Below are 55397 nucleotides of genomic sequence, written 5' to 3' on the forward strand. Positions count from 1 at the left end.
CCACCGCGATGCCCTTGTCCCGCACCCGCCGGATCGTCTCGAGCACGTTCTTCGTCTGACGCACACCGAGAGCAGCGGTGGGTTCGTCGAGGAACACCAGGCGTCCGGCCCAGTGCACGGCACGGGCGATCGCGATCGCCTGCCGCTGCCCACCCGACATCTCCCCCACCGGCGACGTCAACGAACGCACCGTCGCGCCGAGCTCATCGAACGCCGCGCGGGAGAGCGATCGCGATCGCCTGCCGCTGCCCACCCGACATCTCCCCCACCGGCGACGTCAACGAACGCACCGTCGCGCCGAGCTCATCGAACGCCGCGCGGGAGGCGACGGCCATGTCCTTCGTCTTCATGAACCCCAGCGCACCCGCCAGACCCGGGCGGCGGAGCTCGCGGCCCAGGTACATGTTCTGCACCGGATCGAGATGCGGGGCGAGCGCGAGGTCCTGGTAGACCGTCTCGATTCCCAGGCCCGAGGCGACCTGCGGGTTCGACATGTCGATCGGGGTGCCGTCGAAGAGGATCTCGCCCTCGTCGACGGCGAGATTGCCCGACAAGGCCTTCACCAGCGTCGACTTCCCCGCACCGTTGTCACCGATCAGGGCGGTGACCTCCCCGGGGTAGACCTCGAAGTCGACGTTGTGCAGGGCGCGGACGGATCCGAACTGACGCGACAGACCCCGCGCCTGCAGCACAGGCACGGTCGTGGTGGTGCTCATGAGGCAGCTCCTTGGTGGTGGCCGACGCCCCCGGCGGGGGCGTCGGAGACGGCCGCGAGTGGACCGATTGATCCATTCGCGAGTGATGGGGCCAGACCCGATCGATGACACGAGCGGCGGTCGGAGACCCGGGATGGTGAGTCGGGTCTGTTCACGCCGGCATCTCCCCGACGCTGTCCGCTGCACCCAGCGAGAGCAGCAGCAGACGGAGGATCTCGCGGTGTCCATCCACATTCGGGTGGAGCCCGTCCGGGTCGAGCAAATCCGCGGCGCGGGGAAGGAGCGGGGTATGAAGGTCCACGACGGCAGGATCCGATCGCAGGAGGTGTCGACCGATGCGAGCGAGATCAGCTTGGCTCCAGCGCAGACCGATCCCAGGAGCGGCTGTAGCCGCATGCACGACATCAGCAGCGACCGGCGGTGGCGTCATTCTGATCAGGCGCACACCCCCGACATCCACCAGAAGGTGCGCGATGGTGTCGAGATTCGTGCCCGTTTGTCCTGTGCTGAAGATGCGACGATCCCCGTGGTGGCGGACATCGTTCGTGCCCAGCAGCTGAATGACCCAATCGGGCTCGTGGGCGAGCACCAGGTCCAGCCGGTCAATGGCATCCGCGGTGGTGTCGCCACTCCGCCCTGCGTTCACGACGGATGGCGCATCCACCGCATAGACCTGCTGGAGGACAGCCTCGAGCTGGTAGGCCCACGACAGCGAGTCGTCGGTGATCGAGTCCCCCAGCGCGACGATGGTCTGGCCGGGGAGGAAAGGAAGCCGTCGGCAGGCAGCAGCGACCCGAGCGTCTTCGAGGAGCAGACGTGCGGAAGATCGCACCTGGTCATCGATCAGTGCACGCTGCGCCCGAACATCTTCCGCGGACAATCCCAACGCGGCCGCGACGGCCCCCTCGATGTCTGACGCACCAACGGACAGGCGAGCAAGCTCCGTCGATTTTTCGGGGTGGACGAATCGCAACGGCCAGTCCAGATGTGCGGGGAGCGCGCGGGCGATGTCGGCGGCGCTCACGCGGGCGCCTGCGCAATCGAGTGAGCGACGGCTGGCGTCACCCTCTGCGTGGTCATCACCTGAACTCCTCTGTTCACTGTCAAAACAGACCGGCTGGTCGGTCTGTTTTGAGATAGTAGCCTGAGCCCATGGAGAAGCGCAACACTCGCGACCGCACCGCCGAGGCTCGGTCGGGCAACAGAGCGCGGGGGGATGCGCGACGCTCAGCGATTCTCGAGACGGCGGTCGAGATGATCGCCCAGCACGGTTCACGGGGGGTCTCCTTGGGCGACATCGCCAAGGCAGCCGGCGTGTCCAAGACCGGGCTCCTCCACCACTTCCCCACGAAGGATGCGCTCCTGAACGCGGCGCTCGACCTCCGAGACGCGGTCGACCGGCATGTGAACCCATCGACGGACGTGGTCGGCTTGGACGTGTTCTCCGAGGTGGAGGAGATCTTCACTCAGTGGCTGGAACGGCCCGCGACCCTCGGCTTGTTCACCGGCTTGCTCGCCGAGAACCTCAATGTGGGCGACCCGCTTCACGAGAGGCTCGTCGCCCGAGCAGAACGAGTGCACACCAACCTCGTCAGTGCATTGAGGGCCGGTGTGGAGCGCGGCGACATCCGACACGACGCTGACGTCGAGGCTGTCGCATACACCATCGTCGCTTTCGTGAACGGGCTGGAAACCTACTGGCAGCTGGACGCCCGAATTCCCCTGCTCGATATGGTCAGCTCATGGAGAAGCGCCATGGTCGCTTCCATCGCCGCGCCGAGGAGTGCGATCTCGCCGTAAGGCCTCGCCGACGCCGCCAGACCGGTTCGGCCGGGCACGGTCGTCCACGACGACCGCACCCGACCGAAGGGGTCTCAGCCCTTGAGCCCTGTCTGGGCGAGGCCTTCGACGAACTGCCTCTGGGCGAAGATGAACACGATCAGAACAGGAACAGCCGTCATGGTGGCTGCAGCCAGCTGCACGTTCCACATCTGTCCGCCGTAGGCATCCGTGTAGCGGGTGAGCGCCTGAGGCAGCGTGAACAGCTCCGGGCTCTGCAGATACACCGTCGGTTCGAGGTACAGGTTCCAGGTGTGAAGGAAGGTGAAGATCGCCACCGCTCCCAGCGATGCCTTCGCAAGAGGCATGGCGATGCGCCACCAGATCGCTGCGCGGTGCAGACCATCCAGACGCGCCGCCTCCTCGAGTTCCACCGGCAGGGTCACGAAGTACTGGCGCATGATGAACGTCGCCAGGACGCTCGGAGCGCCGAACGTGGACACCAGCAGAAGCGGCCAGTGAGTGTTCACCAGGCCCAGCTGATTGAACATCTGGAAGAGCGGGACGATGGTCACTTCAGAGGGCACCAGCAGCCCGACGAGGACGATGACGAACAGGAAATTCGCGCCGGGGAATGTGATCCGGGCGAACGCGTATCCGGCCATCGCAGAGAACGTCATCGTGGCGATCGTCACGACCACAGCGATGTACATGCTGTTCCAGTACTGCAGAAGGAAGGGCTGCACCGTCAGCGCGTCGATGTAGGGCTGAATCGTCGGGCTCTGCGGCCAAAGCGTCGGAGGGAACGCGAAGATCTCTCCGATGGGCTTGAACGACGAGGTGATCATCCACCACGTCGGGAAGACGAAGGGGATCGCAAGCAACGACATCCCGACGTAGAAGAGGACCCGAAGTGCGGGTCTGCGCTCAGTTTTCATAGAAGACCCATCTCTTACGGAGCTGCCACTGCACGATGGTCAGCAGCAGAACGATGACGAACAGCACCAGCGCGAGCGTGGAGCCGTAGCCGAACCTGTGGAACTCGAATGCCTGTTGGAACAGGTAGTAGACGAGGACGGTCGTCGAGATCCCCGGGCCACCTTGCGTCAGGACCGCGATCTGAGCGAACACCTGCAGGGAACCCACGATCGTGATGATCGTGGTCAGCAGGATGGTCGGCGAGATCAGGGGCAGGGTGATGCGACCGAAGGTGGCGGCCTTGCCCGCACCATCGATGGAGGCGGCCTCGGTGACCTCCCTCGGCACGCCCTGGAGCGCCGACAAGAACAGGATCATGTTCAATCCGACGTTCTTGAAGACCTGGACGACGATCACGCTGACCATTGCCGTGGGTCCTTCGCGCAACCAGTTGGGCCCGTCGACGCCGATGACGGAAAGTAGACCGTTGATGCCTCCATCGTCCTGCAGAAGGAATCCCCACACGATGGTCCACGCCACGAGCGAGACGACGACCGGGGAGAAGAACAAGGTGCGGAAGAACGTGATCCCCCGCACTTTACGGTTCAGCAGCACCGCCAGCACGAGCGCGAGGCCCAAGTTCCCGATCACCAGACCGATGCTGAAGATCGCTGTCGCCCCGAGGACCGGCGCGACCTTCGGGTCGGAGAACAGCCGTTCGACGTTCTCCGTGCCGACGAACCGGAAGGTGTTGGCCAGGACGTTCCACTCGTGGAAGTTGTAGTAGAGGATCAGCACCAACGGCAGGATGACGAAGAGCAGAATGCCGAGGACCTGGGGGCCCACGAACAGGTATCCGATCAGGGCGTCACCGTGGGAGAGCCGGCGGCGACGCCGCTTCCCGCCCGCGGGCCTGGCCGCGGCGCGTCGCGACGCGCCGGAGGCCAGGACCACGGGAGCCTCGTCGAGGACTCCACTCATTGTTCGAGAAGGGGGTCGATGGCGTCGCACACACCGCTGAGAGTGCCCGCGATGTCGGCGTTGTCGATCCACAGTCCGTCGAGTCCCGAGCGCACCTCCTGCTGGATCTCAGCGGATCCGGTGTGCGAGGGGCGGACCTTTCCCGTCGAGATCGCGGGGACGACCACGTCAGCGAGCTGCGCCTCCGTGAGTACGGGGTTGGCAGCGCTCAGCGTCTCCGGAGTCAGCTGCGAGTTGCGCGCCGGCGGGAAGTACTTCGCGAGCTTCGCGGAGTTCTCCGGGTTCGTGAAGTAGGCGATGAAGTCTGCAGCCTGCTCGGGGTGCTGGCCCTGTGCGAGAGCGCCGAGACCGGCCTGACCGATGACCGAGTATTCTCCCGCCGGGCCTTGTGGCAGCGGGAGCAGCTCCCAGGCGTTGATGCCGGATTCCTCGAGCAGTGAGGCCCGAGAGATCTGGGTGACGGTGAATGCTGCGTCACCGGCGAAGAAGTCCGCGGTGGTGCCCGGTCCCGGCATCGACTTGTCCTTGAAAGCTGCGTCGTGCAGGAACGTGAAGGCGTCGACCATCTCCGGCGAATCCATCGTGCACGTCTTGCCGTCCTCGGACCAGGGTGCGGCACCCCATCCGTTCCAGACGGTGGAGAGGTAATCCCATTGGGTGTATTCGAAGTCGCGGACGATGAAGCCCGCCTTGCCCGTCGCCGCGTTCACTTTCGACCCGACGTCGGAGAGGGTGTCCCAGTCCCACTTTCCGGAGGCTTGGAGCTGTGCCGCGGTCGGCTGGCCGGCCGCGGCGAGGACGTCGTCGTTCGCGAACACGACGAAAGGCGACGTGGAGAACGGGTAGGCGGCGAGTGCGCCGTCCTCCGTGCGCCACAGCTGCGTCGCAGGTTCTGACAGATCGTCGAGTTCGTAGCCGTCCGTCGACGTGAGGGTGTCGTCCAGTGGCACGAGCGCGCCGGACGACACGAAGTCCGGTGCGGCATTTTCCAGCATCCACGCCATGTCGGGCGGGTTTCCGCCCGCGAGCTGGGTCGTCAACGTGGTGGTGTAGCTGTCGAAGTCGAGGGGATCGAAGGTGATGCTCGAGATCTCGGGGTGGTCCGCGATGTATGCGTCCGCAATCTCGGTGAACAGCGCGAGCTGTCCTTCATTCGACGTCCAGACGGTCATGCGCAGGGACACCGGCTCATCGGCGCTCGGACCCGAGGCGCCGCAGCCGCTGAAGATAAGCGAGGCTGTGGCCGCCAGTGCCGCAGCGCTCAGCAACTTTGCTGATTTCATGTGATTGCTCCTTAGTAACCAGTGACGTCGGGCCAATGAAGCTCGACACCCTGCTGGGTCAGGCGGTTCTGGAATTCGGCGAGAAGTCCGGCCTGCGCGCGCACCTGGCGGGGCGAGACCGACTTCTCGAGGCAATAGGCGGCCAGAGTTCCCGCCACCTCGCCGACGTTCCACTCCACGGGGTGGAGCCGGAAGGCACCGTTCGTGATGTGGGTGGTACCGAGGTTCTTGCCTGCGGGTAGCAGGTTGTCGACGCGCACGGGGATCATGGCCCCGAGCGGAATCTCGTAGGGCACGGAGGCGACGTCCAGGTAGTTGTCGCCGCCCGTCGTGGGATGAAGGTCGATGCGGTACATGCCGATGCCGACAGTGTCCGGGTATCGAGCGGGGCGAGCGTCGCCGCGGATCTCGATGGAGAGGTCCTGCTCGACCACCGTGTACTCGGCTTTGATACGTCGGGACTCCCGAATGTAGGGGGCCTGCGCGAAGCCGTCCTCGGTTCCGGTGACATCGCCGCGCAACCGCAGCCCGGGCCATCCTCGACCGCCGTCGGGGCGGGGCGCCTCGGTCTGCAGCCAATAGAACATCGCAAGAGACTGCCGCTTGGCGGCCTGGCGGTGAGCCGCCGCGTCGGGTCCGGTCAGAGTCCCGTCGAGATAGTCGATCATCGGCCAGTTGACGAGAACGATGTCACTGTCGAAGGCACCGGGCTCGTACAGTCCCTTGGCCAGAATGCGGCGGAAGGTCCACAGCTCTTCGTCGCCTCCCCCCGCTCGCTGGTCGGCGAGCATCGCCAGAGGATCACCGTCGATGGTGGGGGTGAAGGTTCGCGTGAAGATCTCGAGCGTGCGCGGGTGCGGTCCCGTGAGCGAGATCATGGGAGCGCCCCAGAACTCGGGCTGGCGCGCACGCCATTCGTCATAGTCATCGGGCTTTCCGATCGTGTGGTCACCGTCGACGTGGTCGATGACGAAGCACCAGCTGAACGCCTGCTGATTCTCCGGTTGCGCCTCCTCCGGCGCGCTGGGCTCCCCTGTATCGGCCCGGGATTCGAAACCGATGACGTGCTCGACGTCGGCGAGCGGAAGGATGTCTCCGAGCTCCGTCGCATCCAGCACGTAGTCCGCCGTGATGCGACTACGGACCCCTGCCTCGTCGAGGAAATCCACGGCTTCGACGCGGTTGCCCTCACGGAACGCCTCGACGGGCCGAACCCCGCGGATCACGCGGAGACGACCGGCCGAGACGTGGGGCGCGAGAAGACCGTCGATGACGGCCACCCCCGCGCGGGGCTCCGAGCAGATCCGGCTGACGAGTCCTGCACCGGGGTTGAGGGCGACCTCTCGCCGAGCGGCGGCGGTAAGGGGGTACCACTGCCGGTAGTAGTCCCGGATGCCGTCGCGGAGCTCGCGGTAACTGGCGGTCGCTCCGAACTGCTCGATCCAGGTGTGCTCGTCCGGCGGCACGGCTTGACTGGTGAGCTGCCCGCCGAGCCACTCGTACTCCTCCGTGAGAACGACCCGGCGACCCTGGCGAGCCGCGGCGAGGGCGGCTGCGACGCCGCCCATGCCTCCGCCGACGACGAGAACTTCGGTGTGCAGTGCGCTCATGCGCGAACCTCCTGGGTGGGCGCGCTCAAGGTCGCGCCGTCGACGATGGGGCAGGGCAACAGGGTGCGAAGTTCGTTCGCAGAGGGATAGTCCTCGTCGGAAAGCAGACGAGCGAGAAGGTGCACGGAGCGTTCACCGAGTTCGGTGCGCGGCGGGTTCAGGCGAGTGAAGTTCACGTCATCCGGGCTGAGGCGGGGCGAGGACCCGAGGGCGACGATGCTGAGGTCTGTGGGGATGGCGTACCCGTCCTCGACAGCGCGGTCGTGCAGAGCCTGCGCGACGTCGGGCGACTCGGCGATCAGCAGCGTCGGCTCGAAGTCCGTGACGGCCGCCCAGTCCGCGTCCAGGGACCCGCCGTCGCTGATCCGGTCCGCCAAGACCACCTCAGTCCCCGCGATGCCGCTGAGGACACCTTGGAAACGGTCCCGTACCGATTCACCTTCGCTGTCGATGCGGAGGTAGAAGATCCGCGAGTGACCCATCTCGATAGCGCGGCGCACCAGCTCAGTGGTGGCAGCGGTGTAGTCGATGCCGACGTACGGGATGGCGGGCGTGTCGCGTCGACCGACGGCGACGACCCGGAACCCTTCGATGACCAGTCGAGCAAGCTCGTTCGGATCCATCTCGACCCCGAGGAGCAGCACACCGTCCGCGAGGCGCAGCCTGTTGCGCTCGTGGAACAGCCGTCGTCGGCCATCGACGACGGGGGTGCTCGTGAAAAGCAGCAGATCGCTTCCCAGCTTCTCTGCCCCGGCTTCGATGCCGTTCAACAGCGGGGTGTAGAAGTCGAGGCTCCGCGTCGGAAAAGCCGGTTCGTAGGTGAAGACACCGAGGATGCGATTGTCCACGCCCGCGAGCCGGCGAGCGGAGGGGTCTGCGACGTAGTTCGTTTCCTCGATGACTCGCAGCACGCGGTCACGGGTCTCGTCCGGGATCCGAACACCCTCTCCGGTGCGGCCGTTCAGGACCAGGGACACAGTCGCCTGGCTCACCCCTGCGAGCTGCGCGATCTGACGTTGGGTGACGCGGCGCGGTTCCGTACGGGACATCGGTCCTCCTCGACTCGACACCTGATGATGCGGATTATCAGGTGGACGACGCCACAGTAATACGCATTATCGGCGGGCGCAACTCATATCTGGCTGCGGTGCCGTTCACCTCGTCACCGGGCTGATGTCGTCCGCCGGGCACACGAGTCGTCGCGCGCGGAACGGCCGTCGACGGAGTACGTCGGCGGTGGGGCGGGACGGGTCTTCGAACCGGGCAGGAGCCTCACGAGAAAGAGCTCGGCCTCGACGGGCGCGAGCTCGGCATTCGAGAGACAGGCAGTGTAGGCGCACTCGCGAAGAAGCAGTTCTCGCTGCTCGATACGACTCGGGAGGTCGACTCGACTGCATCGGTCGGTGCGTGGGCACGAACTGGCGCAGCCTGTTTTCAGAGGCCGGCCAGTGCCACGCACGCCGTGGGGTAGACGCGAGCGAGCCCCCTGTCGGATGCTCAGGTGGGCATCCGACAGGGGGCTCGCTGGTGTCGTTCGTCTCAGATCGGTTCGGCGTCCGATCGGGTCATCTCAGAAGTCCCAGTCGTCGTCTTCCGTCGCCTCGGCCTTGCCGATGACGTACGACGAACCCGACCCGCTGAAGAAGTCGTGGTTCTCGTCGGCGTTGGGCGAGAGGGCCGACAGGATCGCCGGGTTCACGTTCGTCACCGACGACGGGAACATGGCCTCGTAGCCGAGGTTCATCAGCGCCTTGTTGGCGTTGTAGTGCAGGAACTTCTTCACGTCTTCGCTGAGTCCGACCGAGTCGTACAGGCTCTGCGTGTACTGCACCTCGTTGTCGTAGAGCTCGTACATGAGCGAGAAGGTGTAGTCCTTGAGGTCCTGACGACGTGCCTCGTCGACCGTCTCGAGTCCGCGCTGGAACTTGTAGCCGATGTAGTACCCGTGCACGGCCTCGTCGCGGATGATGAGACGGATCAGGTCGGCCGTGTTCGTGAGCTTCGCCCGGCTCGACCAGTGCATCGGCAGGTAGAAGCCCGAGTAGAACAGGAACGACTCGAGCAGGGTCGAGGCGACCTTGCGCTTGAGCGGATCGTCGCCACGGTAGTAGTCCATGACGATGCGCGCCTTCTTCTGAAGGAACTCGTTCTCGGTCGACCAGCGGAACGCCTCGTCGATCTCTTTCGTCGAGCACAGCGTCGAGAAGATCGACGAGTAGCTCTTGGCGTGCACCGACTCCATGAACGCGATGTTCGTGTAGACGGCTTCCTCGTGCGGGGTGAGCGCATCGGGGATGAGCGAGACCGCGCCGACCGTGCCCTGGATCGTGTCGAGGAGCGTGAGCCCCGTGAACACGCGCATGGTGAGCGTCTGCTCTTCGGGGGTGAGCGTGTTCCACGACTGGATGTCGTTCGACAGCGGCACTTTCTCGGGGAGCCAGAAGTTGTTCACCAGACGGTTCCAGACCTCGAGGTCCTTGTCGTCTTGGATGCGGTTCCAGTTGATGGCCTGCACGTGGTTCAGCAGCTGCAGCTTTTCAGCCATGGCGTTCCTGCGTCCTCTATCGGTGGATGGTCAGCGGCTCAGAGCATGCACGAGACGCACTCGGTCATGTCGGTGCCCTCGAGCGCCAGCTGACGCAGACGGATGTAGTAGATGGTCTTGATGCCCTTGCGCCACGCGTAGATCTGGGCCTTGTTGATGTCGCGGGTGGTGACGGTGTCCTTGAAGAACAGCGTCAGCGACAGGCCCTGGTCGACGTGCTGCGTGGCCGCGGCGTAAGTGTCGATGACCTTCTCGTAGCCGATCTCGTAGGCGTCCTGGTAGTACTCCAGGTTCTCGTTCGTCATGAACGGAGCCGGGTAGTAGACGCGACCGAGCTTGCCTTCCTTGCGGATCTCGATCTTCGAGGCGATCGGGTGGATCGAGCTCGTGGAGTTGTTGATGTACGAGATCGACCCAGTCGGCGGCACGGCCTGCAGGTTCTGGTTGTAGATGCCGTGGGCCTGCACCGAGGCCTTCAGTTCACGCCAGTCGTCCTGCGTGGGGATCTGCACGCCCGCGAACAGCTCGGTCGCCTTCGCCGTCTGCGGCACCCACACCTGGTCGGTGTACTTGTCGAAGAACTCCCCCGACGCGTACGTCGAGTTCTCGAAGCCGTCGAAGGCCGCGCCACGCTCGATGGCGAGGCGGTTCGATGCCCGCAGCGCGTGGAACAGCACCGTGTAGAAGTAGATGTTCGTGAAGTCGATACCCTCTTCGGAGCCGTAGTACACGTGCTCACGAGCGAGGTAACCGTGCAGGTTCATCTGGCCGAGGCCGATGGCGTGCGAGCGGTCGTTGCCGTCTTCGATCGAGCGCACCGAGGCGATGTGGCTCTGCACGCTCACGGCGGTGAGGGCGCGGATCGCGGTCTCGACCGTGAGGCCCAGGTCGCCGCCGTCCATCGCCAGGGCGATGTTCATCGAGCCCAGGTTGCAGGAGATGTCCTTGCCGATGGTGTCGTACGAGAGGTCTTCGTTGTACGTCGTCGGGGTGTTGACCTGCAGGATCTCGGAGCACAGGTTCGACATGTTGATGCGGCCGGCGATGGGGTTCGCCTTGTTCACCGTGTCTTCGAACATGATGTACGGGTAGCCCGACTCGAACTGGATCTCGGCGAGGGTCTGGAAGAACTCGCGCGCGTTGATCTTCGTCTTCTTGATGCGCGGGTCGTCGACCATCTCGCGGTACTTGTCGGTGACCGAGATGTCGCCGAACGGCTTGCCGTAGACCTTCTCGACGTCGTACGGCGAGAAGAGGTACATGTCTTCGCCGTTCTTGGCGAGCTCGAACGTGATGTCGGGGATGACGACACCCAGCGAGAGCGTCTTGATGCGGATCTTCTCGTCGGCGTTCTCACGCTTGGTGTCGAGGAAGCGCAGGATGTCGGGGTGGTGGGCGTTGAGGTACACCGCACCGGCACCCTGGCGGGCGCCGAGCTGATTGGCGTAGCTGAAGCTGTCTTCGAGGAGCTTCATCACGGGGATGATGCCCGAGGACTGGTTCTCGATCTGCTTGATCGGCGCACCCGACTCGCGGATGTTCGACAGCAGGAGGGCCACGCCGCCGCCGCGCTTCGACAGCTGCAGGGCGGAGTTGATGCCGCGGGCGATCGACTCCATGTTGTCTTCGATGCGCAGCAGGAAGCACGAGACGAGTTCGCCGCGCTGCGCCTTGCCGGCGTTGAGGAACGTCGGGGTGGCGGGCTGGAAGCGTCCCGAGATGATCTCGTCGACCAGCTGCACCGCGAGACGCGGGTCGCCGTCGGCGAGGGCGAGGGCGGTCATGACGACGCGGTCCTCGAAGCGCTCGAGGTAGCGCTTTCCGTCGAAGGTCTTGAGCGTGTAGCTCGTGTAGTACTTGAACGCGCCGAGGAAGGTCTCGAAACGGAACTTGGCGCCGTAGGCGCGGTCGTTGAGCTCCTGGATGAAGTCCATCGAGTACTTCGCGAGCACGGTCGGCTCGTAGTACTCCTTCTCGACGAGGTAGTCGAGGCGCTCCTTGAGCGAGTGGAAGAACACGGTGTTCTGGTTGACGTGCTGCAGGAAGTACTCCCGCGCCGCCCGCTTGTCGGCGTCGAACTGGATGTTGCCGTCGGCGTCGTACAGGTTCAGCATCGCGTTCAGGGCGTGGTAGTCCAGCCCCTCGAAACGGGCCTCGGTCTTGAATTCCGCCTTGAAGTGCACGTCGGTCAGTTCAGCTTCCACCATCGTTCCAATCCCTGGGTGACGCGCTCGACGTCGTCTGGCGTGCCGAATACTTCCAGCCGGTACAGGTGCGGCACGGTGCACTTGCGGCTGATGATGTCGCCGGCGAGGCAGAATGCGTCGCCGAAGTTCGTGTTCCCCGCGGAGATGACGCCGCGGATGTTGCGTCGGTTCCGCTCCTCGTTGAGGAAGCGGATGACCTGCTTGGGGACCGCGCCCTTCTCGACGCCCCGGCCGGCACCCCCGCCATAGGTGGGGGTGACCAGCACGAAGGGTTCGTCGACGTGGAGGGGCGGATCGATCGGTCGCATCGGAATGCGCACGGCCCGCTTGCCGAGCTTCTCGATGAAACGTGCGGTGTTGCCCGACACGCTCGAGAAGTAGACCAGCAGCGGAGCCTCGGTCGCCGACAGGACAGCGCTCATGACGGGAGTCGTCGAGGCTGTCGAGGGATCAAGCGAGGCGCGAGGCGAGCTCATCGATCTTGTCGGGACGGAAGCCCGACCAGTGGTCCTCGTCGGTGATGACGACGGGGGCCTGCAGGTAGCCGAGCGACTTGACCTGCTCGAGTGCCGACGGGTCTTCCGACAGGTCGAGCACGTTGTATTCGATGCCCTTCGAGTCGAGCGCACGGTAGGTCGCGGTGCACTGGACGCAGGACGGCTTGGTGTAGACCGTGATCGCCATGTTGTCTCTCTCTCCCCTGGAAATTCTTCGTCCGAGCAAGCAAGGCTAGCCGGGACCTCAATACTACATATGGGGACCGACATCGGAAGTCACCACAAGGGGTAGTAGTTACATCCGTGTGATTTTCCACCGTCTCTCCCCATGTACAACACAGGTTGTCCACGATTTCATCCACAGATCCCACTCCTCTCCGAAGCCGTTCGACCGGCGCGATTCCGCGGTTGTTAACAGCGGCGCGCCGACTTGTCCACAGATCGGACGCTAGCGAGGGGTTCCGACATTGCACAGGTCGGCCGATCCACTCTCCGGCGTGTCGCGGGCGTGTCGCCCCGGTGGGCCCTTCCCCCTCGTCGCCCGGGGTCGGAACACCGCCGTTCCCCGATGTCGGAGGGGGGAGATAGCGTTGTGCGGTGGCCGGCTACCGCGAACTCCTCCAGACCCCCGGCGTGGGTCGCATCATCGCCGCACAGTTGACGGCGCGTTTCCCCAACGGCATGACGAGCCTCGCCGTTCTGCTGCACATCGAGCACGTCACCGGCTCCTATGGGGCCGCGGGCCTGGTCCTCGCCGCGACCAGCATCGGGCAGGCCGTCGCCGGTCCCGTCACGAGCCGCTGGATGGGCATCTGGGGCATGCGCCGGGTGCTCTCGGTGACGCTCCTCGTGTGCGCCGCCGCCATCGCCACGCTCGCCCTGATCGAGATGCCCCTGCCCCTGTACATGGTCCTGGGCCTGGTCGCCGGCCTGTCGACTCCGCCGGTGCAGTCGGCCGTGCGCACCATCTACCCCAAGATGGTCCCGTCGAAGCAGCTCACTCCCCTGTATTCGCTCGACGCCTCACTGCAAGAGATCATCTGGGTGCTCGCGCCCGTGCTCATCACCCTCGTGGCGACCCAGGTCGGCACCGTCCCCGGTCTGCTGCTCGTCGTCGTCATCCTGCTCGGTGGCGGTGCTTGGTTCATCCTCAGCCCCGAGGTCGGACGCGTGCGCATTCCGCGCAGCCGCCGCGGCCTCGGCCGGGTGCTCGGCAAGCCGCCGGTCGTTCTCGCGACGGCGACGGGGTTCCTGCTCATCGGCGCCTGCGCCGCGGTCGAGGCGGGTGTCGTGGCGACGTTCGACCACGGCGGCCTCGAGGCGGGACTCATCCTCGCCGTCTTCGCCGTCGGCAGCCTCGCGGGCGGGCTCTCGTTCGGCCACATCCCCATCGGTCCCTGGGCCATGGCCCGTCGGTTCGCGATCGTCGCGCTCGGACTCTCTCTCACCGTCTTCTCGCTCAACGCGTGGTGGATCGGCGCGACGCTCCTCGTCGCCGGCGCGGGCATCGCCCCGGCGCTCGCGGTGATGTTCGCGATGACCTCGGCGAGCGTGCGGTTCAGCGAGACCGCCGAGGCGTACGGCTGGATCAGCACGGGGCAGCTCATCGGAGCCGCCGCGGGCTCGGCCGTCGCCGGCTTCCTCGTCGACGGCATCGGCCCGCAGGGGGCCTACGTCGCCGCGGCCGCGTTCGCCGTCGCCGGGTTCATCGTCGCGGCGGTGTTCGTGCGCGGCTTCCCCGACCTGCGCCACCGCGACTCGAGCCCCATCCCCGACACCGAGCCTGTCGAGACCATCACCTGAGCCCGGATGCCGCATCCCCGGCATCCGTCCCCCTCACCGGCGCACGTTCACCCTGCCCGCGCGGGTCAGGCATCCGGCGCGAGCTCCCCGGCCAGCGCGAGCTCCCCTGCCTGCGCCGACTCTCTGGCCCGCTCAGGTCTCGGCCGTCGCGAACTCCGCCTCCGTCGCGGGACGAAGGGAGGACCAGGGACGAAGGGAGGGCGAGACACCGGCATCCCCTCCTCCGTTCGTCCCTCACCCTCCGCTCGCCCCACACGCGAACGCCTGCACTCAAACGCACGGACGCAGCTCACCCGCACGCGAACACGCGCAACTCGACCGCACGCAATCCGCCCGCACGCGAAAGCCCCGCACCCAAACACCCACACGCGAACGCCCGCGCCCCACACACCCCCGCGTAGACGCCGCTACCCCGACGTCACTGCGTCCGCCGCAGCAGCTCCAACACGGCGAGCGCGTACGCGTCGGCCGGCTCGGGGTGGTCGAAGACGAGCGATGCGCCCGCGACCGAGATCTCGACCTCGTAGGTATCCGACAGTCGGCGAAGCGACCGGAAGGTCGCCCTCAGCAGCTCGCGCAGCTGCGACTCCGACGGCAGCCACAGCGCTTCCTCGGTGGCGACGGAGTCCAGCGCCCACTCCGTCGTGCCGTTGAATGCGAGGATGCGCCCGGTCGGATAGTCGCGGGGTTCGACGGTCATCTCGCTGACTGTGAAGACGTCGGCCTCGAACTCGGGCTCGTCGAGCTGGAAACGGTCGCCGGAGCGGGGATGCCACACCAATCCCGCCTCGCGCAGGGCCAGGGCCATCTCGGTCGAGATCATGGCATCCATTCTGGGGGCCGTCGCGCGATGCCGGGCCGAAGCGTGCACGCGGACGCGATCGATTCCTCCGGCGAGCGCGACCGACGAGCAGAATGGATGCCATGACCTCCCCCGTCACCCTGCCCCGCCTGTCGTGGGGCGATCCCCGCGGACCGCGGGTGCTGCTCGCGCACGGTCTCGGCTCCGACGGCGCCCTGATGTGGCGGTACGCCTCGGCGCTGGCCGACGCGGGATGGCACGCCGTGGCCGTCGATCTGCGCGGACACGGTGACGCCCCGCGCACCCTCGACTACCGCATCGACGCGTACGCGGCCGACCTGTCGGGCACGGTGCCTGCGGGCGGGGGCGCGTGGGACGCGGTGGTCGGGCATTCCCTCGGCGGGGCGGCCGCCACGGTCGCCGCCGCGAACGACCGTTCGTGGACGCATCGACTCGTGCTCGTCGACCCCGCGATCCGGTTGTCCGACGACGACCGCGCGATCGTCAGAGCGAGTCAGGAGCAGTCGTTCGCCGACCCGAGCGAAGAGGCCGTGCGCGCGGCGCATCCCACCTGGCATCCGATCGACGTGGAACTGAAGGCGCGGGCGACGCGGCGCGCGAGCCGGTGGGCCGTCGAGCAGACGAGCACGCAGAACCACATCTGGGACGTACGGGCGCAGGCCGCCGCCCTCGCGGTGCCGACGCGCATCATCGGCGCCGACCCCGCCGTGCACTCGATCTTCACGGGCGACCTGGCCGCCGAGGTCCTGCAGAACCCCGTCATCACCCTCGAGGTCGTCGCGGGGGCGGGGCACTCACCTCACCGTGATCGCCCCGAGGCCGCGATCGGCGCCCTCCTCGCCGCGCTGGCGTGACACCCCCCGGCGACGACGGCCGGAGCGGCGTCGGATCGTGCTGCAGCTTTCGGCACCCGCTGCCACCCCGCCCGCGATGTCGGCGCACCCGAGCAGAATGGATGCCATGACCCCGTTCGATCCGGCGCAGTACCTGCCCGATGACCTCCTCGCGCGCATCCGCGAGCGGGCCGTGGTGCACGACCGCGACAACACCTTTCCGCACGACGACCTCGACGAGCTGCGCGCCGCCGGGTATCTCGGCATCCTGGTACCGGCGGAGCTCGGCGGTGCGGGACTGACCCTGGCCGACGCGTCGGTGCTGCAGCAGCGCCTGGCGGGGGCCGCCCCGGCGACCGCGCTCGCGATCAACATGCATCTGGTGTGGACCGGGGTGGCGAAGGTGCTGCGCGATCGTGGGATCGACGACCTCGAGTTCGTCCAGCGCGGGGCCGCCGCGGGCGAGGTGTTCGCTTTCGGCATCAGCGAGGCCGGCAACGACCTGGTGCTCTTCGGCAGCGACACCGACGCCGTCCCCGACGGTGACGGTGGGTACGCCTTCACCGGCACGAAGATCTTCACCTCGCTCTCGCCGGTGTGGACCCATCTGGGCGTCCACGGGCTCGACACCACGTCGCCCGACGCGCCGAAGATGGTGTTCGCCTTCCTCGACCGTGACGAGGCCGTCGTCACCCGCGACGACTGGGACACCCTCGGCATGCGCGGAACGCAGAGCCGCACCACCGACCTGCGCCACGCCCGCGCCTCGGCCGACCGCGTCGTGCGGCGCATCGATCCCGGACCGCAGCCCGACGCCCTCGTCTTCGGCATCTTCGCCGTCTTCGAGATCCTGCTCGCGTCGGTCTACACGGGTATCGCCCGACGCGCACTCGACCTCGCGGTCGAGGCGGCGACGTCGAAGCGGTCGAAGAAGACGGGCACGACGTACGCGAACGACCCCGACATCCGTCGACGCGTCGCCGGAATGGCGATCGCCTACGAGGCGCTGCCCCCGCAGCTCGCCGCCCTGAGCGCCGACGTCGACGCGGTGGTCGACCACGGCTCCCGGTGGTTCTCGCTGCTGGCCGGCGTCAAGCACCGCGCCGTCACCATGGCCAAGTCGGTCGTCGACGATGCGGTCCTCGTCGCCGGCGGATCGGCGTACTTCTCGCGCACCGAGCTGAGCCGCCTCTACCGAGACGTCCTCGCCGGCATGTTCCATCCCTCCGATCCCGAATCGGCGCACTCCACCGCCGCCTCGGCCTGGCTCGGGCCGGTGACCGCGTGATGGCCCGCACCCCGTCGACCCTGCTCAGCCCGGCCGACCAGGAACGCCGCCGCGCCCTGCGTGTGATGAAGGGCGTCGCCCTCGGCGCGCTGCTGGGCATGGCGGTCATCTTCGCGATCTCGTTCTCGCTGCAGCGCGAAATCGAGTGGATGCAGTACGTCCGCGCCGCGGCCGAGGGCGGAATGGTCGGTGCACTGGCCGACTGGTTCGCCGTCACGGCGCTGTTCCGGCATCCGCTGGGCCTTCCGATCCCCCACACCGCGATCATCCCCCGACGCAAGGACGAGATCGGCAAGCAGCTCGGCGAGTTCGTCGAGACCAACTTCCTCGAGGGCGACGTCGTGCGCACGAAGCTCGAGTCCACGCCGCTCGCCGCCCGCGCGGGAGCCTGGCTCGCCGAGCCCGCGCACGCCGACCGCCTCGCCGCCGAGGGCGCGACGCTCGCGACCAGCGTGCTCGCGGCGCTGAGCGACGACGACGTTCAGACGCTCATCGAAGACCTCGCCCGCGAGCACCTGCTCTCGCCCGACTGGGGCCCCTCGATCGGCGGGTGGCTCGAACGCGTCGTCGGGTCGGGCGCCCACCACGGCGCCGTCGACCTCGCTCTCGACAACATCGCCGTGTGGCTCGGCAACAACCGCGAGGTCTTCGACGGCCTCGTCTCGCGCCGCATGCCGGCGTGGGTGCCGAGCATGGCCACGCGACTCGTCGACGACACCGTCTACCGCGAGGCCGTGCAGTTCGTCGACGCCGTGCGCGCCGACCCGCGGCACCAGGCTCGCGGGGCGATCGACGGCTACCTCCGCCGCCTCGCCGACAACCTGCAGCACGACCCCGCCACCATGGTGCGCCTCGAAGAAGCCAAGGCCTCGGTGTTCGACAGCCCGCGCGTGCGTCAACTCGCCGCCGATGCCTGGAACACCGCGAAGAGCGGACTGCTGCGCGCCCTCGCCGACCCCGAGAGCGCCCTGCGCCGCCGGGCCTCGGCCGCCCTCTCCGAGGTCGGGAGCCGCCTGCAGCACGACGAGACCCTGCAGAAACGGGTCGACGGGTGGGTGACCGACGCCGCCGTGTTCGTCGTCGGACGCTACCGGCACGACATCGCCTCGATCATCACCGACACCGTCGAACGGTGGGACGCCGAAGAGACGACCGAGAAGATCGAGCTCATGGTCGGTCGCGACCTGCAGTACATCCGCTTGAACGGCACGATCGTCGGCGCCCTCGCGGGCCTCGCCATCTTCACGATCGCCCACCTCGCATGGGGCTCGTGAGCGTCTCGTGTTGTCTGCCTGCAGCCCGGAGTGAGGCTCCGGCGGCGGGGCGGAGAGGGCCGTCGACTCGAGGCGGCCCGGCGCGAAGGTCCGGGAGCGGGGCCGCGACGGCCGTCTTCCAGCGGCGCGGCGCACAGCTCCGACGACCGTGCCGTGACGGCCATCGCGTCGCACCGCCCGTCGGGGTCACCGGGTGGGTAGCCTGGGGCGCGTGAGCGACGGTTCGGGGCTCGAGCTCCTCTTCACCTACGGCACGCTGCAGCTGCCCGACGTGCAGCTCGACACGTTCGGCCGCCTCGTCGGCGGCGACGCCGACGCGCTTCCCGGATACCGCCTCGAGTGGACCGACATCGACGACGAGCGCGTCGCGCAGCTCTCGGGCCTCGACAAGCACCCGATCCTGCGGCAGACGGGCGACGCGCACGACCGCGTGTTCGGTCGCGTCCTGACGTTGACCGCCGAGGAGCTCGACGCGGCCGACGAGTACGAGGTGTCGCTGTACCGCCGTGCCTCGGTCACCCTGGCGAGCGGCCTCCGAGCATGGGTGTACGTGGCCGCATGAGCGCTCCGTCCCTGGGTCCGCTCCGGCCGCGCGTCGGCGACGTGTCCGTACGCGCCGGCCGCACCGCGGGGCGACGACGCTCCCCCGCCTCACACCCCGGTGCCGCCAGCGCCGACACCGACCACGCCCGCACCGTGCGGCTCGCCGCGCCGTGCACCCTCGAACTCCTGCCCGGATTGGCGGAAAGACGATGATCCAACTCATCCTCGCGCGACACGCGAAATCGGACTGGGCCGACGAGGGCCTCGACGACCACGACCGCCCGCTCAACGACCGGGGGCGCCGGGACGCGCCGGCCATGGCGCGCCGCGTGGTGCGTCAGGGCGTACGCCCCGAGGTGCTGCTGTCGAGCACGGCCCTGCGCGCCCGCCAGACCGCCGAGGCCTTCGGCCGGGCGTTCGAGGTCGACGTCGTCGAGCAGGCCGACCTGTACCTCGCCGACCCCGACCATCTGCTGGCCGCCGCGCGCGCCGCCGGCGTCGACGAGGTCATGGTGGTGGCCCACGACCCGGGCATGAGCGCGCTGGTGTCGCGCCTGGCTGATCGCGACGAGCGCATGGTCACGTGCGCCGTGGCCGTGTTCACCTGGCACGAAGGAACCTGGGACGACGTGGATGCCACCCCGCCCGACGAGTACGAGCTGCTGACGCCCTGAAAGCCGCGGTCGGCCGCACCCGCGTACCCACCCGCCCTTCGCGCGGGGCACCTGCCGTCGTATCGGTCAGGCGCGACCTGATTCGATTCGCGCGAGGGCGGCCCCCGCGACGGCACCCGAGAGCACGAGGTCGGTGACGGCCTCGATCTCAGGGGAGACGAACCGGTCGGGTCCGGGGCCCGCGACCCGCGTGCGCACGAGGTCGCGCACGGCGCCGGTGGCGGCCGCGGGGGCGAGCGGGGCGCGGAGGTCGAGGGCACGGCATCCGGTCATCACCTCGATGGCAAGCACACGGGCGAGCCCGTCGACGGCGCGACGGAGCTTGCGGGCACCGGCCCAGCCCATCGACACGTGGTCCTCCTGCATCGCGCTCGAGGGGATCGAATCGACCGACGACGGCACGGCCAGACGCTTGAGCTCCGAGACGATGCCCGCGGCGGCGTACTGCGCGATCATCAGTCCGCTGTCGACGCCCACCTCGTCGGCGAGGAACGGCGGCAGACCGTTGCTGCGGGCCACGTCGAGCGCGCGGTCGGTGCGTCGCTCCGACATGGATGCCACGTCGGCGACCGCGATGGCGAGGAAGTCCAGCACGTAGGCCACCGGGGCGCCGTGGAAGTTGCCGTTCGACTCGACGCGCCCATCAACGGTGACGACCGGGTTGTCGACGGCCGAGAGCAGCTCGCGGTCGGCGACGGCCGCCGCGTGCGCCAGCGTGTCGCGGGCGGCGCCGTGCACCTGGGGCGCGCAGCGCAGCGAGTAGGCGTCCTGTACGCGCGTGCACTGCGGGCCCCGGTGGCTCGCGACGATCGATGAGCCGGCGAGGAACGCCCGCAGGTTCGCCGCCGACGCGGCCTGACCGAGTTGGGGACGAAGAGCCATCAGGTCGGCGGCGAAGACGGCGTCGGTGCCCAACTGCGACTCGATCGAGATCGCGGCCGACACGTCGGCGGTCGTCAACAGCATGTCGATGTCGTGCAGGGCGAGCAGCAGCATGCCCAGCATGCCGTCGGTGCCGTTGATGAGGGCGAGCCCCTCTTTCTCGCGCAGGGCGAGCGGGGCGATGCCGGCGGCGGCGAGCGCCTCGGCGGCCGTCGTGGCGCGTCCTTCGCCGTCGCGCACCTCGCCCTCGCCCATGACCGCGAGCGCCACGTGCGACAGCGGGGCCAGGTCTCCCGAGCAACCGAGCGAGCCGTACTCGCGCACCACCGGGGTGATGCCGGCGTTCAGCAGCGCCGCGTACGTCTCGACCACGGCGGGGCGCACGCCCGTGCGCCCTGTCGCGAGGGTCTGCAGGCGCAGCAGCATCAGGGCGCGCACGACCTCGCGCTCGACCTCGGCGCCGGTGCCGGCGGCGTGCGAGCGGATGAGGCTGGCCTGCAGCTGCGCGCGCCGGTCCTCGGCGATGAACGTCGTCGCGAGGGCGCCGAAGCCCGTCGAGATGCCGTAGTGCGGCTGCGGATCGTCGGCGAGCGCCTCGATGAGTGAGCGGGTGTCGGCGACCCGACGCAGCGCCTCGGCGGCCACCTCGACGCGGGCGTCGTGGCGGGCGACGGCGACGATGTCGCGGGGGGCGAGGGGGGTGGATCCGACGGTGACGCTCGAGTTCATGCCCTGATTCCATCGCGGCGAGGGCCCCGTGTGGCGGGGATCTGGCATCCTGTGTCTGTCATGCCAGACATTCCCGCCCCGCAGGTTCCCGCCGCCGACCAGACGCTGCGGATCCTCTCGCTGCTCGCGCGCCAGCCCGGGCCGGTCGCCGCGCAGACGATCGCGACGACGCTCGGGATCCCCCGATCGAGCATGTACCACCTGCTCGCCACCCTCGAGCAGCACGGGTACGTCGTGCACCTGCCCGGCGACCGGCGCTGGGGGCTCGGCACCGCGGCCTTCGAACTCGGCGGCGGCTACACCCGGCAGCAGCCGCTCGCCCGCCTCGGGCGCCCGCTGCTCGCCGCCCTGTCGGACCGCGTCGGCGAGAGCGCGCACCTGGCCATGCTCACCGGGCGCGACGTGCTGTACATCGTCGAGGAGCGCGCCCCGCGCCGCCCCGCGCTGGTGACCGACGTCGGGGTGCGCCTGCCCGCGCACCTCACCGCGACGGGACGCGCGATGCTCGCCGCCCTCCCGCGCGAGCAGGTGAGGGCGTCGTTCCCGGATGCCACGGCCCTCACGCAGCGGCACGGTCTCGGTCCCGCGACTCCGCGCGCGCTGCGCGAGATGCTGCGCGACGTGCGCGCCGCCGGGTTCGCGAGCGAAGACGGGGAGGTCACCCCCGGGTTCCGTTCGGTGGCCGCGGCCGTGCGGGATCACACCGGGTGGCCCGCCGCTGCCGTGGCTCTCACCTGGCCGGCCGAGGGCGCGGAGCGCGACGCCACCGCCCTCGCCGAGGCCGCTTCTGCGACGGCGGCGGAGCTGTCCCGCCGGATCGGCCGCCCCGGCTGAGGCCCGCCGCCCCGCCTCCCGGCCCGGCCCGCGCGAGTCCGGCCGCCGCCCGCCGTCCCGCACCGCACGCCGCAAACGCTGTTGAGTGTCCAAGACACGCCGCACCCAACCCCTCCCCTGCGGCGTGTCTCGGACACTCAACGGGCTCGTGTCCGCAGCGGTCACGCCGCAGCGCGGGCGAAGCGAGGCACGCCGCCGCGCGCCGTCCCGCCCGCCCGGCCGACGCAAACCCTGCCGAGTGTCCAAGACACGCCGCACCCCGCCCCTCCCGCGCGGCGTGTCTCGGACACTCAACGAGCCGGGCGTCCGCGCTACCGCGGGCCGGGCGTCCGCGCCCGTCATTCCATAGTCCACCGAAGCGCGCCCCGCCCGCCGCCCCGCCCCGCCCCGCCCGCCTCAAACCCTCCCGAGTGTCCAAGACACGCCGCACCCCGCGCCTCCCGAACGGCGTGTCTCGGACACTCAACGGTCCGAGCGTCGGCGCCGCCGCGGGCCGGGCCGGGCGTCCGCACCGCCGCCGACCGGGCGGACGCGTCCGCACCACCGCAGCCCGGGCACCCGCGCCGCGGAACCCGCCCCGCGTCTCAGCGCACGACGAGCCGCGGCTCCACCAGCACGTGCGCGGCGCCGGCGACGGCCGCGCGGGGGGCGACGATGGTGCCGTTCTCGCCCATGAGCAGGTCGAGGGCTCCGGATGCCACCCGCTCGGGGAGCTGCTCGACGCTCGACAGACCGAGAGCCTCGACCGCCGGGGTGTTGTCGAAGCCGACGATGACGAGGTCGTCGCGCCCGGCGACGCTGGCGGCGAGATGGGCGCCGATCGCCAGGGAGTCGCTCGCGCAGACGATCGCGCCGATGCCGGGGGTGTCCGCCAGTCCCGCGGCGACGGTGTCGCGGGCTGCGGCGACGTTCTCCTCGACCGTCCAGCGCACCGGCTGGCGCCCGGCGTCGGCGACGGCCTCGCGCCAGCCTCGCTCGCGTTCGTCGCCGGTGCCCGACCCGCGGGGCCAGCCGAGGAACGCCACCGGTCCCGCTCCGTGCTCGACGGCGTGTCGCGTGGCGGCGCGGGTGCCCGCCGCGCCGTCGACGTCGACCCACAGGTGCGCGGGGGCTTCGACGTCGTCTTCTCCCCAGGGGCGACCGAACGAGACGAAGGGGAGGTTCCGCGCCGTCAGCCACCCGGTGCGGGGATCGCCGTGGAACGTTCCGGTCACCACGACGGCGTCGACCTCGCCACCTTCGAGCAGGTCGCCGAGGCGCGCGATCTCTTCTTCCGGGGTGCGCGCGGCGTAGAGCAGGACGCGCATGTCGCGCTCTCCCGCCCGTTCGGTGAGGGCGTGCACGAAACGGTCGAGCACGACGCCCGAGATCCCCCCGGCATAGGGATCGAGGTGGATGCCGATGGTCGAGCTGCGGCGCGTGCGCAGACGCCGGGCCGCGGCGTGCGGCCGGTAGCCGAGCTCGGCGATCGCGGCCTCGACGCGGAGCCGCGTCGACTCGCGCACGATGTCGGGGGTGTTCACGACGTTCGAGACGGTCTGGCGCGAGACGCCCGCGACACGGGCGACGTCGTCGACAGTGGGCGCCTTCGTCATGCGACCCCCTCGCTCGTCGATTCGGGCGGACCGACGCCGTCCAGACCGTCAGCCTAAGCCGCGCGACAACCGCTTGACAGACGCCGCTCCCCCTCCTTACCGTAGTCGCACCACAGTTTGAACGTTCAAACTCTGGCCCTCCGAGCACCGCGGAGGGGTCGCATGCCTCATCGAAGGAGAGAGACACATGACACGGCACACTCCCATCGGCCGCGCGCGCACCTGGCTCGGCGCCGGCGCCCTGCTGGCCACCGGCGCCCTCGCGCTGACCGCCTGCGGCTCGGGCTTTTCCGACACCCCCGGCGAGAACCAGGCGTCCGGCAGCGGAAAGCTCAGCCTGCTCATCGGCTCCTCGGGCGACGCCGAGACGAAGGCCGTCACCGACGCCGTCGCCGCCTGGAGCGAGCAATCCGGCGTCGAGGCCGAGGTGCAGACCGCGAACGACCTGCCCCAGCAGCTCTCGCAGGGCTTCGCCGCCGGTTCCCCGCCCGACCTCTTCTACCTCGCGCCCGAGGCCCTCGCGGGCTACGCCGCCAACGGCTCGATCGCGGCCTACGGCGACGACCTGGCGAACAAAGACGACTTCTACCCCTCGCTGGTCGACAACTTCACCGTCGACGGCACCTTTTACTGCGCACCCAAGGACTTCTCGACGCTCGCGCTGATCATCAACGCCGATCTGTGGTCGGCCGCCGGACTCACGGATGCCGACATCCCCACGACGTGGGACGAATTGGCATCCGTCGCGCAGCGCCTCACGGTCGACGGCCGCGTCGGACTCGCGTTCGGCGCCGAGTACCAGCGCGTCGGCGCCTTCATGGCGCAAGCGGGCGGCGGCCTCGTCACCGACGGGCAGGCCACGGCCGACAGCCCCGAGAACGTCGAGGCATTGACCTACGTCAAGACGCACCTGAACGACGGCACCTTCGCCTTCGCGTCCGACGTGGGCGCGGGCTGGGGCGGCGAGGCGCTCGGCACCCAGAAGGCCGCGATGGTCATCGAGGGCAACTGGATCACCGGCGCGATGTCGGCCGACTACCCCGACGTGAACTACACCGTCGCCGAGCTTCCCGCCGGCCCCGGCGGCAAGGGCACCCTCCAGTTCACCAACTGCTGGGGCATGGCCGCCGACGGCGGCAATCAGGAGCAGGCCCGGTCGCTCGTGGAGTACCTCACCGGCACCGACCAGCAGCTGGCGTTCTCGCAGGCCTTCGGCCCGATGCCCTCGATCCAGTCCGCCGCCGACGCGTGGACGAGCGCGAACCCGACGCTGACGGCGTTCCTCGCCGGCGCCGAGTACGCCCAGTTCCCGCCGAACATGGCGGGCGCGGCCGACGTCATCACCGACTTCAACGCCCAGCTCGAGTCGCTGAAGACCGGCGACCCGCAGGCGCTGCTGCAGACGGCGCAGTCCAACCTCGAGGCCATCGTCAAGTAATCGCGCCCACGAAACGCGAACCCCTCATGAGTGCTCTCACCACCGCGTCCCGCCGCGCCGGGTCCCCCTCCTCGGGGATCCGGCGCGGCGAGGCCGCCGCCGGCTGGCTGTTCACCGCCCCCGTGCTGATCATCCTCGGCGTCTTCCTGCTCGTTCCCGTGCTGATGGCGCTGTGGGTGAGCTTCTCGGACTGGACCGGGCGCGGCAGCCCCTTCTCGTCGAACGTCAACTTCGTCGGCGTCGACAACTACGCCGCCGTCACCACCGGCGGGGGTCTGGCCGAACGCGACTTCGGAACGGCCCTGCGCAACAATGGCTGGTACGTACTGCTGGTCGTGCCCCTGCAGACCGCGCTCTCGCTCTTCCTCGCCGTGCTGGTCAACCGCGCGGTCCTGCGCGGTCGCGGGCTGTTCCGCACCGCCTTCTACTTTCCCTCGGTCACGAGCTCGGTGGCCATCACCGTGCTGTGGCTGTTCCTCTTCTCGGCCTCGGGCGCCGTCAACGAGGTGCTGTCGTGGCTCGGCATCAACGGTCCCAACTGGTTCAGCGACCCGTCCGGTGTCGTGCACAACCTTCTCGGCGCCGTCGGCATCACGAGTGGCCCCGCCTTCCTCACCGGCAACACCCTGCTCGGGGTGTCGTGGTGGGACTGGCTCGCGGGTCCCTCGGTGGCGATGTCGGCGTTCATCGTCATGGCCGTGTTCACGACCTCGGGAACCTTCATGCTCCTGTTCATCGCGGGTCTGCAGAACATCGGCGGCGACGTGCAGGAGGCCGCCATGATGGACGGCGCGACCGGATGGCAGCGGTTCTGGCGCGTCACCCTCCCCCAGCTCAAGCCCGTGCTGTTCACAGTGCTGACCCTGGGCCTCATCGGCACGTGGCAGGTGTTCGACCAGATCTACACCGGCACGCAGGGAGGCCCGGGCAAGACGACGCTCACACCCGCGTACCTCAGCTACTCGTCGGCCTTCCTGTCGCAGCAGTGGGGCCAGGGAGCCGCGATCGCCTTCGTGCTGTTCGTCATCATCGTCGCGCTGACGATCCTGCAGCGCTTCGTGCTGCGCGACCGTCCCGTCTCGCGGCGCCGCATCCGGCAGTACGAGGTACGCACCGGCACCAAGGGAGGCACGCGATGACCGCCACGGCATCCCCCGCGACCACCGTCCTCGCGGAGCAGCGGATCGAGGGGCCCCGGCGTCCCCGCCGGCACCGCCTGTCGGGCAAGGCCCTGCGCTGGCAGATCGGCCTCTACGTCCTGCTCATCGTGCTCGCCGTCATCTACATCTATCCGTTCCTGGTGCAGGTGGCGACCTCGTTCAAGACGGATGCCGCGGCGGCAGCCGATCCGATCTCGCTCGCGCCGCAGCCGTTCACGTGGGCGGCGTACGAGCGCCTGTTCCTGAACTCCGACTTCCCCGTGTGGTTCGGCAACTCCGCCATCGTGACCGTCTTCGTCACCCTGGGCCGCGTGTTCTTCAACTCCCTGGCCGGATACGCGCTCGCCCGCCTGCAGTTCCGCGGACGCGGGCTCGTGTTCGCCGGACTCGTCGGGGTCATGGCGGTGCCCACGGTGGTGCTGCTGATCCCGAAATTCCTCGTGATCAACCAACTCGGCATCTACGACTCGTACGCCGGCATGATCCTCCCGCTGCTCGTGGATGCCGCGGGCGTGTTCATCATGAAGAACTTCTTCGAGTCGATCCCCCCGTCCGTCGAGGAGCAGGCGCGCGTCGACGGCGCCGGGACCTTCCGCATCTTCTGGTCGGTCGTGCTTCCCATGGCGCGCCCCGCGCTCATCACGATCGTCATCCTGTCGTTCCAGGGATCGTGGAACGAGCTGAGCCACTTCGTCGTCTCGACCCAGTCCCCCGAGCTGACCACCCTCACCAAGGGCGTCGCCGCCCTCGCGAGCGGTCAGCTCAGCCAGGGCAGCCAGTTCCCCCTCAAACTCGCGGCCGCGGCCATCATGACGATCCCCGTCGCCGTGGTGTTCTTCGTCTTCCAGCGCCGCATCATGAACGCCAGTGAAGGAGCCGTCAAAGAATGACCACCGCCCCCACCACCTCGCCCGCCTCGCGCGTGTCCGGGACGACGGCCACCCCGACTCCCGTGCAGCCCCTGTTGAACGATGCCGTCATCGCCCTCCGCGCTCCCACGCAGGTGTGGTCCGATTCGACCGGCGACATGGGCTCCGCCCCCGTGCACGGGGTCTACCACGGTGACGTGCGGCACGTGCGGTCGCTGACCGCGAGCTGCGACGACTCCCCCGTCGAGTGGATCTCGACGGCTCCCGACGGCGCGTCACGCATCGTGTTCGGCGGTCTGCTGCGCGCGCTCGACGACGCGACCCCCGACCCCAAGGTGCGACTGCTGCGCGATCGCCGGGTGTCCGACGGGCACCTCAGCGAAACCTGGACCGTGCGCTCGCGCGTCGATCACCCCGTCGTGACGACCCTGCACCTCGCGCTCCGTCCCGAGTTCGCGCAACTGCACGAGGTGAAGTCGGGCCACGCGCACCCGCGTCCCGCCGACATCGAGCTCGCCGGTGATCGCGCGATCGTCGACGCCGGTCCGCAGGGACTCGAGCTGATCGCGCCGGGGGCGCGCGTGGCATCCGGGGCCGGCGAGCTCACCGCCCGCTGGGACGTCGAGATCCCCGCTCTCGGATCGGTCGAGGTCGCGTGGACCCTCACCCTGCGCGACGACACCCTCGTCGTCGGCTCGGCCGCGGCGCCCGCGCGGTGGAACGCCGCCGCCGTCGCGCAGACGACCACCGACCCGCGGCTCGGACGGTGGCTGCACACCGCGCTCGACGACCTCGACGCCCTGCGTCTCGTGCTGCCCGAGCACCCCGACGACGAGTTCTTCGCCGCCGGAGCGCCGTGGTTCTTCACGCTCTTCGGCCGCGACTCGATCTGGGCCGCGCGTCTGACTCTGCCGCTGGACAGGGCGATCGCGGAATCCACGCTGCGCGTGCTCGCGCGGCTGCAGGGCGCCGACGACGACGCGTCGACCGCGCAGGAGCCGGGCAAGATCCTGCACGAGCTGCGCGCCTCGGCGCTCGAGATGCCCGGCGAGGGCATCGTGCTGCCGCCGAAGTACTACGGCAGCGTCGACTCCACGCCCCTGTGGATCTGCCTTCTCGCCGACACCTGGCGCGCCGGCATGCCCGACGCCGAGGTGCGGGAGCTGCTCCCCACGCTGCGCGCCGCGCTCGGCTGGATCCGCGACAGCGGCGACAGCGACGGCGACGGCTTCCTCGACTACATCGACCGCCTGGGCACGGGCCTGTCGAACCAGGGGTGGAAGGACTCCGGCGACTCGATCCAGTGGCGCGACGGGCGACTCGCCGAGGGGCCGATCGCGCTCTGCGAGGTGCAGGCCTATGCCTACGAGGCGGCTCTCGCCGGTGCCGACCTGCTCGACACGCTCGGGAGCGAGTCGGATGCCAGCGAGGCGGCGTTCTGGCGCGGATGGGCGGCCGATCTGAAGGCGCGGTTCGCCGAGAGCTACTGGGTCGAGACTCCCGAGGGCCGGTACCCCGCCGTCGCGCTCGACCGCGACAAGAAGCCCGTCGACACCCTCACCAGCAACATCGGGCATCTGCTGGGGACCGGCATCCTCTCACCCGACGATGAGGCGCACGTCGCGGGGCTGCTCCGCGGCGAGAGCATGTCGAGCGGGTACGGCGTCCGCACGATGTCGACCGCGGCCGCGGGCTACTGGCCGCTGTCGTACCACGGGGGCAGCGTGTGGGTGCACGACACCGCGATCGCCGCCCACGGCATGCTGCGCGCCGGGCTCCACGCCGACGCGCGGGCGGTCGTCGGAGGGCTGCTCGATGCGGCCGAGGGCTTCGCCTACCGCGTGCCCGAACTGCACTCCGGCGATCCGCGCACCCATTCGTCGGTGCCGACGCCGTACCCCGCCGCGTGCCGCCCCCAGGCCTGGTCGGCCGCCGCCGCGGTGGTGTGTCTGACCGCGCTCACGACTTCGTCCGGGGCCTAGCCGCCGGGCGGCGGCGGCCTCCCCCGACCGCCGTCGCCCGGCCTTCCGACACGTCGCGCGGCCCGACGCTCTCAGTCGACCCGCGTCACCGTGCCGCCGGTGAGTCGGACCAGCTCGTCGAACGTCAGGGGGAACACCGTGTGCGGGGTGCCGCCCGCCGCCCAGATCTCGGCGAACTCCGCGAGCGCTTCGTCGATGATCGTCGTGAGCGGGGCCGGGTGCCCGGTCGGCGCGACGCCCCCGATGGGCTGCCCCGTGGCCGCGAGCACCTGATCGGGCGTCGCCCGGCGGATGCTCCCGCGCCCGAGCCGCTCCGCCAGCGCCGTCGTGTCCACGCGGTGCGCGCCGCTCGTCATCACCAGCAGCGGCTCGTCGTCGCTCCAGAACACGAGGCTGTTGGCGATCGCCCCCACCTCGATGTCGAGCGCGGCCGCCGCGAGCGCGGCCGTCGAGGCGGCATCCGGAAGCACGATGATCGCCCCCTCGATGCCCGCGGCCTCGAGCGAGGCGGCGACGAGACGGCTGCGAGCGGGAAGGGCGTGATTCATGGCGTCAGCCTAGGTGCTCCCCCTCGCTCCCCCGCGAGAGCACATGGTCCGCGCGAGGTCGCACCTCCTCGCGGGTGCTCTCGCGCCGATCGCGTGCTTTCGGCATCCGCCGCACGGCGCACTCGCGCACGGCGCGGCCCCGGGTCACAATGGAGGGTGGATGCCGCAACGCCGCGGCACCCGCTGAGTACCGCCCACAAGGCGGTCGACGACAAGGAACGCGATGACCCACGCCCTCCCCCTGCCCGATTTCACGCACGAACGCGTGGAGGTGATCACGGGGCGGCGCAGCGGTCTGCTCGTCGCCGTCGCCCTGCACTCCTCGGTTCTCGGCTCCGCCCTCGGCGGCGCGCGACTGTGGACCTACCCGTCGTGGACCGACGCGGTCGGCGACGCGCTGCGCCTGTCCGCCGCCATGACGCTGAAGAACGCGGCCGCCGGTCTCGACGCCGGCGGGGGTAAGTCGGTGATCGGCCTTCCCGAGGGGACGGTGCTCGACACCGACCGGCGCCGTGCCGCCTTCCTCGACCTGGGTGACGCCGTCGAGAGCTTCGACGGGCTGTACCGCACCGCCGAAGACGTGGGATCCACGACCGAAGACATGCTCACCGTCAGCGAGCGCACCGCGCACGTGGTGGGTCTCCCCGACTCCGTCGGAGGCTCCGGCGAGCCCGCCGGCCCCACGAGCTCGGGTGTCTACGCCTCGCTCGTCGCCACCCTGGAGCGTGCGGTGGGCACCGGCGACGTCGCGGGACGCCGCATCACGATCGCCGGCCTCGGCCAGGTCGGCGGCCGACTGGCCCAACGCCTGGCGTCGGAGCACGCCGCCCTGACCGTCACCGACGTCGATCCCGCCAAGCGCGCCCGGGCAGCCGAGCTCGGTGCCGCCTGGGTCGAGCCGGGCGAGGCGCACCTGGTTCCGGCCGACGTGTTCGTGCCGGCCGGCATCGGTGGAGTGCTCACCGACGACGTCATCGACGCGCTCGACGCGCGCGCGGTGTGCGGTCCGGCGAACAACCCGCTCGCCGAGCGCGCGGGGGCGGAGCGGTTGTCCCGCCGCGGGATCCTCTACGCCCCCGACTTCGTCGTGAACGCGGGCGGCGTGATCTACCTCGACCTCGTGGCCAAGCGACGCGGCACCCTCGACGAGATCATGGGGCGCGTCGCCGGCATCGGCGATACCCTCCGCCGCGTCTTCGACGAGGCCGAGACCCGCCGGGTGACCCCTCTGGCCGCCGCCGAGGGTCTGGCCGCCGAACGACTTTCCGTCGGAGCGGGCGCCGCAGCTCCGGTGTGAACGAAAAAGAATCCGGATGCCGCGGTCTCGCGGCATCCGGATTCTTTTCGGAAAAGGTCAGTGCGCGGCGTCGTAGGCCTCGAGAATTGTCGTCGAGATGCGCCCGCGCGCATTGATGTCGTGGCCGTTCTTTGCGGCCCAGGTGCGCACGTCGACGAGATCCCGTGACGATGTCGCCCGTCCGCGGGTAACACGGCGGCCACTCGGCGACGGCGACCCGACGGAACGACCCGCGGCGATGAAAGGCGCAAAAGCGTCACGGAGGGTCTGTGCGTTTTCAGCGGAAAGGTCGAGTTCGTAAGCCCGGCCGTCGAGGGAGAAACGAACCGTGTCCCCGTCGTCGAGAACCGTGCCGTCGAGATCGTCGATCAACTGGGTGATCTGCTTTTTAGCCATGCCGTCATCCTAAGTCGGGATTCCCGGGTGATCCGGTGTCTGCTATTGCAGATTCACCCGCCGAATCATCCGCTTTCATCGGGTCGATGAAGTGAGCGGACCACCCTCGACGGCCACGATGCGATGGTCGTCGTCGTGCGTCAGCTCGGTACCGAGGAATTGCGCATCCTGCGGCAACTGCAACGTGAATCGGGCGAACGCGGCCACGCGCAGACGGGCCGAATCCAGCTGAACCTCGAGAACGTGGCCGCCGACGAGCCGGTCGTCGCTGAGGAAATGCAGGTGCAGACCCGCCACCGTGATGCCCTGATAAATGCGGGGCATCCAGAAGCCCACGAGCGAGCCGGCGCGGTCGACGGTCACGGTCTCGATCTGCTCCGCCGCCACCTCGGCGAGCGGCCGGAAGGGCGCCTCCTGCCGCCGCGTGACGCGCGTCTTCACGCGGGAGACGACTCCGTCGAGGCGAACGACGTGGAACAGATTGCGGCTCGCGAGCCGTGCGTCGACCGCGTCGCCGATCCCGTCGAGATCGAGGCCCTCGACCTCCGCGGTCGCCGCGTCCGCCAGGGTGCAGACGTCGACGAACGGCAGCACCTCACTGTCGTCCATCAGCCGGGGCGGGCCGTCGGTCGTGCACTCGAAGAGCTGTCCGTCGAGAACGACGACCTCACCGCCGAGGCCTTCGCAGCAGCCGATCCCGGTGTCGCCGAGAAGGCGCACGTCGGGAACGGCGATGCCCGACGAATAGACGCCGCCCAGAAGCGCATCGAGAACGGCGAATTGCGTGACCGACGTCGACGCGATCGGCGCCGTCCTCGAGGCGGATCCGGCCGATGTCAATTCAGGAATGGGCTTCCGTGTAGGCGTCGAGAACCGTCGCGGGAACACGGCCGCGGTCGCTCACGGTGTGTCCGTTCGCGCGCGCCCATTCACGAACGGCACCGAGATCGACGTCGTTCGCGCGGCGGGCCGGACGCGTGCGACGCGTGGTCGACGCGCCTCGCGATGCCGAACGCGCGGCGTCGACGAAAGGAGCGATCGCCGAATAGAACTTGTCGGCATTTCGGTCGGAGAGGTCGATTTCGTACGTACGACCTTCGAGAGAGAAAGTGATCTGCTTTCCCTGTCCTTCTTCGAGGACGGAACCGTCGAGATCGTCGACGAGGTGCGTGATGTGCTTGAGAGCCATAATACGAAAAACTTTACACCCGCATTCCCTGTATTCCTCACCGCGCGCGCGACGTGCTACACCCTCCGGCGTTCCCGCGGGGACGCTAGGCGCAACGGCGAAGACGGTACTACTCTCCGTGGGTGGTGTTCGCTCCCCGAGCACCACCCGAGACAGAGGAAGCACCGCGTGAGCCTTTTCCGTACGAAATCGGTGGAGCAGTCCATCGCCGATACCGACGAGCCCGAGTTCCGGCTGAAGAAATCCCTGACCGCGGTCGACCTCACCGTGTTCGGCGTGGGCGTCGTGATCGGTGCCGGCATCTTCACCCTCACCGGTCGCGTCGCGCACGACGTCGCCGGCCCCGCCGTGGTCATCAGCTTCATCGTCGCCGCGATCGCGTGCGGCCTGGCGGCCATGTGCTACGCCGAGTTCGCCTCGACGGTGCCGGTCTCGGGATCGGCCTACACCTTCTCGTACGCCTCGCTGGGCGAGCTGTTCGCCTGGATCATCGGCTGGGACCTCATCCTCGAGATGTTCCTCGGAGCGAGCGTCGTCGCGCAGGGCTGGAGCGCCTACCTCGGCACCTTCCTGCAGCAGATCGGCATCACGCTGCCGGCGGAGCTCTCGTACGGCGGTGTCGTCGACCTGCCCGCGATCCTGCTCGTCATCGTCTTGGGCGGTCTGATGACCCTCGGCATCAAGGAGTCGCTCCGCGTCAACATGGTGCTGGTCGCGGTCAAGCTGTTCATCGTGCTGTTCGTGATCATCGCGGGCATCATGTTCATCAACCCCGCCAACTACAGCCCCTTCGTCCCGGAATCGGTCCCGACCGAGTCGGCGTCGGGCCTCACGCAGCCGCTGCTGCAGTTCCTGTCGGGTCTGGAGCCCGCCACGTTCGGCGTCGGCGGCATCTTGGCGGGTGCGGCCCTGGTGTTCTTCGCCTACATCGGCTTCGACGTCGTCGCCACCACCGCCGAAGAGACCAAGCGGCCCCAGCGCGACCTGCCGATCGGCATCATCGCGTCGCTGGTGATCTGCACGATCCTCTACTGCGCCGTCGCGATCGTCGTCACCGGCATGGTGCCCTACGACCAGCTCAACCCGGCAGCGGCCCTGGCCAACGCCTTCGCGTTCCACGGACAGACGTGGATGGCCACCGTGATCGCTGCGGGAGCCGTCGCGGGCCTCACCACCGTGGTGCTGACGCTGATGATCGGCGCGACCCGCATCATCTTCGCGATGTCGCGCGACCGTCTGCTGCCCGGCAAACTGGCGAAGGTTCACCCCCGCTTCCGTACGCCGTGGGTGATTTCCGTCATCGTCACGGCCATCGTCGCGGTGGTCGCCGGGTTCACTCCCATCGGCGTCCTCGAAGAGATGGTGAACATCGGCACCCTGTCGGCGTTCGTGCTCGTGTCGGTCGGCGTCATCGTGCTGCGCCGCAACCGTCCCGACCTCAAGCGCGGTTTCCGCGTGCCGTTCAACCCCGTGCTCCCGATCCTCTCGGCGCTCATCTGCACGTACCTCATGCTCAACCTCTCGGTCGAGACCTGGCTGCGCTTCCTCATCTGGCTGGCCATCGGGTTCGCGATCTACTTCGCGTACTCGCGCCGTCATTCGCGCCTGGCGACGGGCGCTCCCCTCGACCCGTCGAAGCCCCGCGTGGTCTCGCCGCCGAAGGAGTAATCCCCTCGCGACAGCGGATGCCACGACCCGCCGTCCGTGCACGGCCGGGGTCGTGGCATCCGTCGTTCACCCCGTCGGGGCCATACATCGACGAAACGGGCGCACCCCTAGGGTGAAAGAAATCGCGTCGACGACGACGGTTCCGACATCCGGGGGGTTTCATGGGGATCGCACGCACGTGGGTCTTTCCGATTCTGCGCATCCTTCTCGTGGCGATCCTCGCGGTCGCCCTCGTGAAGCTGGCGTTCTTCCCGGATCGGCCCGCCGACGCGGCCCCGGCCGAACCGACCGGCGCGATCGTCGAGCCCCGCGTGGTGGCCGCCCTCGGCACGATCACCAACGACGTCGTCATGAAGGCGACGGTCTCGGCCGACGCGGCCGTGCCGCTGAAGTCCACCGCCGCCGGCACGGTGAACAAGATCTTCATCGCCCAGGGGGCGCAGGTCAACGCCGGAGACGTCGTCTTCGACGTCAAGGTGCCGATCGAGCGCGACCCCGCCGACAGCGTGGATGCCGAGGGCAAGCCCAAGCCGGCCATCTTCCGGTGGGAGAACGTCACGGCGCCCGCCGGCGGCACCCTCAGCGCCCTCAGCGTCATCTCGGGCCAAGAGGTCACGATCGGCGCGGTCGCGGGCAACGTCGCGCCGCCGAGCTACTCGGTGTCGGGCACCCTGGAGCCGGCCCAGCAGTACCGGCTGCTCAACCGCCCCACCGAGGCCACCGTCACGATCACCGGCGGTCCCGCCGCCTTCACGTGCGGCAACCTGCGCATCACGACCCCGCTCGCCGGCAGCGGCGGCGGAGAGTCCCCGACGTCGGGGACCGAGGGCGCGGCGGCCGGCACGGGCGCTTCGGGCGCCTCGACCACCGCGACCTGCGGGGTTCCGGGCGAGGTGACGGTGTTCTCGGGGCTCGCGGCCGAGATGACCATCGCGGGCGGCCGCGCCGAGAACGTGCTGCTGGTGCCCACGACCGCCGTGCGGGGTGCGGCGCAGAGCGGTACGGTCTGGGTGAGCGCCGCCGATGGCAGCACCGAAGAACGCGCCGTCGCCCTCGGACTCACCGACGGCACCCAGGTGCAGATCACCCAGGGTCTCGCCGAGGGCGAGGAGATCCTCGAGTTCGCGCCCGGTGCCCTCGCCGCCGGGAACGAGGGGTGTACCACCTACCCCGACGGCTCGATGTTCTGCGAACCGGCGCCGGCCGGATGAGCCTGCTCGCGCTGCGCGAGGTCACCCGCACGGTGATCCCGCAGGATCAGCCCGCCCTGACGATCCTGTCGGGCGTCGATCTGACCATCGAGCCCGGCGACCACGTGTCGATCGTCGGTCGCTCCGGGTCGGGCAAGTCGACGCTCCTGAACCTGCTCGGTCTGCTCGACCAGCCCACCAGCGGTGAGATCACCTTCGACGACAAGCCCGTCCGCGCTCTATCGGCGGCGCGACGCGACCGACTGCGCGGGGCAGCGATCGGCTTCGTCTTCCAGCAGTTCAACCTGCTGCCCGGCCGCACGGCGCTCGAGAACGTGACCATGCCGCTGCTGTACTCGACCGGCCGCACCTTCTGGCGTCGCAAGAGGATCGCCGCCGAGATGCTCGAGCTCGTCGGGCTCGAGCACCGGCTGAACAGCATGCCCGACCGCCTGTCGGGCGGAGAGCAGCAGCGCGTCGCGATCGCACGCTCGCTCGTGCGCGGGCCGCGCCTCATCCTTGCGGACGAACCTACCGGGGCTCTCGACCTCGACACCGGGCAGAGCGTGATGGAGCTCATCGACGACGTCGCCACCCGGACGGGCGCCGCGCAGGTCGTCATCACGCACGACCCGATGATCGCGCGACGCGCCCGTCGGCACTTCCGTCTCGATCGCGGCATCCTCACCCCCGTCGACGACCCGACTCTCGAGCCGCTGACGCGCCGCGACCGCAAAGAGATGGCGCCCGGTGCGGGCGCCGCGGCCCTCGTCCTCGCCGACCCTGCGGCCGCGCACGCCGACGACGGGGCGGCCCCGACCGACGCCGACGCCCTCGCCGACCTGGGGTTCGCGCCCGATGCGCCCCTCCGCGTCGAGCCCTCCGCCCCGCCCGTCGCCACGGCATCCGGTGACGCGTCCGAGCGGGAAGACGCCTGATGCGCGCGCTGACCGCCCTCGTGGGCGCCCTGCTCGAAGCCTGGCAAGAGGTGCGGGTGCACCGCACGCGCGTGCTGCTGTCGCTCATCGGCGTCGCCGTCGCCGTCTGCTCGCTCACCACGGTGGTCGCCCTCGGCGCCATCGTGCAGCAGGCCAACCAAGAGCTCAGCGAGCGCTCGAGCGGCCGGCCGGCCACCCTGTACGTCCAGGCGTATCGCACCGACGGGTCCGCCCTCGACGCGGCGGCGATGGACACCGCCTGGTCGGAGGTCGTCGACCGCTACCAGGTGTCGTACGCCAGCCGCGTGCAGAGCATCCAGCAGCTCGTGCCCTTCTCGACCGGTGCCGCGCAGGTCGCGACGCAGGCCGTCGATCAGCCCTACGGCGAGATGCACCGCGTGCGCATGCTCGAGGGCGAGTGGTTCACGTCGGCGGATGCCGCACAGCTGGCCCCGCAGCTCATCGTCAACGAGGTCTTCTGGGACCGCATGGGACGCCCGCCCCTCGAGAGCCACCCCCTCGTGGCTCTGGGCGGTCAAGGCGTGCCGAACGCCGCATCCGGGATTCCCGCGGGCGGGGTGACCGCCGTCGTCGTCGGCGTCACCCCGGCGGCGGACTACGAGGTGGAGCCCTCGATGTTCATGCTCGCCGGGCAACTGCAGGCGATGCAGGACGCCGCGACCGGGGAGCGCGGATCGTCGGCCGTCGCCGTCGATCCGTACGGCGGCGGAGCCCCGCAGACGCAGTACGAGATGTGGATCCCCCCGGAGCTCGCCGACCAGCTGACGACCCTCATCAAGCGCGACCTCGCGGGCTCCCTCGGCGAGGGAGTCGAGGTCAACGCCAACCGTCAGGACTGGGCGCAGTACGGTGACGATCCGTTCCTCGTGACCAAGATGGTGGTCATCGGCATCGCGGTGCTCGTGCTGCTGCTCGGCGCCCTGGGTCTGGTGAACATCGCGCTCGTGACGGTGAAGCAGCGCGTGCGCGAGATCGGCATCCGACGCAGCTTCGGTGCGACGGCCGGTCGCGTGTTCTTCGCGGTCATGATGGAGAGCGTCGTCGCCACCGTGGTCGCCGGCGCCGTGGGGGTCGCGGTGTCGATCATCGCCGTGCAGTCCCCCGCGATGCGCGATCTCATCGGACAAGGCATGGTCAGCGATTTCCCGCCGTTCCCCGTGGATGCCGCGATCACCGGCCTCATCGCCGCCACCGCCGTGGGGGCCCTCGCGGGGCTGCTGCCCGCGCTGGTGGCGGTGCGGGTGCGGGTGATCGACGCGATCCGCTACTGAACGCACGGTCGAACCGAATGCTGCGGTCGGACCGGGCCCGCCGATAGGTTCGGAGGGTGACCGACATTCCCCGTGACGTACCGCCGCCGTCCGCCCTCCCCGACGCCGTCGCACCGCCGACGTCGACCGACTCGCTGCCCGCCATGGACCTCACCGGTCTGATGAAGCGGTTCGGCGAGAAGACGGCCGTCGCGGGGCTCGACCTCACCGTGCCCGCGGGGTCGTTCTACGGCCTCGTCGGACCGAACGGCGCGGGAAAGACCACGACCCTGTCGATGGCGACGGGTCTGCTGCGCCCCGATGCGGGCGTCGCGCGCATCCACGGCGTCGACGTCTGGGCGCAGCCGGTCGAGGCCAAGAAGCTCATCGGCAACCTCGCCGACGGCGTCCGCCTTTTCGACCGCCTCACCGGCGAGCAGTTGGTCACCTACACGGGCATGATGTTCGGCCTCGCGCGCGACGAGGTCGCCGCGCGCACCGCCGATCTGCTGCGCATCATGGACCTGGGCGAGGCGGCCGGCACTCCCGTCGTCGACTACTCCGCCGGCATGACCAAGAAGGTCGCCCTCGCGTGCGCCCTCGTGCACGCGCCCCGCCTGCTCGTGCTCGACGAGCCCTTCGAGTCGGTCGACCCGGTCTCGGCCGCGAACATCGAGGACATCCTGCGCGGCTACACCGCGTCGGGCGGCACGGTCATCGTGTCGAGCCACTCGATGGACCTCGTGCAGCGCATGTGCGACCACGTCGCCGTCATCGCGCAGGGCCGGCTGCTGGCATCCGGGACCGTCGACGAGGTGCGCGCGGGCGCGACCCTGCAGGACCGCTTCGTCGACCTCGTCGGCGGACGCCACCACGCGGAGGGGCCCCAGTGGTTGCGACAGTCCTGAGGATCCGGTTCCGCGTGCTGGGCAACACCCTCACGCGGAGCCCCATGCAGCTGGTCGGCTTCATCTTCGGTGTCCTCGGCGCCCTCTGGATGCTGCTGCTGGCCGGGGTCGGCCTCTTCTTCATCGGCACCCTCGACTTCGACGTCGCGCGAGCGGCGGTCACGGCCGGCGGCGCCGTGCTGACGCTCGGATGGGTGATCGGCCCGGTGTTCGCTGCGGGGATCGACACCACCCTCGACCCCGCCAAGCTCGCACCGTTCCCCATGACGACGCGGCAGATGATGGTGGCCATCACCGCCGGCGGGCTCACCGGCGTTCCCGGGATCGCCACGAGCCTCGGCGCCCTGTTGACCTTCCTCGTGTGGCTGCGCGAGCCCGTCGCGGCGATCGCCGCGCTCGTCTGCGTGCCCCTGGGCGTGCTCATCTGCGTGGTCGCCTCGCGGGCGGTCGCGGCCCTGGCCGGTGGCCTCGGCGGCGGACGACGCACGCGCGAGCTCATCGGCCTCATCGGCTTCGCGGTGCTCATCTTCGCCAGCCCCCTGCTGGTCGGCATCCTCAACGGCGTCCGCGCAGCGACCGACCAGGGCATGCAGGTGCAGTCGATCGTCGACGGTGTCGCGTGGACGCCGATCGGTGCAGCCTGGGCCGTTCCGGGCGACCTCGCCGCCGGCGCGTGGCTTCCCGCGGTGGTGAGGTTCGTGATCGCCGCCGCCACGCTGTGCGTGCTCTGGCTGCTGTGGAACCGCAGTCTGGCGGCCTCGGTCGTCGCTCCCCCGGCCCGCTCCGCGGCTCGCCGGCGCTCGGGCTCGCTCGGCTGGTTCGGCGTCATGCCGTCGAGTCCCGTCGGCGCGACCTGGGCGCGCTCCCTCACGTCGTGGACGCGGGACATGCGCTACATCAAGCAGCTGCTGTTGATCCCGTTCGCGCCGGTGCTCATCCTGCTCTACTCGCAGTGGAACCTGTCGTCGCCGTTCTTCGCCCTGTCGGGGCTGCTCGTGGGCTTCTTCGCTGGGATCCTCGCGTACACCGATGTCTCGTACGACGGCACCGCCTTCGCCACGGTCATGCAGACCGGCATCCGGGGACGCGACGACCGCCTCGGACGCATGCTCGGCGCGGCGACCGTCAGCGTTCCCCTGGTCGTCCTCGCCGACCTCGTCACCCTCGGCATCGCCGCGCGCTGGGACCTGCTCCCGGCCGTGCTCGGCGCCTCTCTCGGCCTCACCCTGGTGGGGCTCGGGGTGAGCGCCGTGAGCTCGGCGTTCCTCGTCATCCCGACGCCGGCGCCCGGCGATTCGCCGTTCAAACGCGTGCCGGGTTCGTCGTTCGCGATGTTCCTGACGTTCTTCGCGTGCTGGGTGCTCGTCGCCGTCCTGTCGTTGCCCGCCGTCATCCCCGCGCTGATCGCCGCGTTCGGCGGTTCGGCCGTGGCCGGATGGATCGCCCTCGCGGTCGGGCCCGTGCTCGGAGTCGTCGTGTTCGCGATCGGCATCGTGGTGGGCGGGCGTCGTTTCGACGCGGGCGCTCCGGCGCTGCTCGCGCAGCTGCGGACGTATCAGGGGGCGTGAACCGACGCGGCGATACCCGGTGCCGCACGTGTCCGAGGGCCGGTCGACGGGCGTCGGAGGGCGCTGAATTGCGGGACCGCCATATCATCAGGGGGTGACCGCCGACCACATGTTCCACACCCCGCAGGAAGCGGCCAACGATCCGCGAATCCTGATCTTCGGCCGGCTGATAGGTGCGGCGAACCGACTCGAGTACATCCTGGGTCGCGATCTCGAATCCCACACGGGTCTCAGCCACACCCTGTTCGAACTCCTGCTCATGGTGGGGCGCAGTGGGGACGGCGGTCTTCCGGTGCGTGACATCGCCCAGGGCAGGGTTCTGACCTCCGGCGGCGCAACCCGCCTCGTCCAGCGTGGGGTGGACCAAGGACTCGTCGCCCGTACCCCGTCGGAGACGGACGCACGCGTGCAGCTGATCACGCTGACAGACGCGGGACGCGACCTCTTGCTGCGAGCGAGCGCGCTCCATACCCGCAACATCGAGCGGCATATCGTCGACGTCCTCGGCGCCGACGACGCGGCGATCTTCGCCCGTTCCCTCCGCACCCTCAGCGTCAACGCTGCGCGGGCTCTGCCTCCGATGCCGTGACGTCGGATCCGGACCGAGGGTGCGGGAATAGCTGAGCAGTCAGCTTTTGTTGTCCTGATCGTGCATCACACACGTGTGCACGACCCGGATGCCTCCGGGCCTCCCTCAGGAAGGATCATTCGCTGCCATGTCACTCACTTTCGAGGTACTCGATCTGGACTTCCCGGTCGGGTCGAAGAACAAGTCCGCTGTGCTCGTCACGGGCGAGACCGAAGCCGTTCTGATCGATGCCGGATTCACGTTGGCGGACGGCCACCGCCTCGTCGCCGCCATCCTCGACTCCGGCAAGAAGCTCACGACGGTGTTCGTCAGCCACGCCGACCCCGACTTCTCCTTCGGTCTGGAGATCATCGCTGACGCCTTCCCGGATGCCGAGCTGGTGGCGACCCCGATCGTGATCGAGCACATCCGGGCGTCCTTCGAGGGCAAGCTCGGCGCGTGGGCGGCACTCGGCGCGAACCTCCCCACGCGTCTGACGCCCCTCACCCCGCTCGCCGTCGATGGCATCGACATCGAGGGTCAGCGCCTCGAGCTGCGTGGCGGATCCGCCCTGCTCCCCGACCGGCACTACCTGTGGCATGCGGAGAGCCGCACCATCGTCGGCGGTGTCCTGGTGTTCCAGCAGGAGCACGTCTGGACAGCCGACACCGCCACCCCCGAGCTTCGCGGCGCCTGGGTCTCGCTCCTCGACGAGATGAAGGCCCTCGATCCGGCGGTCGTCGTCGCCGGCCACCGGCTCCCCGAGACGCCGAACGACATCACCGCGATCGAGTACACGCGTGACTACCTCGCGACGTTCGAACGCCTCGTCGCACAGTCTCCGGACGGAGCGGCGGTCACCGCGGCGCTCGTCGAGCACTACCCTGACTCGGGCATGCTGATCGCAGCTCAGATCGGGCCGACGGTTGCGAAGGGTGAAATGACATGGGGCTGAACACCGAATCCGATTTCGACACCTCGCCGGCGCCTCGCGACGTCGTGCGTCGTCAGTATCTCGCGTCGGCGGCGGGCGACCTCACGGCGCTGCGCGCCACGATGGCCCCCGACGTCGAGTGGACCGAGATGGCGGGGTTCCCGCTCGCCGGAACCTACCGCACCCCCGAGGGCGTCACCTCGAACGTGATGGAGATCCTCGGCCGGGACTGGGACGGCTGGGCCGCCCACGACGACACCTACGTCGTCGACGGTGAGAACGTCGTCGTGCTGGCTCGTTACACCGCCACCAACAAGGCCACGGGCAAAGACCTCGACGTGCGTGTCGCTCATCACTTCGTGGTGCGCGGTGGACTGATCGTGCGTTTCGAACAGTTCGTGGACACGGCGAAAGTCGCCGAAGCTCTCACCGCCTGAAACGAGAACCCGCACCGCAGCCGCGAAGAGGTCGCGGCAGCAGTGCGGGCGCGTTTTCGCGCACGACGCACGATTCGAGCGAACTCCTCTACAGGCGAGGGCGCATACAGAAACAAGACGGCCGATCGGACATGAGTTCTCATGTTCGATCGGCCGTCTTCTCGGTGGACCTGAGGGGATTCGAACCCCTGACCTCCTCGATGCGAACGAGGCGCGCTACCAACTGCGCCACAGGCCCGGAAACCTCGACAACACTATCACGCAGAGCGGCGTGCCTCGAACCCGAGCGCACTCTCCGCTCGGGTCTCCGACGCCGCATTCCGACTCGGGCATACCGCCGGCTCTCCCTTACGGGAGGGGTGAGCTCAGGCGCCGACCGCGCGCCGCTCGAGCAGCTGACGCACGTGGTCCTCGATCTCGCTGTCGTCCACGTATCCCATCGACGCGTAGGGCGAAGCCGGAGCCGCGGCGGCCGCGGGGCGCGCCGTCTCGATCGGGGTGGGCGCCTGCTGCGCGGCGATCTCGCGAGCTGCTTCTTCGCGAGCGGCGGCGCGCAGCGCCTCGCGGGCGATCTGCTCGTCGACCACCGCGGCGGCACGAGAGCCGACCGAGGCGACCAGCGGACGCGGAAGCTCACGCGGGGTCCAGGTGGGGCGCGGTTCGGGAACGAGGGCGACGTCTTGCACCACGGCCGCGACGCGCGGGGCGGCGACCTCGAGGGGACGTACACCGGTGCGCGCGGCGACGACCGACACGCGACGCAGAAGGACGAGAGAGGCGAGCACCACCACGGCGCCGGCGACGAGAAGCACGGGAACGGCGCCCGCGACGACCTGGATCACTCCGACACCGGCCGCGATCGCGCCGAGCAAAGCGACGACCGTCACCGAGAGCCGGAAGCGACGGCGCGCACGGGCGCGACGGAGTTCGGGGCGCGCGACGGCGGCGGCGCGCTCGGCGTTCGCCCGTTCGACCGCGGCGGCGCGTTCGGCGCGCGTGGTCTCGAGGGCCGCGGCGCGCTCGGCACGGGCGACCTCGACGGCCGCGGCGCGCTCGGCGCGGGCCAGCTCGATGGCGGCGGCGCGCTGCTCTTTCACGACGTCGAGATCGCGGGCGTTCTCGAGGCGCGCCACCTCGAGGCGGGCTTTCGCGGCGGCCAGCTCGGTCTGCGCCTTGTGCGCCTGCACCTGACGAGCGAGCTTCTGCTGCTGGTGGGCGGTGCGGGTGGTGAGCTCGAGGCGCACCTCACGCGGGGTCTCAGCCGTCTCAGCGAGAACTCGGAGCGCCTGGTTCAGACGCACCGCGTTACGCTCGGCGGCGGTGAAACGGTGCCGGCTCTGCCACGACGGCAAGAGGTACACCAACCAGAGCGCGACGGCGACGAAGACGATCACGCCACCGCTCAGTACCTGCCCACCCATGGCTCAACGGTAGGTCACCGAGAGATCACACCTCGGCATCCTCCCGCGTGTCGTGCCGAGAGTTTCGCCGATCAGGCGCGCAAAGAGAGAACGAAACCGGTCACAGCCGATCGGACGGCGGAATACGCGCCGCATCGGGCGGCACCTGACCCCGCGTCCACCGGTCGAGCACACCGTGCGGCACCTCTTCGCGCACGAGGGCGAAGGCGTAGTGGTCGCGCCAGTCGCCGTCGATATGGATGTATCGGCGGCGGAGTCCCTCGTAGCGGAAGCCGAGCTTCTCGACGACGCGCAGACTCGCGTGGTTCTCGGGCCGGATGCAGATCTCGACGCGATGCAGGTTGAGCTCGGTGAAGCACACGTCGGTGGCCATGGCCACGCTCACGGTGGTGATGTTGCGCCCCGCGTACTCCTCGGCGACCCAGTACCCGATCGTCGCCGAAGCGAGCGACCCGCGCGACACCCCCCACACGTTCAGCTGCCCGGCGACCTCGTCGTCCCACGCCATCACGAAGGGGACGCCGAGGCCGTCACGGTACTGCTGCAGAAGGCGACGGATGCCGAGGCGCATGTCGAACGAGACCGGCCCGTCGGGGCTGGTCGCCTCCCACCGGCGCAACCACGAGCGGTTGTCGATCAGCTGCTGCTGGAGCACCCGCGCATCGCGGTTGCGGATGAGACGGATCGAGACCTCGTCGTGCCGCCTCGGAACCGACAGATCCATGGCTTCTCGCCGGGTCAGAGACCCGCTGCGAACTCCTTGAACCACGGGCGCAGGGCCGGACCGAGGTCGTCGCGGTCGGCGGCGAGCTGCACGATGGCCTTGATGTAGTCGACGCGGTCGCCGGTGTCGTAACGGCGGCCACGGAAGACGACGCCGTACACGCCGCCGCCGTCACCGCCACCGGTGGCGAGCTCTTCGAGCGCGTCGGTCAGCTGGATCTCGCCACCCTTGCCGGGCTCGGTGTGCTCGAGGATGCCGAACACGTCGGGGCCGAGCACGTAGCGACCGATGATCGCGAGGTTCGAGGGGGCGTCTTCGGCCTTGGGCTTCTCGACGAGCTGGGTGACCTTGACCACGCTCTCGTCGTCGGTGGCCTCGACGGCGGCGACGCCGTAGAGGTGGATGTGCTCGGGGTCGACCTCCATCAGGGCGATGATCGTGGCGTTGCGCTTGTCGTACTCCTGCATCATCGTGGTGAGCAGGGGGTCGCGCTCGTCGATGAGGTCGTCGCCCAGCAGGACGGCGAACGGGTGGTCGCCCACGTGGGCGCGCGCACGCAGCACGGCGTGGCCGAGGCCCTTCGGCTCACCCTGACGCACCATGTGCACGTCGGCGAGGTCGGAGGAGTGCTCGACCTTGGCGAGCTTGTCGCTGTCGCCCTTCTCGCGCAGCTTGGCCTCGAGCTCGGGCATCGAGTCGAAGTGGTTGGCGATGTTGTTCTTGTTGCGGCCGATGATGATGAGGACATCGTCGATCCCGGCCGCGGTGGCCTCTTCGACGACGTACTGGATGGCCGGTTTGTCGACGACCGGAAGCATCTCCTTCGGCATCGCCTTGGTGGCGGGGAGGAAGCGCGTACCGAGTCCAGCGGCCGGAATCACGGCCTTGAAGGGCTTATGAGGCATGGGCATACCCTACCGGGGTCCGCGGACACCGCCGGTAGGACGCTCGCACGTAGACTGACCGCATGCCGGATCGCATCGAGCAGGCCAAGCGCGCACTGCGCGCCGACCTGCGCGAACGCCGCCAGGGCATCTCCGCTCATGCACGCGAAGAGGCCGAGGCCGGGATCACCCGTCAGCTCGACGAGCTCGTGGCCCGCCTCGGCGCGCGCAGCATCTCGTGCTTCCTGTCGACGCCCACCGAACCCGGCACCCACGCCTTCGTCGCCGGCGCCGTGGCGCGCGGCATCCGGGTGCTCCTTCCCCTCACACGCGAAGACGGTCTGCTCGATTGGACCGTCGCCACACCCGACGCCGAGATCGCCGAGGGCCTGTTCGGTCTTCCCGAACCCGTCGGCGAGGTTCTGGGTCCCATCGCCGTCAACGACGTCGACCTGCTCATCATCCCGGCCGCCGCGGTCGACGCGCACGGAATGCGCCTGGGATGGGGGCGCGGATACTTCGACAAGACCCTCGGTTCGATGGAGAAGTGCCCGCCGGTCTACGCGGTCATCTTCGACTCCGAACTCATCGACGACGTACCGCGCGACGTGCACGACCAGCCCGTCACGGGCGTGGTCACCCCCACGCGCACGCTGCCGCTCGCCGCACACACCGCCTGATCACCCGAAGGAACAGCACGATGCCCACCTACGCCTACGCCTGCAAGCAGTGCGGTCACCGTTTCGAGACCGTGCAGTCCTTCTCGGATGCCGCCCTCACCGAATGCCCCGAGTGCGGCGGCGAGGTGCGCAAGCAGTACGGCTCGATCGGCGTCACCTTCAACGGCTCGGGCTTCTACCGCACCGACTCCCGCAACTCGTCATCGAGCAGCTCGTCGTCGTCCGGCGCAAGCGCTGGCGGCGCCTCGAGTTCTTCGACATCATCGAAGTCGGAATCGAAGCCGTCCGCCCCGTCCTCGGCATCCTGACTCCGAGTCGGCGCGGCCAGAGGGGAACAAGCGCATGATCAAGGGATTCAAAGAGTTCATTCTCCGCGGGAACGTCATCGACCTCGCCGTCGCCGTCGTCATCGGCGCGGCCTTCACGGCGGTCGTCAACGCGATCGTCGCGTCGCTCATCAATCCGCTGGTCCAGGTGTTCTACCAGCCGAACGACAACGGCGAGTTCGGGCCGTCGATCACGGGAATCTACGGCCAGCAGGTGGTGTTCCCCCTCGGCGGCCTGCTGACGGCGATCATCAGCTTCCTCGCCGTCGCACTGGTGGTGTACTTCGTCTTCGTCTACCCCATGAACCACTGGAAGGCCCGCGCCGCGGCGCGCGCCGGTGTGGCCGACGCGGCCTCGGACGAGCCCAAGCTGCCCACCGAGCAGGAGCTGCTCGTTCAGATCCGCGACCTGCTGGAGCGCCAGAACAGCACGCGGTGACCGCAACTCTGCGATAGCCGCGCCGCGCCGTGAGACCCCACCGGGGGGATCCCGGCGCGGTTCGCGTTCGGCTCAGTAGTGCGGCGGAACGTCGCGCAGCATGCGCTCGTCGTTGGGACCGGATGCCACGGGCCCGGCCGACGCGCCCCGCGCGGGGTCGTCGGCGGGCGCGGGTTCCGCGGTCGTGCCGGGCGCCGGCATCAGCCGGGCGCGGCGAGACCCGTGCACGCGCACCACGGGCTGTCGCACGGCATGCGGGGTGGGCGTCCCGGACGCAGGAGCGACGTCGACGGCGACCGGTTCCACCGACCCGTCCGCGGTCTCGATCGATGCCGACGAGTCGTCCGATCCGACGAGGGGTCCGGGCCCGGCGGCATCCGGGGTCGCACTCATCACCGGCTCAACCGGGAAGATCGAGCGGCTCGGTGGTCGTGTCGGGCGCGGCGGCGTCTGCGGGGGCGGCCCCCAGCAGCTCGGCGATGCGCGACGCCACACCGGCGGGATCGCTGTACAGGTCGAACGCGTGCACGCGCACGTAGTGCCAGCCCAGGCGACGCAGGATCTGCGGGCGCAGACGCAGCGTCTCGCGCAGGGACTCCCCGATCGTCTCGGGATCGCTCTCGGCGACGACGGCCTTGCCCCGGTATCGCGCCACGAGCGGCAGGAGTCCGTGATAGTCGACGTCGACCTCGACACCGAAGCGGCGGAGCTCGCGCGCGAGGGCCCGCGTGAGCGGGTCGGCGAGGTCTTCGAGCCGGCTCTCGCGACCACGCGCCGCGAGGTTTCCGAGAATGCCCATGAGCGTCGCCGCCCCGTGCTCGAGGCGTCCGTCATCGAAGGACGACGGGCGGATCGACGACACGATCACCATCGAACGCCGCGCGCGCGTCATACCCACCGTGAGCAGACGCTCACCGTCGGGGGTCGACAGGTCGCCGAAGTCGCTCAGCACGCGACCGTGACGGGTCAGGCCGAAGCCCAGCGAGAAGATCACGCGGTCGCGGCTCTCGGCCACCGACTCTTCGAGGGTCAGCACCGAGAAGGGTTCCGCCGCGTCGCGCGAGACGAACTCGGCGACGTCGGAGCGACCGGCCAGAGCGGCCACCACCGACGCGCGCACGCGCTCGGCGTGCGTGCGGCTGGCCGTGACGACCATGAGCGACTCGGACGCGCGGTTGACGGCGTGCTCGACCACGAGGGTCACCACGCGGGCGACCTCGGCATCGGGGCTCTCGACGGCACCGCTGATGGGGTCGGGGGCGCCGACACCGCCCTCGACGTAGTCGACGCTGAGGCTGCCGCGGCCGAGGTACGACCCGGCCCAGGGCAGCGACACGATCTCGCCGCCGTAGAACGCGTCGTTCACCAGCTGCGAGAGGTCTTCGCCGCCCGCGCGGTAGCTGCGCGTGAGGGTCTCGACGGGGAAGAGCTCCGCGATGCGCTCGAAGACCGAGATCTCATCGAACGGCACCTCGTCGGCCTCATCGGGGACGGGGGCCACCGATGCGCTGACGCGGAACGGCGTGGGCTTCTGCACCACGGGGTCGCCGAAGAGCACGACCTGGCGCGCCCGGCGCAGGGCCGGCGTGGCCTCGGTGAGGCAGAGGGCGGCGGCGTCCGCCACGATCACGACGTCGAACGCGAGGTCCCACGGCACGTCGGGCACTTCGTACGGCGACGCCAGCCACACCGGCGCGAGCGTGCGCAGCAGGGTGGGAGCGGCATCCGAGATCTCTTGAGCGGTGTGCAGGCCGTCTTTCAGCGAACGCTTAAGCGCGGCGGCCTCGTCGGCGTGATCGACGATGCCGATGCGCCACTGCGTGGCGAGCTGGGCGGCCAGGAGCGGACCGGCGGCAGCGGCGTGCGCCTCATCGACCAGACGGAAGTCGCGCTCGAGGCGGTCGACGACGCTCGTGTTGGCCCCCAGCAGCGCGCGATCGGTGCGCAGGAGGTGCTCGAGCGCGGACTGCCACCAGGCGAATTCGAGCTCGGCGCCCACGCGCTCCTCGGGAACATGGCGCACCGACAGCTCGACGAGCAGCTGCTCCAGGCCCAGACGGGCCAGCTCGGAGCGCAGCTGTGCGCGCTCGACGAGGTTGTCGAAGAAGGTGGACTCGGCCGCGAGGCCCGCCAGCGTCCGCACGAGACGCTGCACCGGCAGGGTCGCGAGGCGGTCGGAACCTTGACGGCCGAGGATCTGGTCGAGCTCGCCGAGCAGGGCGTCGGTGCGCTGCCAGGCGACGTGCACGTCGGCCAGGCCCAGCGGCACCTCGGGGGTGACGCCCGCTTCGACGACGCGCTGCCACTCGGTGCGCTGCTGCTGGATGCGCACGAGCGCCTCGTACATGTCGGTGACGTGCACCCCGGGGCGCACGTACTCCTTCGACAGGCGCTTGAGCCGGCGGCGGTTCGGACCGCTCATGGCCGAGGCGTCGCGGCGCGGCGAGTGCGCGTCGATGAGTTCGCCGAGCGGGCGCTCGAACACGCTGGGGCTGAAGCGATCGAGCGACTCGCGGATGCCGTGCAGCAGCTTGAGGTAGGCGCCGAGCTCGGAGACCGTCTGGAACGGCCGCATGCGCGTCTGGGCGATGAGCTCGTAGCCGCGCTCCAGCAGACGGGGAACGTCCTGCGCGTGGAGCTTGCCGGCCAGCTCGTGCGCGGCGCGCGCGTCTTCGGTGCGCGTGAAACTGACGCCGTACCAGGGCGAGTCGTCGGGACCGAAGCGGAACTCACCCAGGCGGGCGGCCATCGCGAGGGCGCGCGCGGCGGAGTCGCGACGACCGGCGAGACGCTCGAGCGTCGTGAGGTCGAAACGCGCCTCGGTCGAGGGCGCCGGGGACTGGGATGCCAGCGAGGTGAGCGCGCGTAGCACGTCGAGCGCCGAGACGCCCAGCGCCAGGTGCGGCTCGGTCACGGCCGAGCGGTAGTCGCGCAGCACCGTGCGAAGGCGCACGAGGGCGTCGTCGATCTCGGCGACCTTGGGCTGCTCGGCCTTCTCGTTGCGACCGATCGCGCGGATGAGGTCGCGCCGTACGTGGTGCGGTGAGACGGCGAGACCGGCCAGGCCGACACCGGCGAGGCGGTGGCGGATGCCGTCGAGGGTCGAGCGTCGAGCGCTCACCACGAGCACGCGCTTGTTGTCGTGCACGAGCTGGCCGATGGCGTTGATCACGGTCTGCGTGCCGCCGGTGCCCGGCAGCGTGTGCACCGCGAGAGAGTGCCCCGCGGCGATGCGCGCGAGCACGCGCTCCTGCTCGGCGTCAGCGTCGAGCAGCAGGGTGTCGGCCGCGGGGGTGCGCTCGTCGGGGCTGACGATCACCGGCTCGTCGCGGCGGACGGTGACGCGGGCCCGGTCGTCGGGGTGACCGGCGAGCGCGTTCAGCAGGGTGTCGTCGAGGTGCTGCGTGTCGCGCACCATGCCCGAGCTGACATCGGCGAACGACGAGATCACGAGGCGCGGGTGGACGACGAAGGTCGGCACGTGCGTGGTGAGCCGGCGGATGTGGTCGATGACCGGCTGCGGCTTGAACACGCCCTGGTCGTACGCGAGCCCGGCGAGGGCCGCGCTGTCGATCTGGATGCCGAGGTGCGTGCGGAAGGCGCGCGCGAGCTCGGGGTTCATCACGAAGGCGCCGTGGAGCTTGAGCTCGAAGTCGCCGTGGTGACGACGGATGGCGAGCGGACGCAGCAGCACGGGGGCCGACCACTCCACTCCCCCGATCTTCCAGGCGGCGAGACCGACGGCCAGGTGGACGGGCTCGAGGCCGCGGGCGGTGCGCAGCTCGACGTTCTTGGCGGTGATGCGCTCCGCGGCCATGCGGGCGGTGCGCAGCGCCACCTCGTCGCGGAAGAGGTTGGAGAGCATGGTGGCGCGCCCGGTGATGAACTGCGGGAGCGAACCGGGGTGCGCCTTGGTGATGTCGATGCCCGCGTCGAGCGCGTCGTCGAAGCGCAGCAGAGTCGAACGCCCACCCAGGGCGGCAGCTTCCGCGCGGATGCGATCGCGTTCCGGGTCGGCGACGTGCCGCACCACGATCCCGGGCTCCGACAGCCGCAGCTCCGCCGGGTCGACGGTCGCTGCCGGACCGTCTTCGTCGGCACCGATCACGGTACCCTCCTCAGCTCGCCACACACCTGCCAGACTAAGCCGGGCATCCGAGGATCTCCTGTAGTGGGGCCGAGTTTCGCCGTAATCGGCGACACGCCGCACCACCGGCGGTTCCTCCCCAGGCGGCGACGTGGCGGCGTCGTCCACCATTCGCGGGAACGCCGCTGCACCGCCACCTCCGCCTCGTGAAGATGGGCGCATGAACAGAGTCACCAGCACCGAGTACGACAGTCCGATCGGGCCCGTCCTCCTGACGTTCGTCGACGACGCCCTCGTGCGACTCGACGTGGCGCACGGCGGCATAGAGCGAGCCCGAGCCGACATCTCCCAGCGACTGGGCGTGGTGCCCGACCCCGATCCCGGCCCCGGCGCCGACCTCGTCGCTCAACTCGACGAGTACTTCGACGGGCGCCGTCGGGAGTTCGACGTCGACCTCGACTGGCGTTTCGTGCGCGGCTTCACGCGGGCTGCGCTCGAAGCGACGCGCGAGATCCCCTACGGCGAGGTCGCCGCCTACGGCGAGGTGGCGATGATTGCCGGCGTCGCCCGCGCTGCGCGCGCGGTGGGCACCGCGTGCGCGGCGAGCCCGTTCTCGATCGTGGTCCCGGTGCATCGCGTGGTGCGCGCCGACGGCTCGATCGGCGAGTACGGCGGTCACCCCGAGGTGAAGCAATACCTGCTCTCGCTCGAGAGCGCGGCGGTGGCCTCGGAGTCGCTGAGCGAACCCGTCTGACGACGGACGCGACGACGCCCGGCCCGCCGGAGCGGAGCCGGGCGTCGAAGCGGTCAGTGGTCGGAGGCCTTCTCGGCCCCGAAACCGGTGAGCGAACGCACCTCCATCTCGGCGGCCTTGCCTCGATCCTCGGCCGTGCGCGAAGTGACCGAGCCGAGCCACCCCAGGAAGAACCCGAGCGGGATCGAGACGACACCGGGGTTGTTCAGCGGCCAGATCGCCACCCCGGTGTTCGCGAACACGCTGGTGGGCCCACCCCAGAACACCGGCGAGAGGAAGATCAACAGCAGAGCCGATGCCAGACCGCCGTACATGCTCCACACGGCGCCGCGCGTGGTGAAGCGACGCCAGAAGAGCGAGAACAGGATCGTGGGCAGGTTGGCCGAGGCGGCGACGGCGAAAGCGAGCGCCACCAGGAACGCCACGTTCTGCCCCTGCACGCCGATACCTCCGACGATCGCCAGCACGCCGATGACGATCACGGTGCGCCGGGCCACCTTGACCTCGCCGTCAGGCGGCACGTCGCCCTTCTTCACGACGTTGGCGTAGATGTCGTGCGCGAACGAGGCCGCCGCGGTGATCGTGAGACCGGCCACGACCGCCAGGATGGTCGCGAACGCCACCGCCGAGATGAAGCCGAGCAGCAGCGGTCCGCCCAGCGCCAGAGCGAGCAGCGGTGCCGCAGCGTTCACGCCGCCGGGAGCGGCGAGAATCGCCTCGGAGCCCACGAGCGCGCCCGCGCCGTACCCCAGGACCAGCGTGAGGAGGTAGAACATCCCGATCAGCCAGATGGCCCACACCACCGAACGACGCGCCTCTTTGGCGGTCGGCACGGTGTAGAAGCGCATGAGCACGTGCGGAAGCCCCGCGGTACCCAGCACGAGGGCGAGGGCGAGCGAGATGAAGTCCCACGGGTTCGCGCCGTACTGCAGGCCGGGTCCGAGGATCGCCTCCCCCTTGGGCGAGGCGGCCACCGCGCTTTCGAGCAGGGTGTTCAGGCTGAAGCCGTTGATCGCGAGTACCCAGATCGTCATGACCAGCGCCCCGCCGATGAGCAGGAACGCCTTCACGATCTGCACCCACGTGGTGCCCTTCATGCCGCCGATGAGCACGTAGACGATCATGAGCAGGCCGACGACCGCGACGACGATCGACTGCCCGACGCGCTCGGTGATGCCGAGCAGCAGCGAGACCAGACCACCGGCGCCCGCCATCTGGGCCAGCAGGTAGAAGAAGCAGACCGCGAGGGTGGTGAGGGCCGCGGCCATGCGGACGGGGCGCTCCTTGAGGCGGAACGACAGCACGTCGGCCATCGTGAACTTGCCGGTGTTGCGCATGAGCTCGGCCACCAGCAGCAGCGCGACCAACCACGCGACGAGGAAGCCGATCGAGTAGAGGAAGCCGTCGTAGCCGTTGATGGCGATCGCGCCCACGATGCCGAGGAACGACGCCGCCGACAGGTAGTCGCCGGCGATGGCGAAGCCGTTCTGCGGGCCGGTGAACGAGCGGCCGGCCGCGTAGTAGTCGGCCGCGGTCTTGCTGTTGCGGCTGGCCCGGATGACGATGAACAGCGTCACGGCGACGAACGCGCCGAAGATCGAGATGTTCAGGACCGGGTTGTTCTCCACAGTGTCGACCGCGGCGGTGACGGTGGCGACGACGTCGTTCACGACTCCCCCCGTTCCGTGCGCTCGAGCTCAGCGCGCAGGGCCTCGGCGCGCGGGTCGAGCCGACGGTTGGCGTAGGCGACGTAGCCCATCGTGATGGCGAACGTCGTGACGAACTGTCCCAGCCCGAGCACGAGTCCGACCGTGATCGCCCCCGACACCGGCTGCGCCATGAACGCCGGAGCGAACGACGACAGCAGGACGTAGGCGAAGTACCAGACGAGGAACGCCACCGCGAGAGGGAACACGAAGCGGCGTTGACGCCTCTTCAGGTCCTGGAACGGTGCCGATTCTTCGACCGCGATGTAGTCGACTCCGCCCCCGGGGGCAGGGTCGATCCTTCTGTCCGTCATGTGGCCTCCTTGCCTCATGGGACCGGCGCAGCGTTGCGCCGATGGGGGATACGACCGGGGTCGTGGAAACGCTCCCGGTGATACTGTCGACGCTACGAAACGCGGCGACGAAGCCGTCACCCCCGGAAGTAGGTAGTGCGTGAAAGCACCGTCCCCTCTTCGAGACGATGCGACGCTCGTGTCGCATGCCGTGGCCGAACTCGCCCGGCGCACCCACTTCCCCGTCGCCTTCGGCGGGCTCGAGCACGACGGCGCCGTGCACGTCTCGACCATCGTCGGAGCCCGCACGCGCAGCATCGAGGGCCTCGTGGTCCACGCGTCCCGCGGCCTCGGCGGACGCGCCCTCGTCGAGCGTCGGCCACGCATGACCCTCGACTACCGCACGTCGCGGACGATCACGCACGACTACGACCGCGCCATCCTCGGCGAGGGCATCGCCACCCTGTTCGCCGTCCCCGTGCTGGTCGGCGGCACCGCGCGCGGGGTGCTCTACTGCGGATCATGGGCCCAGTCGCAGGTCGGCGAGGTCGAGGCGCGGCCCGCGTTCGACGTCGCCGGCGAGCTCGGAACCGAACTGCGCGTGCGCGCCGAGGTCGAACGCCGCCTCGCCACCTCCCCCGCCTCCGAGAGCGGCCTCAGCACGGGCGCGCGCGAAGAGATCCGCGAGAGCTACGCGCAACTGCGCAGCATCGCGGCGACGGTCGGCGACGACGACGTGCGCCGGCGCCTCGAAGACCTCGAGGCACGCTTGGCCGCCCTGACCGGCGACGCTCCCGCGAGATGCGAAGACCCCGACGTGCATCTCTCGCCCCGCGAGATCGACGTGCTCGCGTGCGCGGCCGTGGGCTCGACGAACAGCGAGATCGCCGCCTCTCTGCAGCTCCGCGAGACCACCGTGAAGTCGTACCTCGCCTCGGCGATGTCGAAGCTCGACGCCTCGACGCGCCACGCCGCCGTCACCCGCGCGCGGCGCGCGGGGCTGCTCCCCTGACCCCCGGCGGCCCGGTGGGAATTGCCTGGAAATGACTTCGCCAGGTTGAGGACGCCGTCGATTCTCGGCATCGTGGCTGGCTCCTGTCGTCGACAAAGAAGGAGAGTCACCCATGCTGACACTCACCGATGAGGCCACGACCGCCGTCAAGACCATCACCGCCCAGTTCCCGGACGCGCCGCAGGGTGGCGTCCGCATCGAGGGCGCGGGATCTCCCGAGTCGCAGTTCGCGCTGTCTGTGGTCGACGCCCCCGAAGCGAACGACGCCGTGGTCGAGAACGCCGGAGCGCGCGTCTTCCTCGACGCCGACGCCGCAGCCGTCCTCGACGACCGCGTGCTCGACGCGCAGATCGACCCGCAGGGCTCGGTGCAGTTCGCGGTGACCACCGCCGCCTGACGCCCTGCCCCGCGATCGATGCCCCGGCCGCGTGCCGGGGCATCGTCGTGTGCGCGCGGGCGCGGCCGGGATCAGCCCCGGAAGACCACGACCTCATCGGTCTGCTCGTCGTACACGAACTGCAGCGCCGTGTCCGCCGGGTACTCGGTGCGCTCCCGCTCGGGTGCGTCGTCGAAGAGGCGGATGGTGGTCGCCGCGGGGAACGTGCCGGCGGCGCAGGCCTGGGGAACGTACTGGCCGTCGTACGAGAACGCCCCGCCCCCTTCGACCGTGAGCAGGTCGGGCTGGTACACCGTGATGCAGGCCACGCCGCGGCCGTCGGTGCGAGCCGGGTCGGCGACGACGACGCGGAAGCCCTGGAACTCGGCGTACGCCACGGTCCCCCCGGGGGCTCCCGCCGTGAAGAAGTCCGGCGTGACGTACGACGGGTCAGGGCTCAGGCGGGCCACCTGGACGGCATCGGCCTGCAGGGGGTGCGTCTGCACCCGCTGCACCAGCA

The 55397-nt window shown here is 69.5% G+C and carries 56 protein-coding genes and 1 tRNA gene (1 of these 57 running past the window's edge); 29 read left to right on the forward strand and 28 right to left on the reverse strand.

From position 1 onward, the window contains the following. The 3 genes from ASG45_RS16495 to ASG45_RS15950 all read right to left on the reverse strand — a co-directional run. Positions 1-190, reverse strand: a 190-nt coding sequence (locus ASG45_RS16495) for an ATP-binding cassette domain-containing protein (protein ID WP_235561614.1), incomplete at its 3' end; no start/stop codon positions are given. 13 nt (positions 191-203) lie between these two features. Further along, a complete protein-coding gene (locus ASG45_RS12270; RefSeq protein WP_055838005.1) occupies positions 204-716 on the reverse strand; it encodes an ATP-binding cassette domain-containing protein in 513 nt (170 codons plus the stop codon). A 151-nt stretch (positions 717-867) separates the two neighbouring features. Then, on the reverse strand, positions 868-1740 hold the full coding sequence (locus tag ASG45_RS15950; protein WP_162242847.1) for an SGNH/GDSL hydrolase family protein: 873 nt from the start codon (positions 1738-1740) through the stop codon (positions 868-870). Between the two features lie 128 nt (positions 1741-1868). Here ASG45_RS15950 and ASG45_RS12280 point away from each other — a divergent pair, with 128 nt between their 5' ends. Then, on the forward strand, positions 1869-2516 hold the full coding sequence (locus ASG45_RS12280; RefSeq protein WP_055838011.1) for a TetR/AcrR family transcriptional regulator: 648 nt from the start codon (positions 1869-1871) through the stop codon (positions 2514-2516). Positions 2517-2590: 74 nt separating this feature from the next. Here the strand turns inward: ASG45_RS12280 and ASG45_RS12285 are convergent, their stop codons facing one another. From ASG45_RS12285 to nrdH, 9 genes are all read right to left on the reverse strand, one after another. Then, positions 2591-3433 carry a carbohydrate ABC transporter permease gene (locus ASG45_RS12285; protein WP_055838014.1) on the reverse strand — a complete coding sequence of 281 codons (843 nt, stop codon included), beginning with the start codon at positions 3431-3433 and terminating at the stop codon, positions 2591-2593. Further along, positions 3423-4367 carry a carbohydrate ABC transporter permease gene (locus tag ASG45_RS12290; protein WP_235561615.1) on the reverse strand — a complete coding sequence of 315 codons (945 nt, stop codon included), beginning with the start codon at positions 4365-4367 and terminating at the stop codon, positions 3423-3425. Before ASG45_RS12290 ends, ASG45_RS12285 begins: the two co-directional genes overlap by 11 nt. Positions 4368-4390: 23 nt before the next feature. Further along, the gene (locus ASG45_RS12295) at positions 4391-5677 is read right to left on the reverse strand and encodes an ABC transporter substrate-binding protein (RefSeq protein WP_055838020.1); all 1287 of its coding nucleotides are present in this window, start codon (positions 5675-5677) and stop codon (positions 4391-4393) included. Positions 5678-5688: 11 nt separating this feature from the next. Continuing rightward, on the reverse strand, positions 5689-7287 hold the full coding sequence (locus ASG45_RS12300) for an FAD-dependent oxidoreductase (protein WP_200943416.1): 1599 nt from the start codon (positions 7285-7287) through the stop codon (positions 5689-5691). After that, entirely contained in the window at positions 7284-8336 is a 1053-nt protein-coding gene (locus ASG45_RS12305; protein WP_055838023.1) for a LacI family DNA-binding transcriptional regulator, read from the reverse strand. Before ASG45_RS12305 ends, ASG45_RS12300 begins: the two co-directional genes overlap by 4 nt. A gap of 521 nt (positions 8337-8857) precedes the next feature. Then, the gene (gene nrdF, locus ASG45_RS12310) at positions 8858-9832 is read right to left on the reverse strand and encodes a class 1b ribonucleoside-diphosphate reductase subunit beta (protein WP_055838028.1); all 975 of its coding nucleotides are present in this window, start codon (positions 9830-9832) and stop codon (positions 8858-8860) included. Between the two features lie 38 nt (positions 9833-9870). Then, positions 9871-12039, reverse strand: a complete 2169-nt coding sequence (gene nrdE / locus ASG45_RS12315; protein ID WP_055838031.1) for a class 1b ribonucleoside-diphosphate reductase subunit alpha — start codon at positions 12037-12039, stop codon at positions 9871-9873. Then, on the reverse strand, positions 12021-12461 hold the full coding sequence (gene nrdI / locus ASG45_RS12320; protein WP_055838034.1) for a class Ib ribonucleoside-diphosphate reductase assembly flavoprotein NrdI: 441 nt from the start codon (positions 12459-12461) through the stop codon (positions 12021-12023). The genes nrdE and nrdI overlap by 19 nt, the downstream gene beginning before the upstream one ends. Positions 12462-12489: 28 nt before the next feature. Further along, positions 12490-12723, reverse strand: a complete 234-nt coding sequence (nrdH, locus tag ASG45_RS12325; RefSeq protein WP_055838040.1) for a glutaredoxin-like protein NrdH — start codon at positions 12721-12723, stop codon at positions 12490-12492. A gap of 410 nt (positions 12724-13133) precedes the next feature. On the opposite strand from nrdH, the gene ASG45_RS12330 reads away from it, so the two are divergent. Continuing rightward, on the forward strand, positions 13134-14339 hold the full coding sequence (locus ASG45_RS12330) for an MFS transporter (RefSeq protein WP_055838043.1): 1206 nt from the start codon (positions 13134-13136) through the stop codon (positions 14337-14339). A 418-nt stretch (positions 14340-14757) separates the two neighbouring features. On the opposite strand, the gene ASG45_RS12335 is transcribed toward ASG45_RS12330, so the two are convergent. Next, positions 14758-15162, reverse strand: coding sequence for a hypothetical protein (locus tag ASG45_RS12335; RefSeq protein WP_055838046.1), 405 nt, complete (start codon positions 15160-15162; stop codon positions 14758-14760). A 101-nt stretch (positions 15163-15263) separates the two neighbouring features. Here ASG45_RS12335 and ASG45_RS12340 point away from each other — a divergent pair, with 101 nt between their 5' ends. From ASG45_RS12340 to ASG45_RS12360, 6 genes are all read left to right on the forward strand, one after another. Next, positions 15264-16016, forward strand: a complete 753-nt coding sequence (locus ASG45_RS12340) for an alpha/beta fold hydrolase (RefSeq protein WP_055838049.1) — start codon at positions 15264-15266, stop codon at positions 16014-16016. 106 nt (positions 16017-16122) lie between these two features. Continuing rightward, on the forward strand, positions 16123-17283 hold the full coding sequence (locus tag ASG45_RS12345; protein ID WP_055838050.1) for an acyl-CoA dehydrogenase family protein: 1161 nt from the start codon (positions 16123-16125) through the stop codon (positions 17281-17283). Next, positions 17283-18557 (forward strand): DUF445 domain-containing protein, encoded by a 1275-nt coding sequence (locus ASG45_RS12350; RefSeq protein WP_055838053.1) that lies wholly within the window; start codon positions 17283-17285, stop codon positions 18555-18557. The genes ASG45_RS12345 and ASG45_RS12350 overlap by 1 nt, the downstream gene beginning before the upstream one ends. 211 nt (positions 18558-18768) lie before the next feature. Beyond that, complete coding sequence (locus tag ASG45_RS12355; RefSeq protein ID WP_156459441.1) at positions 18769-19119, forward strand: gamma-glutamylcyclotransferase family protein; 351 nt, start codon at positions 18769-18771, stop codon at positions 19117-19119. Then, positions 19116-19313 carry a hypothetical protein gene (locus ASG45_RS16240; protein WP_156459442.1) on the forward strand — a complete coding sequence of 66 codons (198 nt, stop codon included), beginning with the start codon at positions 19116-19118 and terminating at the stop codon, positions 19311-19313. Before ASG45_RS12355 ends, ASG45_RS16240 begins: the two co-directional genes overlap by 4 nt. Beyond that, complete coding sequence (locus ASG45_RS12360) at positions 19310-19774, forward strand: SixA phosphatase family protein (RefSeq protein WP_055838056.1); 465 nt, start codon at positions 19310-19312, stop codon at positions 19772-19774. The genes ASG45_RS16240 and ASG45_RS12360 overlap by 4 nt, the downstream gene beginning before the upstream one ends. A 66-nt stretch (positions 19775-19840) precedes the next feature. Here the strand turns inward: ASG45_RS12360 and hutH are convergent, their stop codons facing one another. Next, positions 19841-21385: a histidine ammonia-lyase gene (gene hutH / locus ASG45_RS12365; protein ID WP_055838059.1), complete on the reverse strand. Its 1545-nt coding sequence runs from the start codon at positions 21383-21385 to the stop codon at positions 19841-19843. Positions 21386-21445: 60 nt separating this feature from the next. Here hutH and ASG45_RS12370 point away from each other — a divergent pair, with 60 nt between their 5' ends. Further along, positions 21446-22219 (forward strand): IclR family transcriptional regulator, encoded by a 774-nt coding sequence (locus ASG45_RS12370; RefSeq protein WP_055838063.1) that lies wholly within the window; start codon positions 21446-21448, stop codon positions 22217-22219. A gap of 584 nt (positions 22220-22803) precedes the next feature. Here the strand turns inward: ASG45_RS12370 and ASG45_RS12375 are convergent. Continuing rightward, positions 22804-23814: a LacI family DNA-binding transcriptional regulator gene (locus ASG45_RS12375; protein ID WP_055838065.1), complete on the reverse strand. Its 1011-nt coding sequence runs from the start codon at positions 23812-23814 to the stop codon at positions 22804-22806. Between the two features lie 187 nt (positions 23815-24001). Here ASG45_RS12375 and ASG45_RS12380 point away from each other — a divergent pair, with 187 nt between their 5' ends. Genes ASG45_RS12380 through ASG45_RS12395 form a run of 4 tightly spaced genes read left to right on the forward strand, consistent with a single transcriptional unit; the run spans position 24002 to position 29263 of the window. Next, positions 24002-25252, forward strand: coding sequence for a sugar ABC transporter substrate-binding protein (locus tag ASG45_RS12380; RefSeq protein WP_055838067.1), 1251 nt, complete (start codon positions 24002-24004; stop codon positions 25250-25252). A 26-nt stretch (positions 25253-25278) separates the two neighbouring features. Next, entirely contained in the window at positions 25279-26391 is a 1113-nt protein-coding gene (locus tag ASG45_RS12385) for a carbohydrate ABC transporter permease (protein ID WP_055838070.1), read from the forward strand. Beyond that, positions 26388-27302, forward strand: a complete 915-nt coding sequence (locus ASG45_RS12390; RefSeq protein ID WP_055838073.1) for a carbohydrate ABC transporter permease — start codon at positions 26388-26390, stop codon at positions 27300-27302. Before ASG45_RS12385 ends, ASG45_RS12390 begins: the two co-directional genes overlap by 4 nt. Beyond that, on the forward strand, positions 27299-29263 hold the full coding sequence (locus tag ASG45_RS12395; RefSeq protein ID WP_082516594.1) for a glycogen debranching N-terminal domain-containing protein: 1965 nt from the start codon (positions 27299-27301) through the stop codon (positions 29261-29263). Before ASG45_RS12390 ends, ASG45_RS12395 begins: the two co-directional genes overlap by 4 nt. Before the next feature lie 71 nt (positions 29264-29334). Here the strand turns inward: ASG45_RS12395 and ASG45_RS12400 are convergent, their stop codons facing one another. Beyond that, on the reverse strand, positions 29335-29811 hold the full coding sequence (locus tag ASG45_RS12400; protein ID WP_055838076.1) for a YbaK/EbsC family protein: 477 nt from the start codon (positions 29809-29811) through the stop codon (positions 29335-29337). A 223-nt stretch (positions 29812-30034) separates the two neighbouring features. Here ASG45_RS12400 and ASG45_RS12405 point away from each other — a divergent pair, with 223 nt between their 5' ends. Continuing rightward, on the forward strand, positions 30035-31108 hold the full coding sequence (locus ASG45_RS12405) for a Glu/Leu/Phe/Val dehydrogenase family protein (protein ID WP_055838079.1): 1074 nt from the start codon (positions 30035-30037) through the stop codon (positions 31106-31108). Between the two features lie 57 nt (positions 31109-31165). Here the strand turns inward: ASG45_RS12405 and ASG45_RS12410 are convergent, their stop codons facing one another. The 3 genes from ASG45_RS12410 to ASG45_RS12420 all read right to left on the reverse strand — a co-directional run bounded on the left by ASG45_RS12410 (position 31166) and on the right by ASG45_RS12420 (position 32858). Beyond that, positions 31166-31504, reverse strand: a complete 339-nt coding sequence (locus ASG45_RS12410) for a histone-like nucleoid-structuring protein Lsr2 (protein ID WP_055838082.1) — start codon at positions 31502-31504, stop codon at positions 31166-31168. 75 nt (positions 31505-31579) lie between these two features. Continuing rightward, a complete protein-coding gene (locus ASG45_RS12415; RefSeq protein ID WP_055838085.1) occupies positions 31580-32344 on the reverse strand; it encodes an acetolactate decarboxylase in 765 nt (254 codons plus the stop codon). 1 nt (position 32345) lies between these two features. Next, positions 32346-32858: a histone-like nucleoid-structuring protein Lsr2 gene (locus ASG45_RS12420; protein WP_327037595.1), complete on the reverse strand. Its 513-nt coding sequence runs from the start codon at positions 32856-32858 to the stop codon at positions 32346-32348. Positions 32859-32861: 3 nt separating this feature from the next. Here ASG45_RS12420 and ASG45_RS12425 point away from each other — a divergent pair, with 3 nt between their 5' ends. The 9 genes from ASG45_RS12425 (at position 32862) to ASG45_RS12465 (ending at position 42175) form a co-directional block, all read left to right on the forward strand. Continuing rightward, on the forward strand, positions 32862-34361 hold the full coding sequence (locus tag ASG45_RS12425; RefSeq protein ID WP_055838090.1) for an amino acid permease: 1500 nt from the start codon (positions 32862-32864) through the stop codon (positions 34359-34361). A gap of 161 nt (positions 34362-34522) precedes the next feature. After that, the gene (locus tag ASG45_RS12430) at positions 34523-35572 is read left to right on the forward strand and encodes an efflux RND transporter periplasmic adaptor subunit (protein WP_055838093.1); all 1050 of its coding nucleotides are present in this window, start codon (positions 34523-34525) and stop codon (positions 35570-35572) included. After that, entirely contained in the window at positions 35569-36489 is a 921-nt protein-coding gene (locus ASG45_RS12435) for an ABC transporter ATP-binding protein (protein WP_082516595.1), read from the forward strand. Before ASG45_RS12430 ends, ASG45_RS12435 begins: the two co-directional genes overlap by 4 nt. After that, a complete protein-coding gene (locus ASG45_RS12440; protein WP_055838096.1) occupies positions 36489-37781 on the forward strand; it encodes an ABC transporter permease in 1293 nt (430 codons plus the stop codon). Before ASG45_RS12435 ends, ASG45_RS12440 begins: the two co-directional genes overlap by 1 nt. Before the next feature lie 143 nt (positions 37782-37924). Next, the gene (locus ASG45_RS12445) at positions 37925-38668 is read left to right on the forward strand and encodes an ABC transporter ATP-binding protein (protein WP_055839430.1); all 744 of its coding nucleotides are present in this window, start codon (positions 37925-37927) and stop codon (positions 38666-38668) included. Beyond that, complete coding sequence (locus ASG45_RS12450) at positions 38650-40236, forward strand: hypothetical protein (RefSeq protein WP_055838099.1); 1587 nt, start codon at positions 38650-38652, stop codon at positions 40234-40236. The genes ASG45_RS12445 and ASG45_RS12450 overlap by 19 nt, the downstream gene beginning before the upstream one ends. A 94-nt stretch (positions 40237-40330) precedes the next feature. After that, the gene (locus tag ASG45_RS12455) at positions 40331-40825 is read left to right on the forward strand and encodes a MarR family winged helix-turn-helix transcriptional regulator (RefSeq protein WP_200943417.1); all 495 of its coding nucleotides are present in this window, start codon (positions 40331-40333) and stop codon (positions 40823-40825) included. Between the two features lie 127 nt (positions 40826-40952). Further along, complete coding sequence (locus ASG45_RS12460) at positions 40953-41759, forward strand: MBL fold metallo-hydrolase (protein ID WP_055838102.1); 807 nt, start codon at positions 40953-40955, stop codon at positions 41757-41759. Further along, a complete protein-coding gene (locus tag ASG45_RS12465; RefSeq protein WP_055838105.1) occupies positions 41750-42175 on the forward strand; it encodes a nuclear transport factor 2 family protein in 426 nt (141 codons plus the stop codon). Before ASG45_RS12460 ends, ASG45_RS12465 begins: the two co-directional genes overlap by 10 nt. A 165-nt stretch (positions 42176-42340) precedes the next feature. Here the strand turns inward: ASG45_RS12465 and ASG45_RS12470 are convergent. The 4 genes from ASG45_RS12470 to galU form a co-directional block, all read right to left on the reverse strand. Then, positions 42341-42413, reverse strand: a tRNA-Ala gene (locus tag ASG45_RS12470). A gap of 127 nt (positions 42414-42540) precedes the next feature. Beyond that, complete coding sequence (locus ASG45_RS12475) at positions 42541-43596, reverse strand: hypothetical protein (protein ID WP_055838108.1); 1056 nt, start codon at positions 43594-43596, stop codon at positions 42541-42543. A 100-nt stretch (positions 43597-43696) separates the two neighbouring features. Next, positions 43697-44320: a GNAT family N-acetyltransferase gene (locus tag ASG45_RS12480; protein WP_055838111.1), complete on the reverse strand. Its 624-nt coding sequence runs from the start codon at positions 44318-44320 to the stop codon at positions 43697-43699. 14 nt (positions 44321-44334) lie between these two features. Next, positions 44335-45225 (reverse strand): UTP--glucose-1-phosphate uridylyltransferase GalU, encoded by an 891-nt coding sequence (galU, locus tag ASG45_RS12485; RefSeq protein WP_055839435.1) that lies wholly within the window; start codon positions 45223-45225, stop codon positions 44335-44337. A gap of 62 nt (positions 45226-45287) precedes the next feature. On the opposite strand from galU, the gene ASG45_RS12490 reads away from it, so the two are divergent. Genes ASG45_RS12490 through mscL form a run of 3 tightly spaced genes read left to right on the forward strand, consistent with a single transcriptional unit; the run spans position 45288 to position 46649 of the window. After that, a complete protein-coding gene (locus ASG45_RS12490) occupies positions 45288-45884 on the forward strand; it encodes a 5-formyltetrahydrofolate cyclo-ligase (protein WP_055838114.1) in 597 nt (198 codons plus the stop codon). A gap of 20 nt (positions 45885-45904) precedes the next feature. Next, on the forward strand, positions 45905-46192 hold the full coding sequence (locus ASG45_RS12495) for an FmdB family zinc ribbon protein (RefSeq protein WP_055838117.1): 288 nt from the start codon (positions 45905-45907) through the stop codon (positions 46190-46192). 34 nt (positions 46193-46226) lie between these two features. After that, positions 46227-46649: a large conductance mechanosensitive channel protein MscL gene (gene mscL, locus ASG45_RS12500; protein ID WP_055838120.1), complete on the forward strand. Its 423-nt coding sequence runs from the start codon at positions 46227-46229 to the stop codon at positions 46647-46649. A gap of 72 nt (positions 46650-46721) precedes the next feature. Here the strand turns inward: mscL and ASG45_RS12505 are convergent, their stop codons facing one another. Together ASG45_RS12505 and ASG45_RS12510 are read right to left on the reverse strand one after the other, a co-directional pair. Then, a complete protein-coding gene (locus tag ASG45_RS12505; protein ID WP_055838123.1) occupies positions 46722-47042 on the reverse strand; it encodes a hypothetical protein in 321 nt (106 codons plus the stop codon). Between the two features lie 7 nt (positions 47043-47049). After that, positions 47050-50757 carry an AAA family ATPase gene (locus ASG45_RS12510; protein WP_082516596.1) on the reverse strand — a complete coding sequence of 1236 codons (3708 nt, stop codon included), beginning with the start codon at positions 50755-50757 and terminating at the stop codon, positions 47050-47052. A gap of 199 nt (positions 50758-50956) precedes the next feature. On the opposite strand from ASG45_RS12510, the gene ASG45_RS12515 reads away from it, so the two are divergent. Further along, positions 50957-51490, forward strand: a complete 534-nt coding sequence (locus ASG45_RS12515; protein ID WP_055838126.1) for a methylated-DNA--[protein]-cysteine S-methyltransferase — start codon at positions 50957-50959, stop codon at positions 51488-51490. Between the two features lie 53 nt (positions 51491-51543). Here ASG45_RS12515 and ASG45_RS12520 read toward each other — a convergent pair whose 3' ends face one another. Both ASG45_RS12520 and ASG45_RS12525 read right to left on the reverse strand, forming a co-directional pair. Further along, on the reverse strand, positions 51544-53160 hold the full coding sequence (locus tag ASG45_RS12520) for a solute symporter family protein (protein WP_055838129.1): 1617 nt from the start codon (positions 53158-53160) through the stop codon (positions 51544-51546). Then, complete coding sequence (locus tag ASG45_RS12525; protein ID WP_055838132.1) at positions 53157-53510, reverse strand: DUF485 domain-containing protein; 354 nt, start codon at positions 53508-53510, stop codon at positions 53157-53159. The genes ASG45_RS12520 and ASG45_RS12525 overlap by 4 nt, the downstream gene beginning before the upstream one ends. 139 nt (positions 53511-53649) lie before the next feature. Here ASG45_RS12525 and ASG45_RS12530 point away from each other — a divergent pair, with 139 nt between their 5' ends. Together ASG45_RS12530 and ASG45_RS12535 are read left to right on the forward strand one after the other, a co-directional pair. Continuing rightward, entirely contained in the window at positions 53650-54501 is an 852-nt protein-coding gene (locus tag ASG45_RS12530) for a helix-turn-helix transcriptional regulator (protein ID WP_055838134.1), read from the forward strand. Between the two features lie 112 nt (positions 54502-54613). Then, the gene (locus ASG45_RS12535; protein ID WP_055838140.1) at positions 54614-54898 is read left to right on the forward strand and encodes a hypothetical protein; all 285 of its coding nucleotides are present in this window, start codon (positions 54614-54616) and stop codon (positions 54896-54898) included. Positions 54899-54969: 71 nt separating this feature from the next. Here ASG45_RS12535 and ASG45_RS12540 read toward each other — a convergent pair whose 3' ends face one another. Beyond that, positions 54970-55397: the 3' portion of a hypothetical protein gene (locus ASG45_RS12540; protein WP_055838143.1), read on the reverse strand. Its footprint extends 316 nt past the window's final position; only the last 428 of its 744 coding nucleotides appear in the window; the start codon falls outside the window, past its right edge; it ends in the stop codon at positions 54970-54972.

The organism is Microbacterium sp. Leaf436 (genome assembly GCF_001424715.1).
GTDB lineage: Bacteria > Actinomycetota > Actinomycetes > Actinomycetales > Microbacteriaceae > Microbacterium.

Excerpts from the sequence above, each read along its gene's own strand:
- ASG45_RS12270 (WP_055838005.1), bottom strand. The coding sequence starts at position 716 with ATGAGCACCACCACGACCGTGCCTGTGCTGCAGGCGCGGGGTCTGTCG.
- ASG45_RS12280 (WP_055838011.1), top strand. The coding sequence starts at position 1,869 with ATGGAGAAGCGCAACACTCGCGACCGCACCGCCGAGGCTCGGTCGGGC.
- ASG45_RS12285 (WP_055838014.1), bottom strand. The coding sequence starts at position 3,433 with ATGAAAACTGAGCGCAGACCCGCACTTCGGGTCCTCTTCTACGTCGGG.
- ASG45_RS12295 (WP_055838020.1), bottom strand. The coding sequence starts at position 5,677 with ATGAAATCAGCAAAGTTGCTGAGCGCTGCGGCACTGGCGGCCACAGCC.
- ASG45_RS12300 (WP_200943416.1), bottom strand. The coding sequence starts at position 7,287 with ATGAGCGCACTGCACACCGAAGTTCTCGTCGTCGGCGGAGGCATGGGC.
- ASG45_RS12305 (WP_055838023.1), bottom strand. The coding sequence starts at position 8,336 with ATGTCCCGTACGGAACCGCGCCGCGTCACCCAACGTCAGATCGCGCAG.
- nrdF (WP_055838028.1), bottom strand. The coding sequence starts at position 9,832 with ATGGCTGAAAAGCTGCAGCTGCTGAACCACGTGCAGGCCATCAACTGG.
- nrdE (WP_055838031.1), bottom strand. The coding sequence starts at position 12,039 with ATGGTGGAAGCTGAACTGACCGACGTGCACTTCAAGGCGGAATTCAAG.
- nrdI (WP_055838034.1), bottom strand. The coding sequence starts at position 12,461 with ATGAGCGCTGTCCTGTCGGCGACCGAGGCTCCGCTGCTGGTCTACTTC.
- nrdH (WP_055838040.1), bottom strand. The coding sequence starts at position 12,723 with ATGGCGATCACGGTCTACACCAAGCCGTCCTGCGTCCAGTGCACCGCG.
- ASG45_RS12335 (WP_055838046.1), bottom strand. The coding sequence starts at position 15,162 with ATGATCTCGACCGAGATGGCCCTGGCCCTGCGCGAGGCGGGATTGGTG.
- ASG45_RS12340 (WP_055838049.1), top strand. The coding sequence starts at position 15,264 with ATGACCTCCCCCGTCACCCTGCCCCGCCTGTCGTGGGGCGATCCCCGC.
- ASG45_RS12345 (WP_055838050.1), top strand. The coding sequence starts at position 16,123 with ATGACCCCGTTCGATCCGGCGCAGTACCTGCCCGATGACCTCCTCGCG.
- ASG45_RS12350 (WP_055838053.1), top strand. The coding sequence starts at position 17,283 with ATGGCCCGCACCCCGTCGACCCTGCTCAGCCCGGCCGACCAGGAACGC.
- ASG45_RS16240 (WP_156459442.1), top strand. The coding sequence starts at position 19,116 with ATGAGCGCTCCGTCCCTGGGTCCGCTCCGGCCGCGCGTCGGCGACGTG.
- ASG45_RS12360 (WP_055838056.1), top strand. The coding sequence starts at position 19,310 with ATGATCCAACTCATCCTCGCGCGACACGCGAAATCGGACTGGGCCGAC.
- hutH (WP_055838059.1), bottom strand. The coding sequence starts at position 21,385 with ATGAACTCGAGCGTCACCGTCGGATCCACCCCCCTCGCCCCCCGCGAC.
- ASG45_RS12370 (WP_055838063.1), top strand. The coding sequence starts at position 21,446 with ATGCCAGACATTCCCGCCCCGCAGGTTCCCGCCGCCGACCAGACGCTG.
- ASG45_RS12375 (WP_055838065.1), bottom strand. The coding sequence starts at position 23,814 with ATGACGAAGGCGCCCACTGTCGACGACGTCGCCCGTGTCGCGGGCGTC.
- ASG45_RS12380 (WP_055838067.1), top strand. The coding sequence starts at position 24,002 with ATGACACGGCACACTCCCATCGGCCGCGCGCGCACCTGGCTCGGCGCC.
- ASG45_RS12385 (WP_055838070.1), top strand. The coding sequence starts at position 25,279 with ATGAGTGCTCTCACCACCGCGTCCCGCCGCGCCGGGTCCCCCTCCTCG.
- ASG45_RS12390 (WP_055838073.1), top strand. The coding sequence starts at position 26,388 with ATGACCGCCACGGCATCCCCCGCGACCACCGTCCTCGCGGAGCAGCGG.
- ASG45_RS12395 (WP_082516594.1), top strand. The coding sequence starts at position 27,299 with ATGACCACCGCCCCCACCACCTCGCCCGCCTCGCGCGTGTCCGGGACG.
- ASG45_RS12400 (WP_055838076.1), bottom strand. The coding sequence starts at position 29,811 with ATGAATCACGCCCTTCCCGCTCGCAGCCGTCTCGTCGCCGCCTCGCTC.
- ASG45_RS12405 (WP_055838079.1), top strand. The coding sequence starts at position 30,035 with ATGACCCACGCCCTCCCCCTGCCCGATTTCACGCACGAACGCGTGGAG.
- ASG45_RS12410 (WP_055838082.1), bottom strand. The coding sequence starts at position 31,504 with ATGGCTAAAAAGCAGATCACCCAGTTGATCGACGATCTCGACGGCACG.
- ASG45_RS12430 (WP_055838093.1), top strand. The coding sequence starts at position 34,523 with ATGGGGATCGCACGCACGTGGGTCTTTCCGATTCTGCGCATCCTTCTC.
- ASG45_RS12435 (WP_082516595.1), top strand. The coding sequence starts at position 35,569 with ATGAGCCTGCTCGCGCTGCGCGAGGTCACCCGCACGGTGATCCCGCAG.
- ASG45_RS12440 (WP_055838096.1), top strand. The coding sequence starts at position 36,489 with ATGCGCGCGCTGACCGCCCTCGTGGGCGCCCTGCTCGAAGCCTGGCAA.
- ASG45_RS12445 (WP_055839430.1), top strand. The coding sequence starts at position 37,925 with ATGGACCTCACCGGTCTGATGAAGCGGTTCGGCGAGAAGACGGCCGTC.
- ASG45_RS12460 (WP_055838102.1), top strand. The coding sequence starts at position 40,953 with ATGTCACTCACTTTCGAGGTACTCGATCTGGACTTCCCGGTCGGGTCG.
- ASG45_RS12465 (WP_055838105.1), top strand. The coding sequence starts at position 41,750 with ATGGGGCTGAACACCGAATCCGATTTCGACACCTCGCCGGCGCCTCGC.
- ASG45_RS12475 (WP_055838108.1), bottom strand. The coding sequence starts at position 43,596 with ATGGGTGGGCAGGTACTGAGCGGTGGCGTGATCGTCTTCGTCGCCGTC.
- ASG45_RS12480 (WP_055838111.1), bottom strand. The coding sequence starts at position 44,320 with ATGGATCTGTCGGTTCCGAGGCGGCACGACGAGGTCTCGATCCGTCTC.
- galU (WP_055839435.1), bottom strand. The coding sequence starts at position 45,225 with ATGCCTCATAAGCCCTTCAAGGCCGTGATTCCGGCCGCTGGACTCGGT.
- ASG45_RS12490 (WP_055838114.1), top strand. The coding sequence starts at position 45,288 with ATGCCGGATCGCATCGAGCAGGCCAAGCGCGCACTGCGCGCCGACCTG.
- ASG45_RS12495 (WP_055838117.1), top strand. The coding sequence starts at position 45,905 with ATGCCCACCTACGCCTACGCCTGCAAGCAGTGCGGTCACCGTTTCGAG.
- mscL (WP_055838120.1), top strand. The coding sequence starts at position 46,227 with ATGATCAAGGGATTCAAAGAGTTCATTCTCCGCGGGAACGTCATCGAC.
- ASG45_RS12505 (WP_055838123.1), bottom strand. The coding sequence starts at position 47,042 with ATGAGTGCGACCCCGGATGCCGCCGGGCCCGGACCCCTCGTCGGATCG.
- ASG45_RS12515 (WP_055838126.1), top strand. The coding sequence starts at position 50,957 with ATGAACAGAGTCACCAGCACCGAGTACGACAGTCCGATCGGGCCCGTC.
- ASG45_RS12525 (WP_055838132.1), bottom strand. The coding sequence starts at position 53,510 with ATGACGGACAGAAGGATCGACCCTGCCCCCGGGGGCGGAGTCGACTAC.
- ASG45_RS12535 (WP_055838140.1), top strand. The coding sequence starts at position 54,614 with ATGCTGACACTCACCGATGAGGCCACGACCGCCGTCAAGACCATCACC.